Raw genomic sequence first — 57671 nt, 5'->3', positions numbered from 1 at the left:
GCTCGACGAGGTCCATGCCGTGGCTGGAGAGGATGACCGTGCCGCCGTGCGCGACATAGGCCGAGAGGATGTCGAGGATCACGGCGCTCGACACCGGGTCGACGGCCTCGAACGGCTCATCCAGCACGAGCACGCGCGGCGAGTGGATCATGGCGCCCGCGAGCATGACCTTCTTGACCATGCCGGCCGAGTAGTCCGAGACGACGCGTCCGAGCGCATCGGTGAGGTCGAAGGCCCGCGCGAGGTCGGCGGTGCGGCTCTCGACGACTGCGGACGGGAGTCCGCGCAGCACGCCGTAGTAGTAGAGCAGCTGACGGCCGGTCAGACGATCGAAGGTGCGCAGCCGGTCGGGCAGTACGCCGAGCTGGCGCTTGGCCTGCTGAGGCTTGGCCGCGGCATCCACTCCCCCGACGCGGATCAGCCCGCGGTCGGGCTGGAGCAGGCCCGCGATCATCGAGAGCGTCGTGGTCTTGCCCGCGCCGTTCGGTCCCACCAGACCGTAGAACGTGCCGGCCGGCACCGTGAGGTCGATTCCCTCGACGGCGCGCGTGTCGCCGAAGCTCTTCGTGACACCGCGCAGGAGGAGCGCAGCCGTGGACGGATCGACGGATGCCTCGTCTGCCGTCTCGGCGAAGACGGCGGCGAGCGCCGCTTCGGTGTCCGCCGCGCCGGCTTCGGGCGCGGGCTCCGCGTCGACGGTCTCGGGTTCCGCGGGGTCGGCCTCGAAGGTTTCGGGTTCCGCGGGGTCGGCCTCGAGCTCTTCGACTTCGACGACATCGGCTTCGACGGCGACCGCCTCGGGCTCGACGACATCGGCCTGCAGTTCGGGCTCGGCCGGCGCTTCGTCCTCGACGGCGGCCGGCGGCTCTTCGGCTTCGACGACCGCGATGGGAGTCGCGTCGCCGATCGGGGCGTCGTCGGATCCGTGGTTCGCAGACGCGCCCGGCAGCGGGGGCCGGGGCGGTACCACGACGTCGTCCGCCGCGACGAACTCGGGCGGCAACGGCGGCGGGGGTCCCGGATCAGCAGCCGACTTCTTGGGGGCCCGCGGTGCACGCGGCTTGCGAGGCGCGGCGGGTCGCTTGGCCCGCGGCGGCGCCTGCGGCTGGGTGATCTCGACGATCTCGGCGCCTTCCGCGCGCTCGACCGAGTCGTCCGGTTGGTCCGGATGGGGCTCGTGTGGCACCGGAAGGGAGGCTGTCACTGTTCGAGGCTATCAACCCGTTCCCGTCCGACGCGCCATACTCGGCGAGTTGTCACAGGGAGCGCGAAATGTCACGAAATGGCAACGGCGACCCGACATTATGCACCTTCCCAGGCGCTATCGCTACCATGGGCGAGGCACGAAGGAGTGTCCGTACGGTGAATTCGCCGTCTCCATCCACACTCCAGGAGCACACCATGACTCTTCAGACCGTCATCCTCGCGGCCGGTATGGGCTCGCGCCTGGGTCGCAGCCTGCCCAAGCCGCTCACCGAGCTCAACGACGGCCGCAGCATCATGCAGCAGCAGCACGACAACATCCGTGCGGTCTTCGGCGACGACGCCGAGCTGACCACGGTCGTCGGCTATCGCGCAGAGACGATCGTCGAGGCCTTCCCCGACGTCAACTACGTGTACAACGACCGCTACGACCAGACCAACACGTCCAAGAGCCTCCTGCGCGCCCTCTCCAAGACGGGCCGGGGCGGCGTCCTGTGGATGAACGGCGACGTCGTCTTCGACCCCCGCATCCTCGGTCGCGCCATCTCGCTCATCGAGCGCGACCAGTCCTTCGTGACCGTCAACACCTCGAAGGTCAGCGACGAAGAGGTCAAGTACACCGTGACGCCCGAAGGCTTCATCAAAGAGCTCTCGAAGACCGTCAAGGGCGGCATCGGCGAGGCGGTCGGCATCAACTACATCTCGAGCGCCGACAAGAAGGCGTTCATGCGCCAGCTCACGCGCGTCGACGACCAGGACTACTTCGAGCGCGGCCTCGAGCTCGCGATCGCCGAGGACGGCGTCCTGCTGGCGCCCATGGACATCTCGGATCTCTACGCCGTCGAGGTCGACTTCGCCGAGGACCTCGAGCGCGCGAACCTCTACGTCTGAGCCTGTCAAGCCCGGCGATCACCCAGGGGTCGTCGGCTTAGGATCGGCGCATGGCGGAGAAGGTGCATCAGATCCACTCCCTGCCCGGTGACGCGCCGTGGCAGGGCGACATGCCGCCCGTCGGCTCCGACGAGCATCCGCACGTCGTTCGCATGCTCGACCGCGTTCTCGCGATCCAGCGGCCGGTCGTGCTCGCGCACCTGCGCGGCATCCGCCTGCGTCATCCCGGTGCCGGCACGGCCGACATCGTCCGCATGCTCGAGCGCCGATATCTCACGGCCGTCACGACGGGCGGCGCCGCCGTCGGTGCGACCGCCGTCGTCCCCGGCATCGGCACGGGCGTGACGCTCGCGCTGAGCGGGGTCGAGACCGTCGGCTTCCTCGAGGCGACGACGCTCTTCGCGCAGTCGGTCGCCGAGGTGCACGGCATCCCGGTCGCCGATCCCGAGCGGGCGCGCGCACTCGTGCTGACGCTCATGCTCGGGAGGGAGGGCATCGACCTCGTGTCGCAGCTCGCGGCGCAGGCGACCGGCAAAGGCGGCACGCGCTCCGGCTACTGGGGCGAGCTGGTGACCAAGACGCTGCCGCGGGCCGCCGTCGGCCCGCTCGTGGATCGGCTCAAGACGACCTTCATCCACCAGTTCGCGGTGCGCGGCGGTGCATCGTGGATCGGCAAGGCCCTCCCGTTCGGCATCGGCGCCGTCATCGGCGGCACGGGCAACCACATCCTGGGGCGGCGGGTGCTCGTCAATTCGCGTCGCGCCTTCGGCGCTCCCCCGCTGCAGGTGCCCGAAGCACTCGAACCGCAGCCCGGCACCCTCACGATCGAGTCGACGGCCGGCCGCGCACTCCGCCGCGCGGGCGGAGCGATCGCGAGCGGCGTGTCGAAGGGGGCGGATGCCGTCGGCACCGCCGCGCGTCGCGCCACCGGTCGACGCCGAGAGCTTGCGGCCGGCAGCGATCCCGAGGATCTCGGCGACGACTGACCGTCTCCTCCCCCGCGCGGCTGCGGCGCATCCTCTCCACAACGAGGGCGCCGACCCGCGGATCCGCCGTCCCGCGCGTCGGCCGTCGTGCCTACCGTCGGCCGCATGCTCCGCGCTCTCGAACCAGACGACAGTCCTCGCCCGGCCTACCTCGTGCCCTGGCACGTCGAGCGGTCGGATCCTCGGCATCCCGTCGTGGTCAACTCGGGGCTCGAGGCGCTCGACTTCGTGCGCCTGTTCGCCGACGGGCCGGAGGTCGCGGCGACGGAGCACTGGGGTCAGATCCTGCCTGCCGAGACGGTCGCGCTCTGCTTCTGCGAGATCGACACCGCCGACCTGACGATGACGCTCGTATGGTTCCGTCCCGAGACCGGCGAGGAGTACTGCTGGCGGTTCGTCGTATGACGTGCCCGCCCCGCACAGCGGTGGGACAATGGCGGCATGGGCCTGTTCCAGAAGCTTCCCGAAGACCCCGTCGAGTGGGCGGGACTCCCGTCCGAGCCGCTTCCCGATCCCCCCGTCGCCGAGCGCCTGCCGGACTCGCCGACGATAGACCTGGGGGCGGAGTCGTTCCCCGGGATCGGCTCGATCTCCATCTCGATCCCCACGGAGCTTCCGGCGGCCGTCGCAGACGGCGACGGCGACGGCGACTGACGGCCCGTGTCGAGCCTGAGGCTGCAAGCGCTTGCAATCCGTTCTCGACACACCTCGCCGCGACCCCTAACCTCACTTACATGGACAGCACGCTGGCGTGCCTAGCGGCCTGGATGCCGCGGCAGCGGTGGTACGCCGCGAAGGGCAGGCCGCCGAGCCTGCGTCTGATCGGCTGGTGGGAGATCGACAACCCGCTCCCCGGCGACGAAGCGCGGCTGCGCACGCTGCTCGTCTCGGACGAGGGGTCCCTTCCTCCCGTGCTCTATCAGGTGCCGATCGCCGAGCGCGCGACGGCCCACCTCGACGCGGACGCCGAGCACGTGATCGGAAGCCCCGAGCCCGGCACGACCTTCGTCGACGGTGCCCACGACCCCGCCTACGCTCAAGCGCTGCTCGCGCTCGTGACCGGAGGAGGCGAGGCGCGGGGTCCGAACGTGGTGACGCGCGGCATCCCGAACTCCGCCGAGATCGCGACCGGTCCTCGCCACGCCTCCGTCCTGCGCGGAGAGCAGTCCAACACGTCCATCATCTACGCGGGCGAGACCGGTGAGCCCATCATCTGCAAGGTTTTCCGGCAGCTTCACCCGGGCCTCAACCCCGACATCGAACTCGCGACCGCCCTCGCCGACGCGGGTTCGGCGCATGTTCCTCGCGCCGTCGGGTCGCTCGAGGCTCGGTGGCCGGACTCGACGACGGCCGCCGGATCGGTCTACGGCTCCCTCGCGTTCGCGCAGGAGTTCCTGCCCGGGGTCGAGGACGCCTGGCGGGTGGCGCTGCGGGCCGGCGCACGCGGTGACGACTTCACCGAGCGCGCAGGCGATCTGGGAGCCGCGACCGCCGACGTGCACCTCTCGCTCGCGGCACTGTTCCCCACGCCGCAGACAGACGACGCCTCGCGCGCCGCGACGTCGGCCACGTGGCGGCGGCGCCTGTCGATCGCGATCGCGGAGGTGCCGGCCATCGCGGAGCGGCAGGCGGCGATCGAGCGCGTCTACGAGCGCGCCGAAGCCACCTGGTGGCCGCATCGGCAGCGCATCCACGGCGACTATCACCTGGGGCAGGTGCTGCTCGTACCCGACCGCGGGTGGGTGCTGCTGGACTTCGAGGGCGAGCCGCTGCGGCCCATGGCCGAGCGCCGGGAGCCCGATCTCGCTCTGCGCGACGTCGCCGGGATGCTCAGGTCGTTCGACTACGTCGCGGGCTCGATCCGACAGGGCGATCCGGCGCGCGCGCCCGGCGCGGCGCAGGAGTGGGCGCGGAGCGCCCGGACGGCCTTCCTCGACGGCTACTGCGCGGCATCCGGAACCGACCTCGACGACCAGCGCGAGCTCTTGGCGGCGCTGGAACTCGACAAGGCCGTCTACGAGGCGATCTACGAGGCCCGCAACCGCCCGACGTGGGTCAGCATCCCGCTCCGCGCGATCGCGCGGCTCGCCGACCGCTCCGAGACGGTGGTGTGATCAGGCTGTGAGCTCGTCGTCGAGCTCGGCTTCGTCGACCTCGTCGTCCTCGCCCTCGTCGAGGGAGCGGACGTGCCACTCGTCCCACCGGTGCATGAGCGTGCCGATCGCGTCGTGGAAGCGCGCACTCGCGGCGCCCGGTGCGGTGTCTCCGAAGTAGTGCCGCACCCACTCCTCGAGCCGCGCGGTCGCGCCCGGGTCCTGCAGCACCCGATCGGTGTGCGACACGATCGCGCCCGCCGTCGCGGCATCCAGCCATTCGCACGCGGAGAGGTAGCCGTGGGTGTCGATGACGGCGGCCGGGTCTGCCGGACGCGTGATGAGGAGCGGCCTGTCGGCGGCGAGCCGGTCGTACACCATCGCGGAGATGTCGACGATCGCGACATCGGCGGCTGACAGCTGCCAGCCGAGGTCCGGCTTGTCGTCGAACACGTGCTGCGCCGACGGATCGGCGGCGTTGGCCGCCGCGATGGCCGCGATGATCCGCTGATTCGCCGCTCCGTACTCGCGGTCGACGACACCCGACCGCGGGTGCGGACGGTAGACGAGACGATGGCGACCCGTCGCGAGAAGGGCGGATGCGAGGGCCTCGCCGTGCGTGCGGATCGAGCCGTAGTGGGCCGAGGGGCGATCCCCCTCCCACGTCGGGGCGTACAGCACGACGGTGCGGTCATCGGGGGTGTACGGCAGCGTGCCGGAGTAGTGATCGGCCTGCGGTCTGCCGATCTCGATCGTGCGGGAGTCGAGGTCGTAGTCCCATAGGACGCGAGAGAGGCGCTCGCGCGCCGCCTGACCCGCCACCAGCGCGTAGTCGTACGCCTTGTACTGGTTCGTGGTCATGTACATCTTGTCGGACTCGCCGTGGTTGATGAAGACATGCCAGCGGCGCCCGTAGCGGAACATCTGGAAGTTGCGGGTGTTCTGGTTGACGTACAGCACGACCCGGATGTCCTGCTCGGCGATGTACCGTTCGAGGTCGCGGACGGTCGGCACGAACGCGACCGGGAGAGCGCCGTCGGCCACGAGGGCCTGCGCACCGGTCGCGGCACGGGCGAGCACGACGACGGGCCAGGTCTTGGCGAGCTCGGCGAGCGGCTTGTACCACTGGCGCATCTGGTACATGTTCACCGCGCCGTCGGCGAAGTACACGGCCACGCGGAAATGGTGCGGCGGATCGGGATGCCTCGCGGCGAGCGCTCTGCGCACCTCGCGCGCAGCGGACCGATTCGCCACCGCCTTGCGCACGAGCGCGGCTGCCTTCTTCGCGTCGGAGACCAGACCCACCCCTCCAGCGTACCCAGAGGCGGACATGACATGATCGACGCGTGCATGTCGTGGATCCCGGTCGCAAGGATGCACCGGTCGTCCCCCCGGGCTCCGGCGTCTCGTTCGTCATGCCCGTCCTGAACGAGATCGGATACCTCGAACGCGCGGTGCGGACAGTCCTGGCACAGGATGTCGCGGGCCCGGTCGAGCTCGTGATCGCCCTCGCACCGTCGACCGACGGCACCAGCGAGCTCGCTCGATCCCTCGCCGCGACCGACGAGCGCATCGTGCTCATCGACAATCCGGCTGCCGACATCCCCGTCGGACTCAACCTCGCGATCCGCGCCGGTCGCTACCCGACGGTCGTGCGGGTCGACGCCCACTCCGAGCTCGAGCCCGACTACACCCGCCGTGCGCTCCAGACCCTCGAGGGCATGCGCGCGGCGAACGTGGGCGGCGTCATGCGCGCCGACGGCCGGTCGCCCTTCCAGCGAGCGGTCGCCCGCGCGTACAACTCCCCCATCGGCCTCGGCGGCGGCGCCTACCACGGCGGTACGCAGGCGGGCGAGGCCGAGTCGGCGTATCTGGGCGTCATGCGCCGCGCCGTCCTCGACGAGGTCGGCCTCTTCGACGAGTCGATCCGGCGCGGCGAGGACTGGGAGCTGAATCTGCGCATCCGACGCGCGGGGTATCGCGTGTGGTTCGATCCGTCCCTGTCGGTCACGTACTGGCCCCGTGAGAGCTGGGCCCGCCTCGTGCGGCAGTTCTATGCGACGGGGCGCTGGCGCGGCGAGCTCGTGCGCCGATTCGGCCGCGGCAACTCGCTCCGCTTCTTCGCCCCGCCGCTCCTCGTGCTGGACATCGTCCTCGCCGTGGTCGTCGGGCTCTTGCAGCTCACCGGCGTGATCTCGGGAGTCTGGTCCTTCGTGGCATCCATCGTCTACGTTCCGCTCGCGCTGTACGCGCTGCTCATCATCGTCGTCGCACTCGGAAACGGCGGCGGCAGAGGCTGGCGCGACAAGCTCTGGACGGCTGCCGTGCTGCCGTCGATGCACCTCTCGTGGGGCGCTGGGTTCGTCAGCGGCGTCGCCCGCGGCGCCCACGACACGGTCGACACCTCGCGGCTCGGCAGCCGCAACACGCCGCTGCCGTGAGCTGACGTCGGCGCAGCGCGTCAGGCCTACGAGAAGGCGAGATCGGCGCGCGGTGTGTTGATAAGCATCTCGATCGGCAGGATCGCCGACCCCAGCGCGACGGTGTCGCCGCCGAAGGACGCGGGAACCAGCGAGAACTGCGTGCCCAACCGCTCCAGGCAGTTGCGCCTCACCGCGTCGGTGATCGCCGGTCCATGTCGCTCCATGAGCCGCATGCCTACCCAGCCGCCGACGACGATCCTCTCGGGATTGGTCAGATTCACCAGGCTCCCCAGCGCCGCACCGAGCACTTCGATCGTCTCGTCCACGACGGCCGAAGCCGCGGCATCGTGCTGCGACGCGTCGAGAAGAGCGCCCACGGCATGCCATCCGCTGCCGTCGAAGACGCCTCCGCGCACCCGCCAGGCCTCGAGAAGGGCATCGGCGCCGAGGTAGGCCTCTACGCAGCCACGCTGCCCACAGCGGCAGGTCGCACCATCGAAGCGCACCTTGGTGTGGCCCCACTCGGTCGCACCCCCGAATGCTCCGCGGTAGAGCTCGCCTTGCGTGATCACGCCCAGTCCGACCCCGCGGCCGAGCAGGGCGACCACCGCATGGTCGATACCGCGCGCGGCACCGTACCAGAGCTCAGCGCGTGCCTGCGTCTTGGCGCCGTTGTCCGCGAAGACGGGAAGGTGCGGGTCGAGATCGAGGGGAATCGGATGCGGCTCCCAGCCGAGACTCTGCGAATAGAGCATCTGCGCACCGCTCGGCGCGTACTCCACGACGCCCGGCAGGCCGAGCCCGATACCGAGCACCCGCTCCCACCGCGACGCGTTGCGCTCGCGGAGCGCGTCGATCGCCTCTTTCAGATCACGGTCGATGTCTTCAGGGGTCTCCTGGCGCTGACCGCCTCGGAACTCGCGGTCGACCATGCGCAGGCTGAGGTCGAACAGTTCCACGGCCACGCCGCGTTCGCCGACATCCGCGCCGATCGAGTAGGCGCCCTCGGCCCGCGGCGCCAGCAGCGCGATCGGGCGACCACCGCGAGAGGCGACCGATCCGGTCTCGACGACCAGCCCATCCTCGATGAGTTCGGTGGTGATGTTGGCGGCAGACGCCGTCGAGAGGCCGCCGTTGCGCGCAACGGCGGCGCGCGTGGTCTCACGCTCACGGATGATGTACTGGAGCGCGGCGGCACGATTGGTCTGGCGCAACGAGGTGACCGTCGCCGACTCGCGCGGAGCGCTGTCGGCCTTCACATCTCGGCCACTCATGCTCTGAAGATATCGGGTCATGCCCGCACCTCCACCTCCACGATCCGCGCGCCGTGGACGGTCGACAAGGTGAGCATGCCGTCCTCCCACGCGGAGGTGGTGACGCCCGCTTCGGACATCACGCGCACGTCGGACGGCTCGTCGACCAGGACGAACTCGAGCCGCTCCGAGGGCAGCAGCACGACCGCCGGTCGCTCGTGTGCGGCGTACGGCGCCCCGTTCGTATGGTGCCAGATGCCCTCGGCGAGAGGCCCGTCGACCAGCTGTGCGATCGGCTCCGCCGCGCCGCCCCGAAGCCCGGCCCAGGCGGGCAGCGTCATGCCAGGGCGGGCGAACAGCGCGTCGACGACCTCGCTGCGCTGCGTGCACGCGGCGCAGCGGATCGCCTCGAGGAAGCCGTCGAGGATCTCTCGGGCACGCTCGGCTGGAATCTCGACCTCGGGGTCGCCGATCAGATCCCACCCTTCGGGCACGTCTGCCGAAAGCGGGGATGTACGAGTGCCGAGCTTCTTCCACGGCCAGAAGTTCCACCCGATGTCGTGGCGTTCGTAGAGCCGCGTGGCCGCGTACACCCAGCCGGGAGTGTTCTCGCCGCCCTCCCCCATGTACAACGGGGTGCCGATGGCCTCGCGCAGCGCGAGGAACTCCTCGATGCTCCCCTCGTCGGGAGCACACCAGTACCGGTGGAACTGCACGGCCTGGTTGCCGTCGAAACGCTCCGACACGGGATCGGCGTTGGTCGCCCAGTGGCTCCCCTCGTACATCAGGAGGTGCCGATCGTCGACGGCACGGATCGCCGCAGTCAGATCGCGATACAGAGCCACGAGCTCGTCGCGGTAGCGATGCTGCCACTCCTCGGGAAGCGGCTCGTTGAGCAGGTCGTATCCCAGCACGGCGTCGCGGTCACGATAGCGCCGGGCGAGCTCCACCCACAGCCGGATCGTGAGCGAGCCATAGTGCTCGGACATGAAGAGCTCGGGCTTGCCGTTCGGCGAATCGTCGATGTTGGTGCCGGTCTGGCCGCCCGGTGCGCCGTGCAGATCGAGGAGCACACGAAGCCCGTGCCGCTCGCTCAGTGCGACCGCATGCTCGACGAGCGCGAAACCGTCTTCGTGGAATGAGCCGTCGTCGTCGATCAGCGCCCGAGCGTTCATGGGCAGCCGTACGTGGTCGAAGCCCTGCGCAGCGATGAGCGCGAAGTCGTCGTCGGCGATGAACGCGTCACGGAACCGCCGCCAGAAGTCGTCGGCACCCGCCGCACCCAGAAGCCTCGCGATGCGGGCCTCGATCTGCCGAGGAGAGGCGAGGTCGTCACCGAAGCGCCACATGTACCCCTCGGGGAGCAGCCAGGTGCCCAGACCGACACCGCGAAGAAGCAGCGGGCCGGCGTCGTCGACGATCCGGGTGCCCTCGGCACGCACGAATCCTGGTCGGTGCAGGTGAGTCATGAAGGATCCTTACTTCAGTCCCGAGAGCGCGAACCCTTGGACGACGTAGCGCTGGAAGACGACGAAGACGATCAGGATGGGGACCACCATCAGCGTCGAGGCGGCCATCTGCAGCGAGGGGTTGGTCGCGATCTGCTGGTTGAGGAGCGAGATCCCGACCGACAGCGTGTAGAGCTGCTGATCGTTGGCGATGATGAGGGGCCAGAGGAAGCTGTTCCACCCGGCGATGAAGGTCAGGACCACCTGCACCGCCAGGATCGGTCCCGACATCGGAAGGATGATCCGAAGGAAGATGCGCCACTCTCCCGCCCCGTCGATGCGCGCCGCCTCGATGACCTCGGTGGGGATCGTGGCCATGAACTGCCGGAACAGGAACACGGCGAATCCCGACACGAGCATCGGCAGCGCGATGCCCACCAGGGTGTTGGTGAGCTTCATGCCGTTGAGGATGAGATAGCTCGGGATCATCGTGACCTGGCCGGGGATCATCATCGTCACCAGGACGAGGAAGAACAACGCGTCTCGCCCAGGGAAGGAGAACTTGGCGAACCCGTAGCCGGCGGCGGCCATCAGCAACAGGCCGACCATGCAGATCGCGACGATCATCAGCGTGTTGAGCAGGTAGCGCCCGAAGTCGAGGTTGACGAACAGCTCGACGAAATACTCGAGAGTCGGCTGTTTCGGGAGCAGCTGCGGCGGGTAGGCGACGGATTCGCTGCGGGGCTTCACCGAGGCGAACACCATCCACAGGAACGGGAAGGCGGTGATCAGCGCCCCGGCGGCGAGCAACGCGCCGATCACGACCGTGCCGACGCGCCCGCGAGGCGCCCGCGGGCGCTGCGCGCTCTTCGCCTCGAGCGCACGCGCCCCACGCGTGAGGAGTTCAGTAGTCGACATCGGCCCTCCGGAAGCGCAATTGGATGACGGTGACGGCGGCGATGATCGCGAAGAGAACGACCGATCCCGCACTGGCGTAGCCGAACTGGCTCGCCGAGAAGCCCTCCTGGTAGAGGAAGAGCGAGATCGATGTGGACGCCCCCAACGGGCCGCCCTTGGTCAACACGAACGGTTCGTCGAAGAACTGCAGCCACGCGATGATCGTCGTGATCGAGACGAAGAAGATCGCGAACCTCAGGAGGGGGATGACGATCGACACCGTGCGGCGATATCCCGATGCCCCGTCGATCGACGCGGCCTCGAGGTACTCCTTGGGCACGCCCTGCAGCGCCGCGAGGAAGATGATGATGTTCAGGCCCAGTCCACGCCACACCGCCACCAGCACGACCGAGAACTTGACCACGACCGGATCCGACAGCCACGGGACGGGCGGCAGGCCGACGAGCGACAGCAGATAGTTGAACAGACCGAACTGCGTGTTGAAGAGGTAGCCCCATACGAGGGCGATCGCCACGATCGCCGTGATCGCCGGCACGAAGTAGAACGAACGCAGCGCCCGGTAGAAGCGTCCCTGCGATCGGTTCAGGGCCAAAGCGATGACCAGCGAGAGCACGACGACGGTCGGCACCCCCAGGATCGCGAAGACGGCGGTGTTGCCGAGGGCCTGCCAGAACGCGGCATCCGCGAAGAGCTGCTCGTAGTTCGCGACACCGACGAACTCGATGCGCGACCAGTCGCCGAGCCCCGCGAGATTCATGTCGGTGAAGCTCACGAGAAGCGCGACCGCGATCGGCAGCACGCCGAAGACGATGAGCAGCAGCATCGCGGGGGCGATGAACGCATAGGGAGTGATTCGGGTCTTCATGGCCTCGGGCGGGGCGCGGGACGCGCAGCGGCGTCCCGCACCCCGTGGTTCAGTTGGCGGGTGTTCCGGCGGTGGCGTCGAAAAGGCCTGTCAGGGCGTCGTCTCGGTTCGCGCCGGTGAGCACGATCGAGTTCAACGCGTCCAGCAGAGCCTTGCCCGTCTCGCCGTCCCAGTTGGGGACGAGCGGGAGGAGCCGCGACTTCGCAAGCTGGTCGGAGTACACCGAGACGAGCGGGTCCGAGGTGAGCGAATCATCCGCGAGCGCCTCCTTGGCCGTGGGCAGCTGGCCGTCCAGTTCGTACCACTGCAGCTGCACATCGGGCTGTGCAAGGAAGTCGAGGAGCTGCAGCGCCCCAGCCCGGTTCTTCGTCGAACCCCATACTCCGAGGTTGGACCCAGCCAGCAAGGACGTGTCATCCGAGCCGGCGGGGATCGTCGTGACCGCCCACTTGCCGTCGAGTTCGGGGGCGGTCTGAGCGATGGCCGCGCCCAGGTACGGACCGCTGACGAGCATCGGCGTGATCCCGGAGATGAAGCCCTGCGTCTGATCGAAGTCGCTGTTCGTGGGCACGCTGCCGTCGGCGTAGAGGCCGGTGTAAAGGTCGACGGCATCATCGAATTCAGGGGTGTCGAAGTCGATGAGGCCTTCGGCATCCACGATGTCGCCACCCTGATCCCACGTCATCACGACGGGCAGAGCGCTGTCCCACTGGGGGATGTAGTAGCCGTACTGTCCGTCGCCGCGACCCGCGAGCGTCTTCGCGTCGGCACGCAGGTCATCCCACGTGGCCGGCGGTGCATCGATGCCCGCTTCCGCGAGGATGTCGCTGCGGTAGAACAGCACCCGGGTGTCGGACACCCACGGCGCCGAGACGACCGCGCCGTCGATGGCCGTCGCGTCGCCGGCGATGCCGTCGATGAAGTTGTCCGCCGCGAGGTTCGGGTAGTCGGCGATCGTATCGGCGTCGAGAGTCAGCAGCGCACCGCTGTCGGCGTAGGTGCGCAGCTTCGACAGGCCGATCTGCAGGACGTCGGGCCCGTTTCCCGAGGCCACGGCGGTCGTGAACTTCTGGTCGACGCTGTCCCACGGCACGGCGACCGTCGTGACGTCGACGCCGCTCTCCTTCTCGAACGGCTCGATGAGCGCGTCGAAGTTCTCCGACGAGTCACCCATCACCCAGACGGTCAGCTGCTTCGAGTCGGCGCCCCCGTCGTCACCCGACGAGGTCGAGCATCCGGCGAGGCCGACCGCAGTCACGGCAGCCGCTCCTAGAGCGAGCCATCGCATTCTCTTCATTGAGGTTCCTTTCGCTGTTGCAGAACGCTCGCCAGTCTCTTCGACGGGAAATACTTTGTCAAGAGCTTGGACTAAGTCGTACAGAGATGCGCTGGGCGCGCTTGACAGCGGCTGGACGCCGGGGTCTACATGCCGGTGTCAGCGCTCGACGAAGCCCTGATCGAGGATGCGGGTGACCACCCGCTCGGCGGCACGGCCGTCGTCGCGGGGGTTGAACTTCGCGCGCCACACGGCGTACTTGTCGGAGTAGGCGGCCGTGTCGGGATCGGCGAGCGCCGCGATCAGCTCATCCTGCGAGCGGACGACGGGACCGGGCGCGTGATCCGCGAGGTCGAAGTAGAAGCCTCGCAGTTCGCCGCGGTAGTGCTCCATGTCGGGCACGAGGAAGTACATGGGCTTGCCCGTGACCGAGAAGTCGAACATGACGGACGAGTAGTCCGTCACGAGCTCGTCGGCGACCAGCAGCAGCTGCGAGGTGTCGGGGAAAGCCGTGACATCGATGACGCGCGGGCCCGCGGCATCCTTCCCCGGCTGCAGCGTGCGCGAATGGCCGCGCACCAGCACGACGGCGTCGATCGCCGACGCGAGGGCCGCCGGGTCGAGGAAGTCGACGATCTCGTCGCGGTCGTCGCGCCACGTGGGCGCGTAGAGGACGACGCGTTCGTCGGCACGGATGCCGAGGGCCTCCCGGGTCGCCGTGCCGTCCGGAACTCTGCCGTCGGTCGCCACGAGCACGTCGTTGCGCGGGTACCCTTCGACCCAGATCGGCCTCGTGAGGAACGCGTAGGCCTTGCCGAGGAGCCGCGCGGCGTACGGATTCTGCGCGAGCAGCACGTTCCACCGCCGCGACTCACGCACGACCGCCGCCATCCGGCGCGGGTCGAATCCGGGGCGATGCAGCGCCAGGCGCTTGAGCGGGGTACCGTGCCACGTCTGCAGCACGACCTGACCGGAGCGGCGCTCGAACCGCCGCCGCAGCCAGTCGTTGACGACGAGCAGGCGCGATGCGCCCCGGGCGCGCCACCATTCCGGGCTGCCGTCGACCACGGGGATCGCGCCGTCGGGGACGCGCACCGAGAGGTCGACCACGCTCCAGTACCGCGTCACCCCCGGTGCCCGTCGAGCGAGCTCCCGATCGATCGCCAGCGGATTGCAGCTCGCGTTGCGCCCGTAGAAGCTCTCGAAGAAGACCGCGTTCTCGAGGCCGCCGGGCCGGGTCTGATACCGCCGCTCGAGCGCGTCCTGGCCCTCCCCCGAGTCATATGCGGGGTCGATCGGGGGTCCGATGCGCACCGACCAGCCGTCGAGGCTCGCGCGGAGGGGGCCGAGGAGGATGGTCGGGATCGACCCCGGTGCGTCCTCCACGCCCGACGCTTCGAGACGATAGGCGCCCGAGGGCAGCGGCAGCTCCGGACCGCCCCAGCGTGCCGCGCGCAGCGGAAGCACCGCGCGCCACGTCTTGCCGCGCCCCGTGAGCGTCGCCTCGACCCGCGCACGGGGGCCGACCAGGGCGACGGCGGCGGGGCGCGCACCCGCGCCCGAGAGCACGAGCATCGGCTCACCTGACTCGGTCTGGAACCGTGCGTCGGTCATCGACGTCCCTTCCTCGGGTCGGGGGCGAGGCCCGCCAGAATCGCACGGTACACCCTTTCGGTGTTGCGGCCGTCGCGATGCCGGTGCACGGCGACGTCGAGGGCGCGGGATGCCGCGACCCGCCGCTCGCGCTCCTGCGGGTCGCCCAGCACCGCGGCGAGGGCGACCGCGGCATCCCGCCACGTCGACGACCACCGATCGCCGGCGACATCGGCGTATCGACCGTAGAACCCCCGCCTGAGCGCATACGACTCGACGTCGGGCGCGAGGTAGACGACCGGCAGAGGAACGAGCGACGCGTCGAAAGCGAGCGACGAGTAGTCGGTCACCAGCGCGTCCAGGCCCGGCAGCAGCGGCGTCACATCGCTGACGAGGTCGCTGCCGAGGCTCCGCACGCGACGCTCGGGCGTCGGCGGGGCGTAGTCACCCGCGCCGAGCGGGTGCGAGCGCACCAGCAGGACCGCGTGCTCCTGCTCGAGCACCTCGAGGATCGCCGCCCACTCGTCGGGCGACGGGATCGCGGGATCGACATCGCCGTCGCGCCACGTCGGCGCGTACAGCACGAGCCGGGTCCCCTCGTCGACCTCACCCGTGAGGGCGGCGATCGTCTCGCGCGCCGCGCCGCGGCGTGTCTGCGGGTCGCCCTGCGACAGCACGTCGACGCGCGGCTCGCCCGTCACCGGCACGCGGTCGTCGGGCAGCGCGAAGGCCGACTCGAGACGGCCGCGCACCACGTCGGACGCGGCGGGAAGCACGCGGATGCGGCGCGAGGCGCCGCGGAACATGGTCGCGAGCAGCCGGCGGGCGAGCGCGGCGAGCGGAAGTCGGCGCAGCGGACGGGGCAGTCGCAGTGTCTCGGGCGAGTCCAGTCCGATCCGCTTGAGGGGGATGCCGTGCCACAGCTGCACGACGAAGGCCCCCGAGACGGCGTAGCGGTTGACGTCGCCGAACCCGTGGGTGACGACGACGACGCGCGCGCGTGCGGTGCGCCACAGACCGGCGAGCGACGTCTTGTGCAGATGCGGGATGCCGCGGGCCGCGGCATCCCGCGCCTCACGCTCCGACCCCACGAGCCACACCGCCGAGTGGCCTTCGTCGGAGACGAGGTTCCACAGCGCGAGCGCCCCGTCGCCGATGCCCGCGCCGCATCCGAAGACCCACTCGTCGCGCGAGCGCGGAACGATCGCGGTGAGCATGCGCCCCGCGGCATACAGCGGGAGCGCTGCGAGCTTGCGCGCATTCCCCGCGCCGAACGAGAAGGACGCCACCCCGCGAGCCTATCGCGGGGTGGCGTCCTGAAGCCGTCTTACTGGAGCTCGCCCAGCGTGACGTCGACCGTCTTGGTCTTGCCGTCGCGGACGAACGTCACCGTCGCGTCGGAGCCGGCCGCGGCCGCGCGGACCTGTGCGGTGAGGTCGACGGAGTCGGTGACCGGGACGCCGTTGAACGCCGTCACGATGTCGCCCTTCTGCAGGCCCGCCTCGGCGGCCGCACCGCCCTGGACCGCCTCGTCGATGTACGCGCCGGTGATCGTCGTGCCCTCGACGTAGGCCGCCGACAGCACATTCGCCCCGAGGAGGCCGTGCGTGGCCGAGCCGTCCGCGATGATCTCGTCGCTGATGCGCTTGACGATGTCGGACGGGATCGAGAATCCGACGCCGATGTTGCCGGACTGCCCCGACGAGCCTCCCGCCGACGCGATCGCGACGTTGATGCCGATGAGCTTGCCCTCGGAGTCGACCAGCGCACCACCCGAGTTGCCGGGGTTGATCGCGGCATCGGTCTGGATGACGGCGATCTTGATCGTCTCGGTGGACTGGCCCTGCTGCTGCTGGCCCTGGCCGAAGTCGAAGAAGAACGGCGACTGGTCTTCGGGGTTCTGCTGCCCGCCGTCGTCGCCGTCCTCGGGCGCGGTGCTCGAATCGGGTGCCGCCGAGGAAGCGATCTCGATCGAGCGGTTGAGCGCGCTCACGATGCCCGTCGTGACGGTGTTGGAGAGGCCCAGCGGTGCACCGACGGCGATCGTCTGGTCGCCGACGTTGAGCTTCGACGAGTCTGCGAACTCGACCGGCGTGAGTCCGTCGGCGTCGACCAGCTTGATGACCGCGAGATCGTATGTGGGGTCGGTCCCGACGATCTCGGCGTCGAAGACGCGGCCGTCCGAGGTCGTCACACGGATCGTGGCGTCGCTGGACGCGCCGTCGAGGGTCACGACGTGCGTGTTCGTCACGACGTAGCCGTCGCTCGTGAGGATGACGCCCGAGCCGGTGCCGGAGGCGCTCGACCCCGACGCCTCGATCGTGACGACGCTCGGGAGCACCTTCGCCGCGATCGCCGTCGTCTGGTTGACCGACTCGGTGTCGTTGACCGTCACGGTGCTCGGACCGGCCGCCGGCGTCGTGCCGTCGTTCGAGAACAGGTTCGACCCGATCCACACGCCGCCGAGCCCGGCCGCACCGCTCACGAGAGCGGCGGCGACGATGAGACCGGCGACCTTGGTGCCCGTCTTCTGCTTCTTGGGGGCTGTGACGGTCGGAGCCGCGCCCGTGATCGGAAGCGTGGGCTGCGCGTCGGCGGGATGCGCCGCAGCCGCACCGAAGGCCGCGCCATGCGGGGGCTGCCCATAGGGCGCGTGACCCGCATAGGCCTGCGGCTGCGCGGGCTGGCCGGCGTAGCCCTGGGGACGGGCGTACGCCGGCGCAGCGCCGGCGGGGGCGGCGGGACGCGCGGGGATCGTCCAGCCTGCGGGAGGAGCGACGGGGGGCGTCGCGGGGGTCTGCGGAGCCGCTGCCTGCGGCGCACCGGCCGGTCCCTCGGGCGCGGGGGTCTCCGAGGCGGTCCCGGCGTCGGGGCCCGTGGGCTCCGCTGCGGATGCGTCGGTCGCGGACACGCCTTCCGCCGCCGTGTGGTCTGCGGGGGTCTCGTCCAGCGGACGCTCGCCCTGGTTGTCGCTCATGATTGCTCCTTCTTCAAGCTTCCCCCACTGTGCCCGCGGTTGCTGTGCGTTTCTTATGCCGCGGATGGGATCCGTCTATGCGAACCGTCTGCAAAGGGCGAGTACCGTTTCAGGATGCGAGAGACACCCGGCGCGTGGCGCCGCGCGGCCGCCGGCGCCGGCCTCATCGACGACGACGGCGTCATCCGTCCCACCATCTTCGCCGAGATGTCCGCCCTCGCGGGCCGCACGGGCGCGATCAATCTGGGCCAGGGATTCCCCGACGAGGACGGGCCGGCCGAGGTGCTCGAGGTCGCGCGCGCCTCGATCACGAACGGCGTGAACCAGTATCCGCCGGGCCGCGGCATCCCGGACCTCCTTCACGCCATCGCCGATCATCAGGAGCGGTTCTACGGGATCGCGCTGGACCCGCATCGCGACGTCATCGTGACGGCGGGCGCGACCGAGGCGCTCGCCGCGGCGCTGCTCGCGCTGGTGGACGGACCCGACGACGAGGTGGTCGTGTTCGAACCGCACTACGACTCGTATGCGGCGGTCGTCGCACTGTCGGGCGCGCGGCTGGTGACGGTCCCCCTGCGGTGGCCGGACTTCCAGCCCGACCTCGACGAGCTCGCCGCGGCGGTGACCGATCGCACCCGCGTCATCCTCGTCAACGATCCGCACAACCCGACCGGAGCGGTGTTCACGCCCGAGGTCCGCGAAGCCGTCGTGCGTCTCGCGCATGCGCACGACGCGGTCATCCTCACGGATGAGGTCTACGAGCACCTCGTCTTCGACGGTCCGCACGTGCCGATCGCGACCCTGCCGGGCGCGTGGGAGCGGACGCTGACGATCTCGTCAGGCGGCAAGACCTTCTCGACGACGGGATGGAAGATCGGGTGGATCTCGGGCCCCGCCCCGCTCGTGGATGCCGTGCTGGCCGTCAAGCAGTTCCTCACCTACGTGAATGGAGCGCCGTTCCAGCCCGCGATCGCGACCGGTCTGCGCCTGCCCGACGCCTTCTTCACGGGGATCGCCGACGCCTTGGCCCGCAAGCGCGACATCCTCGGAGCCGGCCTGCAGGCGGCGGGGTTCGAGGTCTCGGTGCCGGCAGGCTCCTACTTCACCGTCGCCGACGCGGCGGGCGTCGGGGCGATGGATGCCGCGGACTTCTGCCGCGAGCTGCCCGATCGCGCGGGTGTCGTCGCGATCCCGCTCACGGCCTTCGCCTCGCCGGCGCATCGGCACGAGTACGCGACGCTCGTGCGATTCGCCGCGTGCAAGCGCGTCGAAGTGCTCGAGGAAGCGGCATCCCGTCTCTCCCTGCTGCGCGCCTAGGACTCCGGCACGACCCGGAACCGGCGCAGCCGCAGGGCCGGATTGACGCGCCGCACGCGGGCGACCGCGTCGCGGTCCAGGTGCGCGACCGCGACGCCCGTGCCGGTGCCGACGCCCGCCAGCTCGACGCCCTGCGGGTCGACGATCATCGACAGTCCGACCCCGAGCGGGGGCGGGTGATCAGCCGCCGCGACGAAGAGCGTGTTCTCGATGGCCCGCGCGTGCAGGAGCGTCCGCCAGTGGTGCTCCTTGAGCGGCCCCCTCACCCACTCCGCGGGCACGAGCACGACGTCGACCGCGGCATCCGCAAGGACGCGGCCCATCTCGGGGAACCGCAGGTCGTAGCAGGTCATCAGCCCGAACGTGAGGCCGTCGAGCGCGAAGGTCTCGGGCGCAGCGATCTCGCCGGGTTCGACCCAGTCCGACTCGCGCTGCCCGAAGGCGTCGTAGAGGTGCACCTTGCGATACGTCGCGAGGACGCCGGTCCGGTCGACCGCGACGACGGCATTGCGCACGCGACCCGCGTCGCCGCGCTCGAGGAGCCCCGCGACGAGGTGGATCGAGTGCTGATCGGCGAGCGCGATGAGGCCCTCGACGAACGGCCCGTCGACGCCCTGCGCGTTCTCGGCGAGCGACTCGTCGAACGGGTCGACGAACCAGCTCGCGTACTCGGGCAGCACGATGAGCTTCGCTCCGCGGAGGGATGCCTCGGCCACCAGCTCCGCGATCATCGCGAGATTGGCCGCGGTGTCCGCTGCCGGTGCGAACTGGCCGACGGCGATCGCGGTGGTCGGACCTGTCACTGTCACTCCGATCCTGAGTGTCGGGCGCGGATGATCAGCGGAGCGATGATCCACAGGATGACGAGCACGATGCTGAGCGCGACGACCGCCGCCCACGATGCCGACCCGTCGACGACGACGTCGAAGACGAACGCCACGACTCCGATCAGCAGCACGGCGACCGTCAGGAGCGAGGTGACGAGCGCCGCATGCCCGTATTCGACGACGCGGCGCTTCGCGCGGCGCTGGAACAGCACGCGGTGCAGGGCGACCGGTGCGAGCGCGACGATGGCGCTGAGAGCCGCGAGGACGACGAGGATCAGATAGAGGGTGCGCTGCCCGCCGCTGAGATCCCTGAACGCCGGCTGGAACGCGAGCGCGAGCAGGAAGCCCGTGAGGATCTGCGTGCCCGTCTGCAGGACGCGCAGTTCCTGCAGGACCTCGATCCAGTTGCGGTCGGCACGCTCCGCGGCGGTCTCGTCGCGACCGTCGGGGATGTCGTCCAGCGGATCGACATCGCGGGGGGAAGTCATGCTCCATCCTCGCCCGCGGGCGCACGGCCGGGCAAGCGAAGAAGGCGCCCCGTGAACGGGACGCCTTCTTCTTTTCGTTGCGGGGACAGGATTTGAACCTGCGACCTCTGGGTTATGAGCCCAGCGAGCTACCGAGCTGCTCCACCCCGCGGCACAAGAAGATAGCCTAGCACGGCTTTTCAGCACACAGAACCTGGCCATCTACTTCGGGTCGAACACGTCCCCCACCTCGGTGAGGAAGCGCGAGATCACCCGCAGCTGCTCCTCGTCGTAGCGCTCGGCCACGCCGCGCATCGTCTGGAGCCTCTCGCCGAAATGGCGGAAGAACTCCCGACGCGACGCCTGCGTCAGCACGACGATCCGCGCCCGTCCGTCGCGCGGGTGGGGTCGCCGCTCGACATGGCCCGCGACAGCGAGGCGGTCGATGAGCTTGGTCGTGGATGCCGTGGAGATGCGCAGGTGCTTCGCGACCTGATGCGGGCTGACCGTGTCGCCGCGCTGCTCGCGCGTGATGAGCATCCGGAGCGCAGCGAGGTCGGTGGAGTTCATCTCCATGTCGTCCTTCATGCCGCCGTACATGCGATCCATCGCATCGCTGAAGGCGCGGACGGCGAGGAGGACATCCATCACGGCATGGTCGTGAGGCGTCTGGGGCTGCCAGGGTTGGCTCATGTGGACACTCCCTCCCTGCCCTTGTTATCATCGGGACCACGCAGATTGCTAGCTAAACTAGCGAATTCAAGGAGGACTCCATGGTCGACATCGAGCACGTCGTCCTGCTCGACGAGGAGGGCCGTCCCATCGGAACCGCTCCCAAGAGCAGTGTGCACGGTACCGACACCGCCCTCCACCTCGCGTTCTCGTGTCACGTCATGAACGACGACGGCCAGGTGCTCGTCACGCGCCGCGCGCTCAGCAAGAAGACCTGGCCCGGCATCTGGAGCAACTCCTTCTGCGGCCACCCCAAGCCGGCCGAGCCCGTGATCGCCGCCGTGCACCGCCGCGCCGAGCACGAGCTGGGCATCACGCTCACCGATCTCGAACTCGCACTCCCCCTCTTCCGCTACCGCGCGGTCGATGCCAGCGGCATCGTCGAGCACGAGGTGTGCCCGGTGTACACCGCCCGCACGAGCGACGAGCTCACGCTCAACCCGCTCGAGGTCGTCGATGCGCAGTGGGTGGATCCGGCGGATCTCGCGGCATCCATCGACTCGACGCCCTGGGCCTTCAGCCCGTGGCTCGTGCTGCAGTCGCAGCAGCTGCACATCTTCGACGCCGGCCGGCTCCCCCAGCGACGGGCGTCATGATCGACCCTCCGACCCGCGCGGCGATCGATGAGGCGATCGACGCCTCGCTCGCGCGACTGAACGGCCGGGCGCAGTCTCTCGGCGGCGGGTTCGCCGATCTCGGCCTCGCGGTCGCACGTGCCGCCGCCGGCGGCAAGCGCCTGCGTCCCGCCCTGGTGGTCGCCGCGTTCGAGGCCTTCGGGGGCGATCCCGCACAGGCGGGCGGGCTGTACCCGGTGGCGGCCGCGTTCGAGCTGCTCCACACGGCGTTCGTCGTGCACGACGACGTCATCGACCACGACACCGTGCGGCGCGGCATCCCGAACGTGGCCGGAGAATTCCGCGAGCGCGGTGCGGCGCACGGAGCGGATGCCGTGGGCGCCGCGCTCCTCGGCGACGCCGCGGCGATCCTCGCCGGCGACCTCCTGCTGCACGAGGCGGCACGCCTCATCGCGCTCGCCGACATCGACCAGACCGCCCGCGTGCTTCTCTACTCGCTCTTCGACGACGCCGTCTACGTCTCGGCAGCCGGCGAGCTCGCCGATGTCGAGAACAGCGTCACGTCCGGCACGGCCGAGGCGTCCGCACTCCTCGAGACGGCGTACAACAAGACAGCGGTGTACTCGTTCCGCGCGCCGCTCGCGGCCGGCGCGCTGCTCGCAGGCGCCTCCGCCGACGCCCTCGCGGTGCTCGAGCAGGCCGGGGGCGATCTCGGTCTCGCGTTCCAGCTCGTCGACGACCTCATCGGGGCCTTCGGGTCCGAGGAGCAGGCCGGCCGCGAGATCGGCGGAGACCTGCGCGAGGCGAAGCAGACGCCCCTCGTGGCACTCGCGCGCGGAACGACCGCATGGCCGCGGGTCAGCGACGCGCTCGCCGTCGCCCACACGGGGCCCATCGCCGTGCGTGAGGCGCAGCGGATGCTCGACGAGAGCGGCGCGAGACAGCAGCTGCGCGGACTCATCGACGACACCCTCGCGCGCGTGCGCTTCACGGCAGACGACCCGACCCTGCCGACGGCAGCGGGCGACCTGCTGCGCGTCCTCGCGAATCGGGTGGAGGATCGCGTCCCGTGACCGACCGCACCGTCCGCCGCGGCGCACCGACGAGCCTCGCCCTGTACGACGCGACGGCGCGGGATGCCGCGGCCGCCGTCATCTCGCAGTACTCGACGTCGTTCGGCCTCGCGTGCCGCCTGCTCGGCAACCGCCCTCGCCCGCACGTGCGCAGCATCTACGCCCTCGTCCGCGTCGCCGACGAGATCGTCGACGGACCGGCCGAGGCCGCGGGCCTCAGCCCCGCGGAGGCCGAGGTCGTGCTCGACGAACTCGAGGCGGAGACGCTGACAGCGATAGAGCGCGGATTCAGCGCCAACCTGATCGTCCATGCATTCGCGCTCACCGCGCGCGAATGCGGAATCGGAGAAGACCTCGTGCGCCCGTTCTTCACCTCGATGCGCACGGATCTCTCGACATCCGACCACGACGACGCCTCCCACGACGCCTACGTCTACGGCTCGGCCGAGGTCGTGGGCCTCATGTGCCTTCAGGTCTTCGTCAACGCGGGGTCGACGCATCCCGTCGCACCCTCCGACGTGCTCGTCGACGGCGCCCGACGTCTCGGTTCCGCGTTCCAGGACGTCAACTTCCTCCGCGACCTCGGTCACGACGAGACGGCCCTGGGCCGCGACTACCTCGGACTCGCGACGGGCGCGACGACGCGGACCGCCGTGCTCGACCGGATCGATGGGGATCTCGCGGCAGCGGCATCCGTCATCCAGCTCCTGCCCTCGGACTGCCGGCGTGCCGTGACCGCCGCCCACGACCTGTTCGCGGCGCTGTCGGAGCGATTGCGCCGATCCGGCGACACGACCGCGCGCGTGCGGGTCCCCGACCCCGTCAAGGCTCGGATCGCGCTGCGCGCGGTGCTCGGCGGGTCGCCTCGCGGGGCACGCGCATGAGCGCCGCGAGGGAGCCGGGGCGCGCGATCATCGTCGGCGCGGGAATCGCAGGTCTCGCGACCGCTGCGCTGCTCGCCCGCGACGGCTGGCGCGTCACCGTCGTCGAGGGGCGCGACGATGTCGGCGGTCGCGCCGGCTCGTGGCAGAAGGACGGCTTCCGGTTCGACACCGGCCCCAGCTGGTACCTCATGCCCGAGGTGTTCGAGCACTTCTTCGCGCTGCTCGGCACGACGGCCGAGGCGGAGCTGGATCTCGTTCCGCTCGACCCCGCTTACCGCGTCTACTCGGGCGCGGAGGGAGACCCCGTCGACATCCGGTCGGGGCGTGTGCACGCGACCGCGCTGTTCGAGGCGATCGAGCCCGGTTCGGGTGCCGTGCTCGACGCCTACCTCGATTCGGCGGGCGACGCCTACGACCTGGCCGTGAACCGCTTCCTCTACGACACGTACGAGTCGACCGCCGGCCTGCGCGATCCCGCCGTCGTGCGGCGCCTGCCGACCCTCGCTCCCCTGCTCGCCCGCTCGCTCGCGTCGTACGTCGACCGTCGCTTCACCGATCAGCGCCTGCGGCAGATCCTCGAGTACCCCGCCGTCTTCCTCGGCGGCTCGCCCTACGGCGTTCCGAGCCTCTACCACCTGATGAGTCACCTCGATCTCGATGAGGGCGTGCTCTATCCCCGAGGCGGCCTCACGGAGGTGATCGTCGCGATCGAGCGACTCGCCGTGGCCGAGGGCGTCGAGATCATCACGGGCGCCGAGGTGGTCGCGATCGAGACCGAAGACGCGCGCGCCACCGGCATCCGTCTCGCAGACGGCACGCAGCTCGCGGGCGACCTCGTGGTCTCGACAGCCGACCTGCACCACACCGAGACGGCCCTGCTCCCCCGCGAGCTGCAGAGCTACCCCGAGTCGTGGTGGACCAAGCGCACACCGAGTCCGGGCGCGCTCCTCCTCCTGCTGGGCGTCGACGGAGCCCTCCCCGAACTGGCGCACCACACGCTCCTGTTCGTCGATGACTGGAAGGCCGGCTTCGACGACATCTTCGGCACGCCGTCGCGCATCCCCGACCCTGCGTCGCTCTACGTGTGCCGCCCCAGCGCGACCGATCCGAGCGTCGCGCCCGCCGGCAGCGAGAACCTCTTCGTCCTCGTGCCGGTCCCCGCCGACCCGACGATCGGGCGCGGCGGCGAGGACGGCGACGGCGACCCGCGCGTCGAGGCGGCCGCGGACCGCGTGATCGCCCAGATCGCGGAGCGCTGCGGCATCCCGGATCTGCGCGAACGCATCGTCGTGCGGCGCACCATCGCTCCGGGCGACTTCGAAGCCGATCTGCACGCGTGGCGCGGCAATTCGCTCGGTCTCGCGCACACCCTCGGCCAGAGTGCCGTGTTCCGTCCGCGGAACGTGTCGAAGAAGGTCGACGGACTCTTCTACGCGGGCGCGTCGGCGCTGCCGGGCATCGGCCTGCCGATGTGCCTCATCTCCGCCGAGCTCGTCCTCAAGCGCCTGCGCGGCGACCGCACTCCGGGACCACTGCCCGAGCCCGATCGTGCGAGAGTGTGAGAGTGCCCGGCCTGTATCTCGCGATCATCCTGCTGAGCGCCGCGGGCGTGGGTGCGCTGGACTGGCGATTCCGCCTCGCCGCGTGGCGAACCCCGGGACGCACCGCCGCGGCCGTCGCGATCGGCACGGCGTTCTTCCTGGTGTGGGATGCCGCGGGCATCGCGCTGGGCATCTTCGTCAAGGGCGGCAGCCCCGCGCTGCTCGGCGTCGACCTCGCGCCCGAGCTGCCGCTGGAGGAGCCGTTCTTCCTCGCGTTCCTGTGCTACCTGGCCCTGGTCGTCTACGCGGGGATCGACCGACTGCTGCGCCGCGGGGACGCCGAGGGGGCACGATGACATACGCGCTCCTCATCATCCCCTTCGCCGTGGTCACCGCGATCGTCTCGCTCGCGACGGTCCGTCATCCCGACTTCGGACACCGCATGGCGCTCTCGGCGCTCACCGCCGCGGCGCTGTTCCTGCTCACCGCGGTCTTCGACAACCTCATGATCGCGGCGGGGCTGTTCACGTATCCCGACGAGCATCTGAGCGGGCTGCGGGTCGGCCTCGCACCCATCGAGGACTTCTCGTACGCCATCTGCGCGGCCTTCCTCGTTCCCGCCGTGCACACACTGCTGCGCCGGCGCGCCCCCCGCAGGGCGGACGCGTGAGACCGGCATCCGTCGCGACGCAGCTCTTCGTCTCGTCGCGACCCGTCAGCTGGATCAACACCGCCTACCCGTTCGCCGCCGCCTATCTGCTCACGACGCGCGAGATCGATGCGACCCTCATCATCGGCACGCTCTTCTTCCTCGTGCCGTACAACCTCGCGATGTACGGCATCAACGACGTCTTCGACTACGAGTCCGACATGCGCAATCCCCGCAAGGGAGGCGCGCACGGCGCCGTGCTCGATCGGCGCATGCACCGCATCACGCTGTGGGCGGCGGGCCTGTCGTGTCTGCCTTTCGTCGTGTATCTCGCCGTCGTCGGGTCGCCGCTCTCGTGGGTCGTGCTCGCCGCGAGCCTGTTCTTCGTCGTGTTCTACAGCGCCCCTCCGCTGCGGTTGAAGGAGGTGCCGTTCGCCGATTCGGTGACCAGCAGCATCCACTTCTTCTCGCCCGCCGTCTACGGCCTCGTGCTCGCCGGCGCCGTCTGGACGTGGCAGCTGGCCCTGGTGATCGTGGCATTCGCCCTGTGGGGCTTCGCATCGCACGCCTTCGGCGCGGTGCAGGATCTCGTGGCCGACCGCGAAGCCGGGATCTCGTCCATCGCGACCGCGCGCGGTGCGCGCTGGACCGTCTGGTTCGCGCTCGCGTGCTACGCGGCGGCGGGCATCGTCATGCTGTTCACGACCTGGCCTGGGCCCCTCGCCGCGGTGGTCGCACTCCCCTACCTCGCGACGGTCTGGCCGTTCCGCGGCGTGACCGACGAGACCGCGGTCTCGGCGACTCGCGGATGGGACCGCTTCCTGTGGCTCAATCAGCTCGCGGGGTTCCTCGTGACGCTGCTGCTGATCTGGTTCGCGATCCTCACAGCCTGAGCGGGCGCGCACTTCTCGATTCACGGCCTTCGTGTCCCGATTCACGGCCGTCGTATCGAGATCCTCGGCCGTCGTGTCCCGAATTCGGGCCGAACAGGGCCTGCATTCCGCCGCAGGGTGGGTCGGGCACCGGCGGTGCGGCTGACGCCCGCGAAGGATCGACGGGCGGATGCGAGAGGCGCGCCACCCCGACGGGATGACGCGCCTCTCGGTGTCTGTACGCCCTACTGGCCGCTCAGCTCCAGCAGCGTGCTCACAGCGGCCGTCAGGCGCGCGTCGGCCTCGGCGAAGGCGGTCAGGTCGCCTGCCTTGAGGGCCGCGTCGCGATCGAGCATGGCCTGCTGCGCATCGGCGAGCGCCGCCTCGAACTCCGCCGACGGGACCCCGGTGCCGGGGGTCTCGGTGCCGGGCTCGGTCGGCTCGGGAGTCGGGGTGGTACCCGGGTCGGGCACGACGCCGCCATCGCCCGTGTCGACACCCGAGTCACCGCCGAACAGCACGTCGAGCGCCTCGTTGAGGGTGTCTTCGAAGGCGATGTCGTCGCCGAAGGCGACCAGGACCTTCCGCAGCTGCGGCAGCTGCGTGCCCTCGGCCGCCTGCACGAAGACCGGCTGCACGTAGAGCAGACCGCCTCCGACGGGGAGGGTCAGCAGGTTGCCGTTGAGGACTTCGGACTGACCGATCGTCAGCACGTTGATCTGCTGGGAGACCGTCGGATCGGAGTCGAACCGGTTCTGAACCTGGCCGGGACCGGGCACTGGAGTGTCGGCCGAGATCTCGAGGAGCCTGAGCTTGCCGTAGTCCTCGCCCTTCTTCCCCGCTTCGCGCCCCGCGTTGGAGTCGGCCGCGAGATAGCCCATGAGCACGTTGCGGCTCGTGGTGCCGGTCGTCGACGACGGGATGAACGACGTGAACATCGAGAAGGATGCGGCATCCTGGCCCGGCATCTGCATCGTGAGGTAGTACGGAGGCTGCAGCGTGTTGGAGTTCTGCGGGTCCTCCGGGGTCGCCCACGCGTTGTCACGCTCGTAGAACGAGCCCGGGTCGTCGACGTGGTAGATCTGCAGCATGGCGCGCTGCACCTTGAACAGGTCGGTGGGGTACCGCACGTGGCTGATGAGATCGGCCGACATGTCGCTGATGGGCTTGACCGTCGCGGGATACACGTTCTGCCACGCCTGCAGCAGGGGGTCCTCGGGATCCCACGCGTAGAGCGTGACCGAGCCGTCGTACGCGTCGACCGTCGCCTTCACCGAGTTGCGGATGTAGTTGATGTCGTCGAGCGCGAACCGCGGCTGCTGGTTGTTCGAGTCGGCGATCGCCTGCGAGAGCGGCACCGTCGTCGAGTAGGGGTAGTTGGCGCTCAGCGTGTAGCCGTCGACGACCCACTTGATGCGACCGTCGACCACCGTCGGATACGGGTCGCTGTCGAGCTCGAGGTAGGGCGCCGCCTTCTGCACGCGGTCGAGCGGGTTGCGGTCGTAGAGGATCTGCGAGTCGTCGTTCACGTCGTCGGAGAACAGGATCTGCTCCGACTGGAACTTCAGCGCGTAGATGATGCGGTTGAAGATGTTGCCGACCGAGGGTCCGCCGTCACCGCTGAAGGTCGTGCGGGGCCCGGTAGCGCTGTCGCCGCCCGACGGGTAGTCGAGCTCGATCGGCGGCGTGCCCTCGGGGGCGCCCACGATGGAGTACGTCGGCGAGGTCTCGCCGAAGTAGACGCGCGGCTGGAAGTTCTCGTTGTCGGACAGGAAGCCCGTCGCCGGGATGCCGCGCTCGAGGAAGACGGGGTTGCCGTCGGCCGTACGCTCGTTGCCGGCGGCGGCGATCATGCCGTAGCCGTGCGTGTAGACGAGGGTCTCGTTGACCCACGTCGAACCCGCTCCGAGCTGGCTCATGTTGAGGTCGCGCACCGAGACGATGGTGTCCTGCATCTCGCCGTCGATCTCGTATCGGTCGACGTCGAGCGGGTCGCCGAACTGGTAGTACTGGCGGTACTGCTCGAGCTGCCGCACCGTGGGTCCGATGATCGCGGGATCCATGATGCGGATCTGCGCCGTCGTGTCGGCGTCCGCACGCAGCTGGCCCGGCTCGGCAGTGGTCTTGGCGCTGAACTCGGTCTTCTCGACCGTGTCGATGCCGTACGCCTCTTTGGTCATCTTGAGGTTGCGCTCGTAGTACGGGCTCTCGTACGCCTTCTGGTTCGGGACGGCCTGGAAGGTGGTCACGACCCACGGGTAGCCGATGCCGAGCACGATCGCCGAGACGATGAGCAGCGCCGTTCCGATGAGCGGGTAGCGCCAGCGCCCGATGATCGCGGTGACGAAGAAGAGCAGCGCGACGATGACGGCGATGATCGCGAGGATCGTCTGGCCCTGGATGACGGCGTTCGCCTCGGTGTAGCCGGGGCCGGTGATGCGACCCTGGGCGCCCGGCTCGACGAGCGTCTGATAGCGGTCGAGCCAGATGCTGGCGCCCTGCACGAGCAGGTAGATGCCCGCGATGACGGCGAGCTGGATGCGGGCCGCCTTCGAGATGCGCAGCTCGCGGTTGCCCACGCGCACCGACCCGTACAGATACGACACGAGGGCCGTGACGAGCAGGCAGATGAGCAGGGTCGCCGAGACGAAGCCCAGCAGCGCGCCGTAGAACGGCATCGCGAAGAGGTAGAAGCCCGTGTCGAGGTGGAACTGGGGGTCGGTGACCGTCGTCTGGACCCCGTTCAGCCACAGCCAGGTCGTCTCCCACTGGGCGGAGGCGGCGAAGCCGGCGAAGAAGCCGAAGAAGATCGGGATGCCCCACATCGCCAGACGGCGGAGGGGCTCGACGACCTCCTGGTAGCGGTCGAGCTGCGAGCTCAGGCGCGCGTATACGGGCCGCAGACGGTACGCGAGCTGGATCGAGAGCCAGACGGGCACCGCCATCCCGAGGAAGCCCACGACGAACATGACGACGCGCGCCGTCCACTGGGTCAGCAGGACGCTGTCGAAGCCGAGCTGGTCGTACCAGAGCCAGTCGGCGTAGAGATTCGCGAAGACGAAGAACGCCACCACGAGGGCGGCGATGATCGCCAGGGTGATCGCGATGATGCGTCGGGAGCGGGAGGGCGTGGCCTGGTTCGGCGCTGAGGTCGTGGTCACCCCTTCATCCTAGGCGGCGGCGTTCTGTGGGTTGGCCGTGTTTGCGCTGGGCGAACTCCGGGACTATCCGGCCGTGCAGGTCGGCAGCGCGTCGAGGTCGCCACCGGTCGAGATCGCGTCGAGCGCCGCGATCGCATCGTCGAGCGTTCCGACCGAGAAGACGCGCAGGCCATCGGGCACATAGCCCACGACCTCGTCGCAGTTCGACTCGGGTGCGAGGAACCAGTCCGCGCCCGCGCCGACGGCGCCCCACATCTTCTGGCGGATGCCGCCGATCGGTCCGACGTTGCCCGCCGAGTCGATCGTGCCCGTGCCGGCGATCTGCTCGCCGCCGTTGAGCTCCCCCGGCGTCAGCGTGTCGATGATGCCCAGCGCGAACATCATGCCCGCGCTCGGTCCGCCGACGTTGTTGAGCTGGATCGTGACGTCGAAGGGGAAGTCGTAGTCCGACAGCAGCGTCACCCCGATGAGCCACGTCGTCTCGCCGTCGATCTCGGTCTCCCTGGGCGTGACCGAGACCGTCTGCTCGACGCCGTCGCGCTCGATGACCATCTCGACCGGGGCCCCGCCGCCGTCGTTGATGATCGTGCGGAGGGTCGCGGCATCCGATACCGGCGTCCCGTTCGCCGACAGGATGACGTCGTCCTCCTCGAGGTTGCCGGCGGCGGCGGAGTCGTCGGTGAACGAGTAGACCCGGATGTGCGGATTGACGTCGTAGCCGAGGTGCGTGAGTGCGGCGGCGGTCGCCTCCTTCTGGGAGTCGACCATGAGCGCCGCGCTCTCCTCGTTGCGCTCGTCGGTCGTCTGCCCCTCGGGGAAGACGTTGTCGATCGGCAGGACGGCCTTGGTGGGGTCGAACCACGCGAGAGCCAGCTCGAACCACGACGGAGTGCGCTCGCGGTTGCCGACGACCTGGACCGTCAGCAGATCCAGGGCTCCTTCGGTGGGGTACGTGTCGGCGCCCTCGACGGAGATGAGCGGCACCTGCGTGCCGTCCGCCGCGGACGCCGTTCCGAGGGTGTTGTACACGGGACCAGGCCGCTGGATGACGTAGGACGTCGGCAGGAACGTGATGACGAGGAGGATCACGAGGGCGATCGCGAGCGCCCAGACACCGGCGATCATGCCCTTGGGCATGCGCCGACGCGGTGCGGGCGTCACGGAGACGTTCTCATCGAACAGCGCCACAGTGGGGACCTTCCTCGAGCCTGGTCGTTCGCGACCGGCGTAAGTCGTCAGGGTCTCTGCCGGAGGGTGCGATGGATGCTGCGACTAGCGTAGATCGCAACGTCATGAACCGGCTGAAAGGCGGCTGAAGTGGCAGACGACGATCGCTCTCCCGAAGACGAGTTCCAGGAGCTCATCCGGCAGCTCTTCGGTGGGTCCGGTGCCCAGTTCGACCCCGAGCAGCTCGAGAAGCTGACCGGGATGAACATCGACCCCGCCATGATGCAGACCGTCATGCGGCACCTCCAGGGCGCCTTCGCGGGATCGGACGACGGGATCTCGTGGGATGCGACGAAGCGCCAGGCGCTGCACATCGCGAATCAGGACGGTCTCGGCGTGACCGCCGGGCAGCGCACCGATCTCGATCAGGCCTTCTCGCTCGCGACGCTGTGGCTGAGCGAGGCGACGAGCATCTCCGATCTCGCGCAGCCTCCGCAGACGATCACGCGCGGCGGCTGGGTCGAGGCGACCCTGCCGGTCTGGCAGGAGCTCGCCGCCCCCGTCGCCACGAGCATGGCCGACGCGATGACGTCCGCGCTCAGCGAGCAGGCGCCCGAGGACATGCAGGGCATGATCCAGGGAGCCGGCCGCCTCATGCGCATGGTCGGCGGCTCGCTCTTCGCGGCGCAGCTCGGGCAGGTCGTCGGCGACCTCTCGAAAGAGGTCGTGAGCGGCGGCGACGTCGGCATCCCTCTGATGCCCGACGGCGAAGCCGCCATCCTCCCCCAGAACTTCGCCGACTTCGGCCGCGACCTCGAGGTCCCCGACGATCAGCTCGCGCTGTACGCCGCGACGCGCGAGCTCGCTCACGCCCGGCTCTTCCGGCACGCGAAGTGGCTGCGCCTGCATGTCATCTCGCAGGTCACCGACTACGCGCGCGGCGTGCACGTCGACACCGACGCCCTCGAAGCGCTCGCGGAACGATTCGATCCCTCCGAGCCCGAAGAGCTGCGCCGCGCGATCGAGAGCGGCGCGCTGCTGCCGCCGAAGTCCGAGGCTCAGCTCACGGCCCTGGGCCGGCTCGAGAACCTTCTCGCGACGATCGAGGGATGGGTCGACGTCGTGACCGAGGACGCGACATCCCGACTCCCTTCCGCTGCGCGGATCTCCGAGGCGGTGCGCCGGCGCCGCGCGGTCGGCGGGCCGGCCGAGCGCGCACTGGGCTCGCTGGTCGGGCTCGAGCTGCGTCCGCGACGCATGCGCGAGGCCGCGGCGATGTGGCGGGCGGTGACGGATGCCGTCGGCGTCGCCGCGCGCGACGCGCTCTGGGACTACCCCGACCTCATGCCGACCTCGGAGGACATCGACGATCCGGCCGCGCTCGTGGCGCGCCTCGAGGCGCGGGCGCGCGGCGAGAAGCCGACGCGCGACGACATGGACGATGCGCTGGAGCGCCTGCTCGCGGGCGAGGACCCCGGTGCGGAGCCTGCCGGCGAGCCGGACGTGCCGGAGGACCCGAAGCCGGTGTAGTCCGCGGAGCGCGGGGCATCCGCTCCTCCACAGGACTCGAATCTGTGGACAGCCGCGAGGCCGACCCCCTGCCGGGCGAGGATCGGGACATGCTCCGCATCGATCCCGCCCATCCGCCGCTGTGGCGCACTCCGACGACGCTGCAGTTCGGCATCGAGGCGGTCGCGATCATCGAGAACCCCGCGAGCTGGCAGGAGCGGCTCGTGCGCGAGCTCGAGCACGGCATCCCGGACTCGGCACTCGATCCCGTCGCTGCCGCGCTCGGCGCGCCCGAGGGCGCAGCGGCGGCGTTCGTGCAGCGCATCCGCCGGGCGCTCGCACCCGAGCACCGCCCCGTCGGCGATGTCGCACTGCTGCTTCCCTCCGATGCCCGCGACGAGCTGCGCTGGCTGCTCATGCAGGCGGTCGAGCTGACGGGCGCATCCGCACACGTCGTCCACGCGGCCGAGACGTCCGCGTCACCGACGATCGTCGTCGCGCATCATGTGCTCGCTCCGCGCACGGTCTCGTCGCTCACGGCAGCGGATCGGCCGCATCTGCCACTCGTCCTGACGGCCGGTGCGATCGAGGTCGGACCCGTCATCGTTCCGGGCCGAACCGCGTGCGTCGCCTGCCTGGCTCTCCATCGCACCGATGCGGATGCCGCCTGGCCGGCTCTCGCGGGTCAGCTCGTCGCGGCCCCCGCGCCACCCCTCGACGCCGCGCTCGTGATCGAGGCGGGCATCACCGCGGTGCGGCTCATCGACGAGGCATCCCGCCGCCCGCTCCGTCAGCAGGCGACCTCGGTGCACCTGCGTAGCGGCGTCGTGCATCGCTCGGTGCGGAGCCGCCCGCCGCACCCAGAGTGCCGCTGCCGATCTCTCGCAGGAATCGCGACGCCGAGCGCTCCCGCGGTCCTCGCGCCCATGAGACCGCGAGCGTACGCGCGGCCCGCGTGATGCCGACGTACGCGAGACGCCGCTCCTCGTCGATCTGCTCGAACGTCGTCGCGTACGAGATCGGCAGGAGGCCTTCGGCGAAGCCGATCAGATGCACGTGGTCCCACTCGAGACCCTTCGCGGCGTGCAGCGTCGCGAGGGTGACGGTGCGCAGCGCAGGGTCGTCCTGGGCTTTCGCGCGGGCCATCAGATCGTCGGTGAACAGGCGCAGAGTCGTGCCCTCCGGCGCTTCCTCCGCGAGGCGCAGCACGGCTGCCCGTGCCTCCCACGCGTCGCGCAGGGCACCGCCCGCCTGCGGGGGATCGTCGGTCAGCCCGCGCGTGCGCAGGATGTCGCGCACGGTCTCGACGAATCCCGTCTCGATCGGCGCGACCGTCGCGGCGCGCAGCTCCATCACCGCCTGGCGCACCTCCGGCAGGTCGAAGAAGCGCTTCCCGCCGAGCACGCTCGCGGCGATCCCCCGGTCGGCGAGAGCCGACACGATCTCGGCGGACTGCGCGTGCGCGCGGTACAGCACGGCGATCGCCCGCGGGTCGATCCCCTCGGCGAGCTGCGCCGCGACCGCGACGGCGACCGCACGGGCCTCGGCCACCTCGTCGCGATGCTCCGACACGGTGGGAGCCGGATGCCGCGGACGCGCCTGGGCCGAGGGCCGGAGGTGCAGAGCTCCCGGGCGCCCCCGCATGAGCGCATTCGCGACATCGAGGATCGCGGCGTCCGAGCGGTAGTTCGTCTCGAGCCGCACAACCCGAGCGTCGGCGTGGCGGCTCTCGAACTCGAGCAGGAACCGTGCCTCGGCGCCGGCGAACGAGTAGATCGTCTGGCTCGCGTCGCCCACCACGCACAGATCGTGCCGCTCGCCGAGCCACAGCTCGAGCAGTCGATGCTGCAGGGGCGACACGTCCTGGAACTCGTCGACGGTGAAATGCCGGTACTGCTCGTGCACGGCCTTCGCGACGTGGGGCTCGGCCTCGAGCATCCCCGCGCACGCGAGCAGCACGTCTTCGAAGTCGATCTGCCGACGCTCGTCCTTGAGCTTCTCGTAGGCGCGCTGGAGGTCGGCGACCCGGCCCGCGGACAGTCGCCCGATGCCGTTCGGACGCGCCGCGACGTACTCGTCGATCGAGCGCATCGTGACCTTGCGCCACTCGATGCCCGAAGCGACATCGCGCAGCGTCGGAGTGTCGGGGTCGATGCCGATGCCGCCGGCGGCGTGCGCGAGCAGGCGCACCTTGCTGTCGACGATCTTCGGCGCGCTGCCACCCGCGAGCGAGGGCCAGAAGAAGTTCAGCTGGGCGAGCGCCGCCGCGTGGAACGTGCGGGCGGCCACCCCCTCGACGCCCAGACCGCGCAGGCGCCCCCGCATCTCGCCCGCGGCCTTCGCCGTGAAGGTGACGGCCATGACCCGGCCGGGCGAGTAGGCGCCGGTGTCGACGCCGTGTGCGATCCGGTGCGTGATGACGCGGGTCTTGCCCGTGCCGGCTCCCGCGAGCACCGCGACGGGTCCGCGCAACGCCGTGACCGCTTCGAGCTGACGCTCGTCGAGCCCCTCGAGGGCGCGATCGCTCACGAACGGCCCGCGTACCAGTCGCTGATGAGCCGGTGCGAGATCGAGGCCGTGCCGGGCAGCAGGATGTCACCGCCTCCCGCGAGGGCCTCGCCGATCTCGTCCCGCGTGAACCACCGCACCGCGGCGATCTCCTCGCCGTCGGCGCGCGCGGCGCCGTCGTCGACCGCGGTCGCGAGGAAGCCGAGCATGAGCGAGCGCGGGTACGGCCACGCCTGCGAGCCGCGGTACCGCACGTCCTCGACTTCGACGCCCGCCTCCTCGTGCACTTCGCGATGGACCGTGGACTCCAGGGACTCCCCTGCTTCCGCGAACCCCGCGAAGCAGGAGTACCGGTTCGCGCTCCACAGCGCGTTCGAGCCGAGCAGGAGCAGGTCGGGATCCCGCGCACTGGTGATCGCGACGATCACCGCCGGATCGGTCCGGGGGAAGTGCTCCCGGCCGCAGTGCGGACACCTCCTGGACCATCCGGCCTTCTCCAGCCGTGTGCGCGTGCCGCACGCGGGGCAGAACGGGGCATCCAGCAGCCACCGGCCGAGGCTCAGCGCCTCGATGAAGATCTCCGCCTCGCGGGCCGGGAGCGTTCCGCCCACGACGCGGAGTCCGCCCCAGCCGCCCGGAGCTGCGAAGAGCTCATCATCGGAGCGCGCGAACACCGCGGCGAGCACCGCGGAGCCCGTGGCATCCCGGCCGAGGAACGCCCACTCCCCGCCGTCGGGGACGTCGGCGGCCGCGCTCCAGTGCAGGCGACCCGGCTCGTCGAGCGGCGCCGCGTCGCCCGCGATGACGAGGACGTGGGATGCGGCATCCGCCCTCGCCTCGTCGACGAGATCCGGCATCGCCCGGTCGTCCGCGGCGCGGTGGAAGCCCTCGAGATCGGGGCGACGCGAGGACGACATGACGGAGGACCCTTCTGCATCACGGGCGCCGACCGGACGCCGGCCTGACACGGCACGGGCGTGGCGCGTGGGCGGGTCGGGACACCCGACCTACCCTGGGCACATGGCACGCTCACCCCTCACTCTAGCCGCGTCCGTCACGTCGGCTCTGCCGCGGGTCGGGGTCGTCGGAGTCGGCGCACTGACGGAGGGCGCGACCGGCCGCTACGACTCCGCCGTCGCTCAGCTCGACGACGGACGTCGGGTCGTCGTCCGTGTTCCCGCTGAGGCCGAGGCCGCGACCGAGCTCGCCGCCGAGGCCCGGGCCCTGCGCGCCCTGACGCCCGGCGTCCGCGGGCTGCTGCCCTTCCGCGCGCCCGAGCTGCTCGGCGAGACGGGCCTCGGCGACAGCCGCGCGATCGTCGTCGACTTCCTGCCCGGCTACCGCGTGGACGCGGCTCACCTGCCGTCGGGTCGCGGCGCCGCGACGTCGCTCGGCGCCGCCCTCGCCGCCCTCCACGGGCTTCCCCTCTCGATCGTGCGCACGGAGGGCCTGCCTGTGCGCACCCCGCAGCAGATCCGCGACGACGTCTCCCGACTCGTCGATCGTGCCGATGCGACCCGCTCGCTCCCGCGTGCGCTGCGCGACCGCTGGAACCGCGCCGTCGACGCCGAGGAGCTCTGGCACTTCGAGTCCGCAGTCGTCCTCGGCGGGGCGGGTGCGGCATCCTTCCTCTTCGAAGACGTCGACGGCGCACCCGAGGTGACGGGACTGCTCGACTGGCACGGCCTGTCGGTCGGCGACCCGGCGACCGACCTGCAGTGGCTCGCATCGGCGCCCGCGGCCGCCGACGACGTCTATGCGGCGTACGTCGCGGCGAGCGGTCGCGCGCCCGACGGCCGTACGCGCGAGCGCGCCCGCCTGTACGCCGAGCTCGAGTTCGCGAAGTGGCTCATCCACGGCCATGACACGGACCGCGCAGACGTCGTCGACGACGCGAAGGCTCTGCTCGAGTCACTCGCGGCGGGTGTCGCCGGCGACGACCTCGTGGCGCACGCGGGAGGAGACGTCGACGACGCGATCGCCCTGCTCGATCGCGTTCCCGAGTCGCCCGCCTCGCTGCGCGACACGTCGATGCACACCGACGCCTACGATGCCGAGGAGCTGTCGCTGTGGATCCCCGACGTGCCCGAGGCGCCGACGGCAGCGGCGGCCGAGCACGTCGAGGACGAGTGGCATCCGGACGACGTCTCGACCTCGCCCATCGAGCTGCCCGTGGCGGTGGTGGCCGAGGAGAAGGCGACGATGGATGCCGGGGACGATGATCCGGATGCGTCGGAGGACGCCGTCGGGGACGCTCAGCGCGCTTCGGACGCGGCGCTGCGACGCTGGATGTCGCAGTAGCCCTCAGCCGCGCAGGACGAGGTCGTCCGCGACGTAGTAGAGCACGACGTCGATCTGCTCCAACGGGACGCCCCGGCCGACGTGGTAGGCCTGGCGGTAGAGCTCGAGCTGCAGCATCCGTTCCTCCTTCTCGGCCTTCGTGCGAGGTGCGACGCCCGTCTTCCAGTCGACGATCTCGACGCGCCCGGCCCGCTCGTAGACGGCGTCGAGCTTGCAGATCACGACGTGCTCGCGACCGTCGAGCGCCGTCAGGGTGAAGTCGATCTCGGTCTCGACCTCGAGCGGCTTGAGGTCCGCCCACTCCGAGCCGAGGAACGTCGTGCGCAGACGGTCGAGGGCCTCGGCGTCCTCCGTCGAGGCATCCGTCTCGGGGGCGTCCTCGTCGAGTTCCCACAGGGCATCGTCGATCGAGCCGCCGATGCCCACGCGCCCGGATCGCTGCTCGACCCACGCGTGGAAGAGGGTGCCGAGACGGGTCTGACGGAACGGCCGCTCGGGCAGCGGACGCGCGATCCGTGCGACGGTGCCCGCGTAGTCGGCCACGAAGTCCTTGTAGCGCGAGGCCGCGATGCGCGTCGGCGCCAGCTGCGTGGGCGCTGCGCGCTTGGCTTCGCGCTCGGCGAGGAGGAGCGCGACGTCATCGTCGGGATCGTGCCGCGGCGCGGCGAGCGCGTCGGCGACGGTCGCGGCCGCGTGCGCGACGGCGGGCCACCGCGACCCGAGGGGGTCGATGGGCCACGTCAGCGCGCGACGCTCACCCTGGTACGGGTCGTCACCGGCGTCGTCCGGCGGGGGCTCGACGCCGAGGGCGTCGGCCATCTCGAGATAGAACGGGCTCACGGGTCGCGGCTTCTTCGTGCCCGACCAGCTCGAGCCCGTCAGCAGCAGATGATCACGCGCCCGGGTCACCGCGACGTACGCGAGACGGCGGTCCTCGGCGAGCTGGCGATCGCGGTTCACCTGGACGAAGGCATCCATCGCCGCCTTCAGCTCCTGCTGCGTCGACGCTCCCCGCCAGCCCAGTTCGGGCAGCCACGTCGCATCGCCGCGGAAGGAGTACGGAAGGATGCCGAAGCCGAGCCATCCCTTCGTGTCGCGCGGCGAGCTGGGCAGCTCGTCCTTGACGAGCCGCACGACGGCGACGGCATCCCACTCGAGACCCTTCGAGCCGTGGATCGTCAGCAGCTGCACGACGTCGTCCTCGGGCGGCTCCGTACGCGGGGCGAACTCGTCGAGCTGCTCGGCATGATCGAGCCATGCGAGCAGGCTCGCGAGCGAGCCGGTCTCATCGGCTGCGAGGAAGGCGTGGAGCTCGTCAACGAACGCGCGCAGCTGGGCCGATGCGATGCGCGCAGGCCCCCGCGACTCGTTCGCCGCGAGCTCGACATCGAGTCGCAGCTCGAGCTCCACCAGCCGCACGAGATCGGGGATCGGCATGCCGACGGCCTGACGGAGCCCTGCCAGCACGCCGCCCGCTTCGCGCAGACGCTCGCGCGCCTCGGGCGTGAACCCCGCGAGCCAGCCGTGGTCGGATCGATGGCGGAGCACGAAGTCGAGCGCGTCGACCAGGGATGCCCCGTCGTCGCCTGCACTCCCCCGCAGCCGCTCGACGACCTCGGGTGCGAGCGGCTGCAGCGCCGCATCGTGCCGGGAGATCCGACGCGCGAGCGCCGCGAGCTCACGCAGGTCGGGCAGCCCGATCGCCCAGCGCGGCCCCGCGAGCAGACGGATGAGCGCCGACCCCGCGCTCGGATCGCTCAGCACGCGCAGCACGCACACGACGTCCACGACCTCGGGCGTGGAGAGCAGACCGCCGAGTCCCAGGATGCGGTGCGGGATGCCGCGACGCCCGAGCGCGTCGCCGAAGCGCACCATGTGCTTCTTGCTGCGGAAGAGGATCGCCCCCGTCGTGGGACGGCCCTCCGCCGCACGACGGGATCGGACACGCGCGAACCACGCCGCGACCCGGTCGGCTTCGGCGTCGAGGTCGGCGTCGAACGCGAGCTCGACGTGACCCGCGGGCGCTCCGGGGCGCGGGCGCAGCTCTTCGACCGGCACGGGTGCCGACGCCGCGAGCGGCGCCAGCACGGCGTTGGCCGCGACGAGCACGGAGGCGCTGTTGCGCCAGCTCGTGAGCAGCGAGAAGCGACGGCACTCCCGCTCGGGCGAGAACGCCGCCGAGAAGCCGCCGAGGTTGCCCGCACTCGCGCCGCGCCATCCGTAGATCGCCTGGTGCGGATCGCCGACCGCCATCACCCCGGTGTCGCGGAAGAGGGCCGCCAGGAGATCGGTCTGCACGACCGAGGTGTCCTGGTACTCGTCGAGAAGCACGACGCGATAGCGGTCGCGAAGCTCGGAGGCGACGGCGGGATGACTCGCCACGACCTCGAGGGCGCCCGCCACCTGGTCCGAGAAGTCGATGACGCCGAGCCGCCGTTTGCGCGCGGCGTACTCGCGTGCGAGGTCGGTCAGCAGCGCGAGCGCCGAGACCTTCAGCTCCGCCTCGACGACATCGGCGTACACGACGGTGCGGGCGTTCGTCGACGGGAGCGCGAGGACGGTGCGGAACTCGTCGGGGAACGCCGCGAGCGCCTCGAGGTCGACGAGGTTGTCGACGCCGTCTCGTGCGATCCGGAGAGCGGCGTCGATGATGCTCCGCACCGCCTCGCCGCGGCCTTCGAGGCGCTGATCGTCGGATGCGAACACCACGCGCCGCATGAGCAGCCACGCCGCGGACTCCGAGAGCACGGCGGCCTCGGCATCCCTCCCCACCCGGACGGCGTGCTCGCGCACGATCTGGTCGGCGAAGCTGTTGTAGGTCGAGACGGTCGGGCGATGCAGCAGCGCGTCGTCGTCGGACTCCTGCGTCGTCGCACCGAGGGACCGTGCGAGCGCGTCCATCGCGGCATGTCTGTCGGTCGATACCGCGCCGCTGCGTTCCAGCTCGCCGAACACCTCCAGCGCCCCGCTCCCGTGCAGCGTCGGCAGCGCGTCGAGGAGGCCCCGCCGCTCGAACTCCGCCAGCCGCGCGAGGCGGCGCTGGATGCGCTCGGCGAGTTCGCCGGCAGCCTTGCGGGTGAAGGTGAGGCCGAGCACCTCGTCACGTCGTACGAGCCCGTTCGCGACGAGCCACACGACGCGGGATGCCATGGTCTCGGTCTTGCCGCTGCCCGCGCCCGCCACGACGAGAGCAGGCTCGAGCGGTGCTTCGATGACCGCGACCTGCTCGTCGGTGGGCGGGAACTGCCCGAGGGCGGCGGCGATCACACGTGCGGTGAGGAACGCCGTCACGACGCGCTCACCGCGCCGATCGTGTGGATGCGGCACAGGCCGTACGAGTGCTCGTCGCGGCAGTGCTCCTCGTAGGGCGCGGTGAATGTCGTCCCGCGCATCGCGCGCAACGCCGCCTGCAGGCGGGTGACGAACTGCGCGCGCCGCTCGTCGTCGAACGGGGGCTGCGCCGGCGTGGCGTAGTCGGCCTTCGCTGCTGTCGGCCGCAGCACGAGAAGCTTCGCGCCCCCCGACGGATACTCGGCCGCCGCGGGGATCGCGCCCGCTTCGAACGCGAGCTGGTACGCCCCGAGCTGGGGGTTGTCGACGACCTTCGCGTCGGTCTGCGGCTCGCGCTTGCCCGTCTTGAGGTCCATGATCACGACCGTTCCTTCGGGCGTCAGCTCGACGCGGTCGATGTAGCCCGAGAGGATGGCGCCGAACTCGAAGACCTCGTCGCCCTCGAGCGGAATGGGAACCTCGAAGTGCGGCTCAGCGCCGATCAGGGCACCGCCCGACTGCTCGAATCGGTGCAGGTAGAGGTGCAGCCGCCGCACGAGGTCCCGAGCGCGCGCCTGCTCGGCGCGATCCCGCCACGGCGCCTCGAAGCTCAGCTCTCCCCAGCGTGATTCGACCTGCTCCCAGAGGGCCGTCTCGCTCGACGACGTGGCGTGCTCGAGCGCCGCGTGGATGATCGTGCCGAGCCCGGCCGTCGCGCCGCCGGGGTCGCCCCCGAGGTCGCCGATGACCCAATTGAGCTCGCACTCCTCGAGCGTGTGGAGCCGCGAGGGCGAGACGCGGACGTCCTCCTTCGTGAGATCGCGCAGGGGCCCGAGCGACGTCGGCGGCTCGACGCCGTACCACTCGCGCGGATGCGCCCCGGGCACGCCCGCGTCGGCGAGCACCGCGAGCTGCCCGGCTGCGCGGGCGGTGCTCGCCCGGCTCGTCGTGTCGGTCAGCGTGCGCCGATGACGCGCGACGAGTCCGCGCAGCGACAGCGGGTGCTCGACCGTGTGCTTCTCGGGATCGGGCAGGAACTCGAAGAACACGCTCGGTCCGGTGTCGTCGTCGTCGACGGCCGTCACGACGACGCGCGCGGTCGCGCGGGACAGCGCGCGGGCGAGGAGCCGCAGTTCGTCGTGCATCGCCGCGCGGCGCCGGTCGAGGGTCGCCGCACGGTCGCCAGGCGCGCGGGCCGCGGCATCCGCCAGCCGCCAGGTGTCGAGCAGACTGCCGCGCAGTCGCGTATTGGGCCAGATGCCCTCCTGCATCCCCGCGATCACGACGGTGTCGAACTCGAGCCCGAGCGCACCGGCGGGCGTCAGCACGCGCACGACGTCGTCGCGGGCCGGTGCGTCGAGGCGATCCTCGGCGACGTCGCTGTCGAGGATGCTGCGCACGAACACCCGCGGATCGGCGTCGAGGGAGCGCTCGACGAACCGCTTCGCGGCCTGGAACACGCCGACGACGGCGTCGAGATCGCGATTCGCCTGATCGGAGAGCGGCCCCGTGCCGCGTGCGAGCTCGGCCCAGGGGCGCTCGAGCTTGGTGCGCTCCCACGCCGTCCAGAGGAGCTCGTGCGCCGTCGCACCGCGGGCGAAGTCGGCCTGGAGCGCCATCAGCGTGCGCGCGAGATCCGCCGCCCGCCGCGCTTCCCGCGTGTCGATGAGGTCGAACTCGATCGGCCGACGCATCGCCGAGAGCAGCAGATCGCGCCCCGAGGGCTCGACGCGCACGGGTCCGTCGGCGGCGACAGCCTCGGCAGGTGACGGAGCGGGCGCATCGCCCTCGAGACCCGTCATCTGCGCGAGCATCGCCTGACGGAACGTCGCCAGCAGCCGTCGGAGCTCGATGGGGTCGAGCCGGCCGTAGGCGCCGAGAAGGGCATCCGACACGTCATCGAACGTCCACTCCTCACGCGACGCCAGGTCGACGAGCCGCAGCAGATCGCGTACGGCGCGCAGGCCGCCGAGGGGTCGGCCCGGCCCGCTGGCCCGAGCAGGAACGTCCCGCGCCGACAGCTCCGCCTCGAGTGCGACGACCTGACGCGTGTCGTGGGCGATGACGGCGCACGAGCCCCACGCGACGCCGTCGTGCACGTGTCGCTCGCGCAGGAGCCGCGCGATCGCGTCGTACTCCTCGGCCGATGAGCGGAGGGTGAGCGCGCGCACCGAGGCATCGGGCTCGGCATCGGCCCCCGCTCCCCGATGCGCCACCACCCCGACCGCTCCGATGCGCTGCGTCACGCGTCGCACGAGCTCGGCCTGCCACGGCGTGCCGCGATGGGGCGTGCCCAGGACGCGCACGTCGCGAAGGGATGCCGCGAGCCGTGCGAAGTTCTCAGGGGTCGCGCCGCGGAACGCCCCCGAACCGACGTCGGGGTCGCCGAAGGCGAGGACCGCGACGCCGCGCGAGCGCGCCGCTTCGACGAGCTCGACACCGCCGAGCGTGAGCTCCTGCGCGTCGTCCACCAGGATCACCCGCACGCGGTCGATCGCCTCGAACCCAGGGCCGGCGGTGCGAAGGATGCCCACCGCCTCGCGGACGAGGCCCGCCGCATCGCGGTGGGCGCCGCGCATGTCGGCGCGGACGGTGAGGTAGTCGGCGAAGAACTCCGACAGCGCCGTCCATGCGCCGAGGTCGTGCCGCGCGCCCAGCTCGCGCAATGCCGCCGGGTCGATGCCGAGCGCCGTGCACTCGGCGAGGAACGTGCGCACCTCCGAGCGGAAGCCCGGCGTCGCGCGGATCGGCGCGGGCAGCCACTCGGGCCAGCGGACGGCTCCGGATGCCTCGTCCTCGGCATCCCCGTCGAGGAGATCCTCGATGAGCTGATCCTCGTCGCCTCCCGTCAGCAGCTGCGGCGGCTCGGCGTCGGTCGCGACCGCCACGGCACGCACGAGCTGGAATGCGAAGGATGCGACGGAGCGCGCGAGCGGGCCCGAGGTCGCGCGCCCGACGGCGAGCGCGAGGCGGTCGCGCAGCGCCGTCGCCGTCTGGCGGGAGGGCGTCAGGACGACGATGCCGTCGGGGTCGACGCCCGCGGTGACGAGCGCGCTGACGCGCGCGACGAGGGTCTCGGTCTTGCCCGAGCCGGGGGCGCCGACGACGACGCTGGAGGCCGCGGCATCCATCGCCACGACCTCGCGCTGCTGCGGATCGAGGGTGCGCGGAGCAGGCTGCTGCTGCGTGTCGAATGCGCGCGGACTCGCGTCTGCGTCCCCCGGGATCATGACCTCGACGCTAGCGCGGCCGCCGGACATCGGCGTTCGCCCAGAGCGTGCCGGGACCGGCCGATGCCCTCTGTGCCGTGTCGTAGAGTTGCCATGCACCGGGGAGGCACCCCGGCACGCAGGAGGTCATTTCACGTGGAGATCCGCATCGGCATCGCCAACACCGGCCGCGAGCTCACCTTCGAGACGAGCGAGCCCGCCGCCGAACTCAAGAAGTCGGTCGCCGCCGCCCTCGACAGCGGCGCGACGCACGTGAGCTTCACCGATTCCAAGGGCAACTCCTACATCATCCCGACCTCGGGTCTCGCCTTCGTCGAGTTCGGCACCGAAGAGTCGCGCCGCGTCGGCTTCGTCGCCTGACACGACCATGCAGATCCTGCTCGCGTTCATCATCGGCGCCGCGATCGGCATGGCGATCCACTTCCTCGTGCCCGATCGCGGCACCCGCGGTGTCGCGGTGGGACCGATCGTCGGCGCCACAGCCGCGGGGCTCGTGTGGCTCGTGCTGACGTGGGCCGGGGTCGGCATCGACACGCCGTGGCCCTGGCTCTCGGCCCTCATCGCGCCGATCGTCACATGGCCCGTCCTGGCGGTCATGAGCCGCCTGCGCGTGCAGGGCGACGCCCGCCGCAAGGCCGAGCTCAAGCTTCTCTGAGCGTCAGGCCGCGAGTCCCATCGCGTCCATGCGGCGGGAGTGCGCGGCCATGAGCTCCGTGAAGACGGGCTCGACCTTCTCCTCGTCGGCGACCCGCAGCTCGGTCGGGCGCAGCGCCGCCCGCGCGATGAGCAGGGTGTCGCCCACGAGGCGACGACCCCACATGGCGAGCAGGGACTTCCACTCGGGATCGCTCGCGATCGTGGCGCCGATGATCTCGACGATCGCCTGGCGGTCGTCGTCGGCCTGCAGGATGCGCGCGACCCGCCGCCCCGTCTCGCCGTAGCTGGACGCGAGCGCGAGGTAGAAGTCATCCAGCATGCCCGCCGTGATGTGCACCGAGAGCATGGTCTCCTGCGCGCGCACGCCGTGCGTCGCCCGGCGGAACGCGTCGAGCGGCTCGCGGAACGGCAGCATGAGCGCCGTCGGATCGTCGCCCCTCTCGCGGATGACGGCGACGAGACCCTCGTGCTTCTCGAGCGCCGCGCCGGCGGCCTTCGAGAGCGACTCCTTCTGCCCGAGCTCCGGCGTCAGCGCGATCAGCTCGCTGAGCGTCTCGAAGTAGCCGAGCTGCAGGTAGGCCGCCTGCCCGAGGAACGTGTCGATGTCGGGCGCGAGCTCCTCGAAATCGACGCGCGTCGCGCCGCCGAAGTCCCCCCGCGCACGCAGCGCGAGCTTCTCGCCCGAGGGGCGTGACCGCTGCCAGAACCACTTCACCACGCCGAACAGCCTACGGCCGCAGGCATCCGGACCGCTCGCCCGGTATCCTTGACTGGTCCCGGCATCGGATCCGGACCCCCGCGCCTGTGGCTGAGTGAAAGGCGTGGACCCCTCACCCCGGCGGCTTCTCACCGCCAGACAGGCTCATATCGTGACGACCTTCGCCGAACTCGGCGTCGATCAGGACATCGTGGATGTCCTCGCAGCGCGAGGCATCGTGGATGCCTTCCCCATCCAGGAGCAGACGATTCCGCTCGGCCTCCCCGGCCAGGACATCATCGGCCAGGCCAAGACCGGCACCGGCAAGACGTTCGGCTTCGGCATCCCCGTTCTCCAGCGCCTGGGCCAGAACCCCGCCCCGGGCGTCAAGGCGCTCATCGTCGTCCCCACGCGCGAGCTGTGCGTGCAGGTGTACGAAGACATGGACATGCTCGCGTCGGGCCGCTCGACGAGCGTCGTCGCGATCTACGGCGGCAAGGCCTACGAGGGGCAGATCGACCAGCTCAAGGCGGGTGCGCAGATCGTCGTCGGCACGCCGGGGCGCCTCATCGACCTCAACAACCAGCGTCTGCTCGACCTGTCGAACGCGACGGAGGTCGTGCTCGACGAAGCCGACAAGATGCTCGACCTCGGGTTCCTCCCCGACATCGAGAAGATCTTCTCGAAGGTGCCGGCCATCCGTCACACGCAGCTCTTCTCCGCGACGATGCCGGGCCCGATCGTGGCCCTCGCCCGCCGGTTCATGTCGAACCCGATCCACATCCGTGCGACCGATCCCGACGAGGGCCTCACGCAGGCCAACATCAAGCACCTCGTGTACCGCGCGCACTCGCTCGACAAGGACGAGGTCATCGCCCGCATCCTGCAGGCCGAGGGCCGCGGCAAGACGGTCGTCTTCACGCGTACGAAGCGCGCCGCGCAGAAGCTCGTCGACGAGCTCAGCGACCGCGGATTCAACGCCGGCGCCGTGCACGGCGACATGAGCCAGGAGGCCCGCGAGCGTTCGATGGCCGCCTTCAAGGCCGGCAAGAAGGACGTCCTCATCGCGACCGACGTCGCCGCGCGCGGCATCGACGTCGACGACGTCACGCACGTCATCAACCACACGATCCCCGACGACGACAAGACGTACCTCCACCGCGCGGGCCGCACGGGCCGCGCCGGCAAGACCGGCATCGCCGTGACGTTCGTCGACTGGGACGACCTGCACAAGTGGGCGCTCATCAACCGCGCCCTGGAGTTCGGCAAGCCCGAGCCCGTCGAGACGTACTCGTCGAGCCCGCACCTCTACGAGGACCTCGACATCCCCGCAGGCACGAAGGGCCGCATCGCGACGGCACCGAAGACGCAGACCGTGCGCACGCAGCAGCCCGCACGGGCGACGGATGCCGCGGCGGAGGGCGAGACGACGGCCGGCACGAGCCGCCGTCGACGCCGTCGCACGAGCGGGTCGGGCGGCGAGCGCGTCGGGGCGACCTTCGCGGCCGACGCCTCCACCGACGGCGCGGCGCACGAGGGCGCGTCGGGTGCGGCGGACCGCAGCGCCGAAGGTGCGGGCACGCACGACGGCGGAGGCAAGGAGCACCACGACGGCAAGCCGGCTCCGCGTCGGCGTCGTCGCCGTCGCCCGGCCGGCGGCGGGGCGCCCGCGGCATCCTGAATCGGCACGTCGCGTCATGTGCCGCATGAATCATGCGGCGAGGGGCGGCGAAGCGCTAACGTGAGCGCTGAGCGACGCGTGAGCGTCGTGACCCCTCATTGAGAAAGGCACACATCGTGCGATTCATCGACGCCGTGACGACCGGCTACGAGTACCAGGGTTTCTGGGGTTCGTTCTGGGACCTCATCTGGTGGTTCCTCTGGGCATTCGTCTTCGTCGCGTACCTCTTCGCGCTGTTCGCGATCATCTCCGACCTGTTCCGCGACCACAAGCTCAGCGGGTGGTGGAAGGCGGTGTGGATCTTCTTCCTCATCTTCTTCCCCTTCATCACCGCGCTCGTCTACCTGATCGCGCGCGGCAGCGGGATGGCGGAGCGCAGCGCCGCTCAGGCGAAGCAGTTCCAGAAGGCGCAGAACGACTACATCCAGAGCGTCGCGGGCACGAGCCCGTCCGACGAGATCGCGAAGGCGAAGGCACTGCTCGACGCCGGCACGATCACCCAGGCCGAGTACGACAGCATCAAGGCCAAGGCCCTCAGCTAGTCATCCGTCTCGGGAGCGCCCTCGTCCGCCCTCACGGGTAGACGGGGGCGCTTCCCGTTGCGGCATCGACGATGCGTGCGACCATGTCGACCGATGTGGTGTGCTCGCCGGGCAGGTTCGGCTTGCCGAGGCCGTGGTAGTCGCTCGAGCCCGTCACGATCAGGTCGCGCTCGCGGACGAGCTTCTCGAGGGTCCGGATGCCGGGCTCGAGATTCTCACGATGACCGAGCTCGAAGCCGCCGAGGCCGGCGTCCAGCATCCGGTTCAGCAGTCCCTTCGGCAGGACGCCCGCGCGCCCCGCGGGGTGCGCGACGATCGAGACTCCCCCGGCGGCCCGCACGAGTTCGACGGCGGTCACGGGATCGGGGGCGTAGAGCGCGACGTAGTAGTCGCCGCGAGGGCTAAGGATGCTCGCGAAGGCCTCGGCGCGGTCGCGCACGAGTCCGCGGGCGACGAGGGCGTCGGCGATGTGGGGGCGCCCGATCGTCGCTCCGTCCGAGGTCTGCGCGACGATGTCGTCCCACACGAGGTCGAAGTCGCGCGAGATGCGGTCGGCCATGAGACGTGCGCGATCGAGGCGCGACGAGCGGATGCGCGCCGTCTCGGCCCGGAGCCCGGGGGCGTCGGGGTCGATGAGGTAGGCGAGCACGTGAACGCTCCGCCACTCGTGCTTGGCCGACAGCTCCATCCCGGGCAGAAGCGTCATGCCGAGGGATGCCGAGGCCTCGGCCGCTTCGGCCCACCCCGACGTCGTGTCGTGATCGGTGAGCGCGGCCGTGCGCATGCCGTGACGGTGTGCCGCAGCCATGACCTGCGCCGGGGATTCGGTGCCGTCCGACTGCAGCGAATGCAGGTGCAGATCGGCGGGTCCCTCGAAGCGCCGTTCACCCACCATGCTCCGAGCGTACCGGGGGTGTCGCCAGACGGATCTCTCAGAGTCCTGACATAGAGTCGGGCGGGTGCTGCGCCTGCTGGGGATCCTCTTCACCGTGCTCTGCGCGATAGCCGCGGCGGTCCTGACGTTCCCCGGCTTCTTCCGCGTCGAGCGCATCTTCCCGATCGCGCAGATCGTGTCCTTCCGCGGTGTGCTGGCTCTCGCTTTCGCCGCCGCCGCGGTGCTCGCGCTCCTCATCGCCTTCGCGAAGCCCCTGCGGGCGCTCGCGCTCGCACTCGCTCTGCTGGCGGGCCTGGCCGCGGCGACGAACGGCGTCATCCTCGTCTCGCGAGGGCTCGGCGTGCAGGAGCTGCCCGCGAAGACCGAGAGCAGCATCCGGATCCTGACGTGGAACACCGCGGGGCCGGCGACATCCCCCGATCAGATCGCGCGCCTGGCGGTCGCGATGGATGCCGACATCGTCACCCTCCCCGAGACCACCATCGAGACGGGCACGAGCGTCGCGATCGCCATGCGCGAGCTCGGCCGCCCGATGTGGGCGCACCACGCCGAGGATCCGTCGACCGAGTGGGACGCCGGATCGACGACGCTGCTGATCTCGCCCGATCTCGGCGACTACTCGGTCATCGAGTCCTCCGCCGACGGCACGAGCAACACCTCCACCGTGCCGAGCGCGGTCGCGATGCCCGTCTCGGGCGACGGGCCGATCGTCGTCGCGGCGCACGCTGTGGCCCCGCGGCCCGCGTACATGCGCGAGTGGCGCGAGGACCTGCAGTGGCTCGCCGATCAGTGCGCGGACGGCAACGTGATCATGGCAGGCGACTTCAACGCGACCGTCGACCACATGTCGGGCCTGGGCGTCGACGGGGGTGACCTCGGCCGGTGCACGGATGCCGCGGCGTCCACCGGCAGCGGAGCCGTCGGAACATGGTCGAGCGCGTATCCCGCGCTGCTCGGGGCGCCGATCGACCACGTCATGGCCTCCACCCGATGGGTCGCGACGGGCTCGGTGGTCGTGCGCTCGACCGACGACTCCGGCAGCGACCACCGCCCTCTCGTGGTGCAACTGGAGCCTGCTGGCTGAGAGGCGTGCGTGCGAGGATGGATGCATGAGCGACACCTCGACCGAATCCGCCCCCGTGACCTCGTCGACCAACCGTCGGCAGTCGTTCGGACAGGGCTTCCTCGAAGGCATCTCGACAGGCTGGGCGGACCGCCCCGACCTCGCGCCGCCCGTGCGCGAGCAGGCGCCGTACGCGAAGGCGCGCCGCGACGCGGTCTCGGCGGAGTTCCCTGGCAAGCGCCTGGTGATCCCCGCCGGCTCGCTGAAGCAGCGCAGCAACGACACCGACTACCCGTTCCGCGCGCACTCCGCCTTCTCGCACCTCACCGGCTGGGCCTCGGACGCCGAGCCCGACTCGGTGCTCGTGTTCGAGCCGACCGACGACGGTCACGACGTGACCCTGTACTTCCGCGAGCGCGCCGACCGCACGACGAGCGAGTTCTACTCGGATGCCTCGATCGGCGAGTTCTGGATCGGCCCGCGTCCATCGCTCGCCGCCGTCGCCGACGAACTCGGCGTCGCGACGGCGCACATCGACACGTTCGCCTCCGTCGACGGGGAGCTGGTCCTCGACGAGGACGACGACCTGACGCGCGTCGTGTCGGAGCTGCGTCTCATCAAGGACGACTACGAGAAGGCGCAGATGCAGATCGCGGTCGACGTCACCGCCGACGGCTTCGACGACATCGTCGCCAACCTCCCCCGGATCATCGAGCACCCACGCGGCGAGCGCATCGTCGAGGGCGTCTTCCATCAGCGGGCGCGCAGCGACGGCAACACCGTCGGGTACGACACGATCGCGGCATCCGGACCCCACGCCTGCTATCTGCACTGGACCCGCAACGACGGTGCCGTGCTCGAGGGCGATCTCATCCTGGTCGACGCGGGTGTCGAGGTCGACAGCCTGTACACGGCCGACATCACGCGCACGCTGCCGGTCAGCGGCACGTTCACCGACGTGCAGCGCCGCGTGTACGAAGCCGTTCGCGAGGCCGCCGACGCGGCGTTCGCGATCGCGCAGCCCGGCGCCAGGTTCAGCGATCTCAATCGAGCGGCGTGGGAGGTCATCGCGAAGCGGACGGCCGAGTGGGGCATCCTCCCCGTCACCGCGGACGAGTCGATGGACCCCGAGACGGGGCACCACCACCGCCGCTGGATGGTGCACGGCACGAGCCACCACCTCGGCATCGACGTGCACGACTGCGCGCAGGCGCGCCGCGAGCTCTATGCCGGCGGCACGCTCGAGGCGGGCATGGTGTTCACGATCGAGCCGGGCCTGTACTTCCAGATCGACGACGTCACCGTGCCCGAGGAGTACCGCGGGATCGGCGTGCGCATCGAGGACGACATCCTGCTCACCGAGGACGGCCCCGTGAACCTCTCTGCGGCGATCCCCCGCACGGCCGACGAGGTCGAGGCATGGATCGCACGGCTGCGCGCGTGACCATCACTCCCCCACCGTCGTTCACGACCCGCCCGACCCTGACGGGCACGTTCGGGATGACGGCATCCACCCACTGGCTCGCCACGGCGACGGCGCAGGCCGTGCTCGAGCGCGGCGGCAACGCGTTCGACGCCGTCGTGGCGGGCGGGTTCGTGCTGCATCTCGCCGAACCGCACCTCAACGGACCGGGCGGTGACCTGGTGGGCGTCTTCGCGACCGCGGCCGACCCGGGAACACCGGTCGTGCTGATGGGCCAGGGGCCGGCGCCGCAGGGCGCGACCATCGAGCACTTCCGGGCCGAAGGACTCGACCTCGTGCCGGGCGCGGGCGGACTCGCGGCGGCGGTGCCGGGAGCGGTGGATGCCTGGCTCGTGCTGCTGCGCGATCACGGCACGTGGGAGGTCGGCGACGTCCTGGCCTACGCGATCGACTACGCGCGCACGGGCATCCCGCTCGTGCCGCAGGTGCTGGCGACCATACGTCGTGTGCGCGCGCTCTTCGAAGACGATTGGCCCTCCTCAGCCGACCTGTGGCTGCCCGCACTCGACGGCGGGATCTTCCGCAATCCCGCCTACGCCGACGTGCTGGACGGGCTCGTGCACGCGTCGTGCACGGTGCGCGACGACGGCCCCGTGGGCCGGGCGGCACGCATCGACGCCGCGCGGACGGAGTGGAAGACCGGACTCGTCGCGCACGCGGCATCCACGTTCCTCCAGCAGCCGCACCGGCACTCGACCGGCGGTCTGCACGCGGGGGTCATCGCTCCCGCCGACTTCGCCGCGTTCGATGCGGGGTACGAGGATGCCGTCACGGCGACGTTCCGCGGCGCGACCATCGCGAAGGCGGGTTCCTGGACGCAGGGGCCGGCTCTGCTGGAGGCGCTGCGGATCCTCGACGGGCTGCCCGAAGAGGCGATCGACCCGTCCACCGAGCTCGGCGCGCACCACCTGATCGAGGCGCTCAAGCTCGCGCTCGCGGATCGCGACGCATACTTCGGCGACGGGGCCGCGGTCGACGAACTGCTGACGGATGCCGTCATCGAGGCGCGGCGCGCTGACATCGGCGCGCACGCGTCAGCGGAGTTCCGGCCGGCGGTCCTCGAGGGCCGCGCGGCGTTCGAGCCGCCACTCGTGCGCGGAGAATCGGGTCTCGGCGAGCCGACCGTCGACCGCACCGGTCAGACGCGGGGCGACACGTGCCACATCGACGTCATCGACCGCTGGGGCAACATCGTCGCGGTCACGCCGTCGGGCGGTTGGCTGCAGTCGTCGCCGACGATCCCCGAGCTCGGCTTCTGCCTCGGCACGCGCCTGCAGATGACGTGGCTCGACGAGTCCTCGCCGTCCGCCCTGCGGCCGGGTGAGCGACCGCGTACGACTCTGACTCCGACGCTCGTGCTCCGTGACGGGAAGGCCGTCATGGCCATCGGGACGCCCGGAGGGGACCAGCAGGAGCAGTGGCAGCTGCCGGTGCTCGTGCGCATGCTCGCGGGCGGCCATGCTCCCCAGCAGGCGATCGACGCGCCGTCACTGCACACGACCGCGCTGATCGACTCGTTCTGGCCGCGCACCTGGGATCCCACCGGCGTGGTCGTCGAGGATCGACTCGGAGAGGACGTGATCGAGGGACTGGTGCGCCGCGGTCACACGGTCACCCGCGCGGGCGACTGGGCTCTGGGTCGCGTGTCAGCCGTGGGTCGGGATGCCGCGACCGGGCTGCTCTGGGCCGCGGCCAACCCACGTGGCATGCAGGGCTACGCGGCGGGCCGCTGAGTCAGCGCTCGATCTCGGCGAGGCCCCGATCCACGGGTGACCTGCGCGACCGGTCAGGACCGGGCGCGGATCCAGTCCGCGACGAGCGGAGCGAGCTCCTCGCCGATCTGGTCCGCCGGCCGCTTGCGACCCTTCACCTCGAACGAGTGGCCGCCGCCGTCGATCCATGCGATCTCGGCGTCCTGACACGACGCGACGGCGTCCCGCAGCTGCGCGTGCGGGTCGATGAAGGGGTCGTTCGTGCCCTCGACGAACAACTGCGGCGGAGCGACGTCGGGCAGGTGCGCGACACGTGCCTTCGACGGATCCCCGGGCGGATGCAGCGGATACCCGAGATACACGAGCCCCGCCGGCGCGATCGCGCCCTCCGCAGCCGCCATCGACGCCATGCGGCCGCCGTACGACTTGCCGGAGGCCCAGAACGGGAGCTCCGGAGCCTCCGACGTCAGCGCATCCGCGACCGCGCGCCACGTTGCGACGGCATGGGCGGCGGGGCCGGGCATCCGGCGCCCCGCCTCGACGTACGGGAAGTTGAACCGCAGCGTCGCGAAGCCCTCGGCCTGCAGTCCGCTCGCGAAGCCGAGGAGGAAGGGATGCCGGTACCCGGCGCCCGCCCCGTGGGCGATCGCGACGATCGCCGACGGATCGACGGGGGCTTCGAGGTCGGCGGAGACCTCGACGGGTCCGGCCGGGAGGTCGACCGAGATGCGCATCAGGCGGCGGCGTCGGGCCGTGCCGCGCGAGGGGCCTCGTCACGCGCCGTGTCCGAGGGCGAGTCCTCCGTCGCGTGCGCCTGCGTGGCAGCCCCGCTCGTGGCCCCCGCGTCGGCATCGGGGCCGTCACTGCCCGACGCGCGGTCGGCGGAGTCATCCGCGTCATCCGGAGCCGTCTTCGCTTCGTCGGGGTCGACCCGCTGCCCGTACTGCGGGCGGTCGTCCACGGGCGCGGGCGTCGCCGCCGGCGCGGGAGCGACCGGAGCGGCGGGAGGCGAGACCGGACCGAGGACCTGACGGGCGCGCTGCACGCTCGAGGCGGCCACCGTGACCTCGTAGCGATCGGCGACGACCTGGGTCACCGAGGCGAAGTCGCGACGGCGGCGCACGAACGAGTACGTGATGATGCTGAGGAGCATGCCCAGCGCGATGCCGACGAAGAGCACGCCGACGAACGCCTGGATCGGCACCGACGGCGAGCCGATGACGAGGATGGCGGAGAAGAGCAGACCGAGGAGCACGCCGTTGATCGCGCCGGAGCGCGCTGCCGTGGCATAGCCGAGCCGACCCGTGACCCGCTCGACCGAGCGGAGGCCCTGCCCCACGATCGCGATGTCGCGAGCGGGGACATCGGCCGCGATGAGCGTCGAAACGGCCTTCTGCGCCTTCTCGTACGCCGTGAACTCCGCGACCGTCTGCCCGACATCGTCGGGTCCTTGCGGGAAGCGTCCGCCCATCATCGTCATTACCCCATTCTCCCACGGAGGCGGGGCTACGCTGGGACGTGTGAGCACGCAGAGGGTCTTCGTCGCGCGCCTGACCGGGTGCTCCGTTTTCGACCCCGCAGGCGACCGACTCGGCAAGGTCCGCGACGTCGTGGTGATCTACCGCAAAGACGACCCGCCTCGGGTCATCGGCCTCATCGTCGAGATCCCGGGACGCCGTCACGTCTTCGTGTCGATCAACCGCGTCACCTCGATCGCGACGGGTCAGGTCATCACGACCGGCCTCATCAATGTCCGCCGCTTCCAGCAGCGCGGCGGTGAGGTGCGGGTGCTCGCGGAGCTCATCGGCCGCAAGGTGTTCTTCACCGACGGCTCGGGGGGCGCGCAGATCGAAGACGTCGCGATCGAGCGCAACCGCCTCGGCGAGTGGGATGTCGGGCAGCTGTTCCTCCGCAAGCCGCGCACCAGCGCCTCGCCCTTCGCCAAAGGACCGACGACGTTCGCCAACTGGAGCGACGTGCGCGAGAGCGCCGTGCCCGGCGAGGCGCAGTCGGCCGAGCAGCTCGTCGCCAGCTATTCGGAGCTCAAGGCCGCCGACCTGGCGAACACCCTCCTCGATCTGCCCGAGGAGCGGCTCTTCGAAGTCGTCGACGAACTGTCGGACGACCGCCTCGCCGACGCGCTGGAGGAGATGCCCGAAGACGAGCAGGTGCACATCCTCGAGAGCCTCGACGACGAGCGCGCCGCCGACATCCTCGATGCGATGGAACCGGATGACGCGGCCGACGTCCTCGGCCAGCTCTCGGAGGAGCAGCGCGAGGAGCTCCTCGACCTCATGGAGCCCGAAGAGGCCGAAGACGTCCGCGCACTCCTGAAGTACAGCCCCGACACCGCCGGCGGCCTCATGACGCCTGAGCCGATCGTCCTCTCGGCCGACGCGACCGTCGCCGAGGCGCTCGCCCTGATCCGCCGTCACGAACTGCATCCCGCTCTCGCCGCCGCCGTCTTCGTCACGCTCCCGCCGTACGAGACGCCCACCGGCCGGCTGCTGGGCACCGTGCACTTCCAGCGGATGCTGCGCTACCCGCCGCACGAGCGTCTCGGCGCGATCATCGACGATTCGCTCGAGCCCGTGCCCGCCGCCGCGTCGGCGGCAGAGGTCGCGCGCATGCTCGCGAGCTACAACCTCGTCTCGCTCCCCGTCGTCGATCAGGCCCGTCGCCTCGTCGGCGCCGTCTCCGTCGACGATGTGCTCGACTACCTGCTGCCCGAAGACTGGCGCTCGCACGATGACGACGCGGAGGAACGCGTCGCGACGACGACGGGCGCCGTCCCGAGGAGGCGCTGATGGCGAAGACGTCCCGGCTCCCCTCGCTCGACGCGCCCCGCGGGCGCTCGGGGATCATCAGCCGCAACCCGCGCCCGTCGCAGGATCGCTTCGGCCGGTTCTCCGAGGCCTTCGCCCGGGGAATGGGCACCTCGGGATTCCTCATCGGCATGACGGTGTTCGTCGCGGTCTGGCTCGCGTGGAACACCCTCATGCCGGTCGAGTGGCAGTTCGACCCGCGCGCGACGAACTTCACCCTGTTGACCCTGATCCTCTCGCTGCAGGCGTCGTACGCCGCGCCCCTCATCCTGCTCGCCCAGAACAGGCAGGACGACCGCGACCGCGTGCAGATCGAGCAGGACCGCCAGCGCGCCGAGCGCAACCTGGCCGACACCGAGTACCTGGCGCGCGAGATCGTCGCTCTGCGCCTGACGGTGAAGGACTTCCATGATGAGGTCGTGACGAAGGACGCCCTGCGCTCCGAACTGCGGCAGCTGCTCGATCGCCTCGACGAGCGCGACGGGCGCGATCCGGAAGCGCTGCGCACGCGCGAAGAGCGCCGATGACGGAGACGGATGCCGCAGCCGCTGTCCGGCGCGCCGTCGGGGCGGTCGTCGACCCCGAGCTGCGTCGGCCCCTCGCCGACCTCGACATGCTGCGCGACATCTCCGTCGACGGTGGCGTGGCCCGCGTGGGCATCGCGCTGACGATCGTCGGCTGCCCGGCCGCGGAACGCATCTCGAGCGATGTGCGGGCGGCCGCGGCATCCGTCCCCGGCATCGCCGATGTCGCTCTCGACGTGGGCGTCATGTCCCCCACCGAACGCAAAGCGTTGACCGAGCGCCTGCGCGGCGGGCGGGCGCGAGAGATGCCCTTCGGCCCCGGCACCCTCACTCGCGTCATCGCCGTGACGAGCGGCAAGGGGGGCGTCGGCAAGTCGACGATCACGGCGAACCTCGCCGTCGCGCTCGCCGCGCGCGGGCTCGCCGTCGGCCTCGTGGACGCCGATGTGCACGGTTTCTCGATCCCCGGCCTCATGGGCCTCGTCGACGAGCGCGGTGCGGTGCCGCAGCCCACGCGCATCGACGACCTCATGCTCCCGCCCGTCGCGCACGGGGTGAAGGTGATCTCGATCGGCATGTTCCTGCGCCGCTCCGCCGGCGACGAGCCGCTCGGTGCCGTCGCATGGCGCGGGCCGATGCTCCACCGCACGGTGCAGCAGTTCCTGACCGATGTCTACTTCGGCGACCTCGACGTGCTGCTGCTCGACATGCCGCCGGGCACGGGCGATGTCGCCATCTCCGTGGGTCAGCTGCTGCCGAACGCCGACGTGCTCGTGGTGACGACGCCGCAGGCCGCGGCATCCGACGTCGCCGTCCGCTCCGGGCTCGTGGCGCGGCAGACCGGCCAGCGCGTCATCGGCGTGGTCGAGAACATGGGTCCGCTCGAGCTGCCGGACGGATCGGTGCTCGCGCTCTTCGGCGAGGGCGGCGGTGCGCAGGTCGCCGCGGCACTCGACACCGCCATGCTCGCGTCGGTTCCACTGAGCGCGGCGCTGCGGGCGGACGGGGATGCCGGCACCCCCGTCGTCATCGCCGACCCCGGCGACCCCGCGGCGCGCGTGATCGACCAGCTCGCGGGCCGGATCGCATCGGAGCCGCGCGGCCTCGCCGGCAAGGCGCTGCCGGTCAGGCTCGGCTAGGTGTTCTTCCCCGACACGTTGTGATCACGTGAGGTGAGCGAAGACCTCCGGGACGATGTGGGTACCACCCTCACATCGGATCCACGGAGGTCTTCGTGACTCACGCTAACGCGCCCTTGACGCCCGAGGGGCGTCGTCGTCTTGCTTCTCTGATCGTCGACCAGGGTTGGGCGGTGCGGCGTGCTGCGGAACGCTTTCAATGCTCGCCGGCGACCGCTTCAAGGTGGTCGCGGCGATATCGGGCCGGATTGCCGTTGACGGACCGCAGCTCAAGGCCGTGCCGGCAGCCGAACCGTTCGTCTCAACACTTGGAGCGCCGCATCGTCGCGTTGCGGTTCACCCGACGGTGGGGACCGCACCGCATCAGCTATCACTTGCACGTTCCGCGGTCGACAGTCGGTCGGGTTCTGTCCCGGTATCGGATGCCGCTACTACACCACCTCG

50 protein-coding genes and 1 tRNA gene (1 of these 51 running past the window's edge) are annotated in these 57671 nt (G+C 70.7%); 27 read left to right on the top strand and 24 right to left on the bottom strand.

The genetic code is table 11. The annotated features are described in order from the left end of the window. Positions 1 to 1204: the 5' portion of an ATP-binding cassette domain-containing protein gene (locus tag ACTIFV_RS08550; protein ID WP_439592366.1), read on the bottom strand. Its footprint begins 164 nt before the window's first position; the window shows 1204 of its 1368 coding nt (coding positions 1-1204); its start codon is at positions 1202 to 1204; the stop codon falls past the left edge of the window. 197 nt (positions 1205 to 1401) lie between these two features. Between ACTIFV_RS08550 and ACTIFV_RS08545 the strand changes: the two genes are divergently transcribed. The 5 genes from ACTIFV_RS08545 (at position 1402) to ACTIFV_RS08525 (ending at position 5194) form a co-directional block, all read left to right on the top strand. Next, the gene (locus ACTIFV_RS08545) at positions 1402 to 2094 is read left to right on the top strand and encodes an NTP transferase domain-containing protein (protein ID WP_439592365.1); all 693 of its coding nucleotides are present in this window, start codon (positions 1402 to 1404) and stop codon (positions 2092 to 2094) included. Between the two features lie 50 nt (positions 2095 to 2144). After that, positions 2145 to 3080 (top strand): hypothetical protein, encoded by a 936-nt coding sequence (locus ACTIFV_RS08540; RefSeq protein ID WP_439592364.1) that lies wholly within the window; start codon positions 2145 to 2147, stop codon positions 3078 to 3080. Between the two features lie 105 nt (positions 3081 to 3185). Beyond that, the gene (locus ACTIFV_RS08535; RefSeq protein WP_439592363.1) at positions 3186 to 3485 is read left to right on the top strand and encodes a hypothetical protein; all 300 of its coding nucleotides are present in this window, start codon (positions 3186 to 3188) and stop codon (positions 3483 to 3485) included. 36 nt (positions 3486 to 3521) lie between these two features. Beyond that, the gene (locus ACTIFV_RS08530; RefSeq protein ID WP_439592362.1) at positions 3522 to 3734 is read left to right on the top strand and encodes a hypothetical protein; all 213 of its coding nucleotides are present in this window, start codon (positions 3522 to 3524) and stop codon (positions 3732 to 3734) included. Between the two features lie 80 nt (positions 3735 to 3814). After that, entirely contained in the window at positions 3815 to 5194 is a 1380-nt protein-coding gene (locus tag ACTIFV_RS08525) for a maltokinase N-terminal cap-like domain-containing protein (protein ID WP_439592361.1), read from the top strand. Here the strand turns inward: ACTIFV_RS08525 and ACTIFV_RS08520 are convergent, their stop codons facing one another. Continuing rightward, positions 5195 to 6478 carry a CDP-glycerol glycerophosphotransferase family protein gene (locus ACTIFV_RS08520; RefSeq protein WP_439592360.1) on the bottom strand — a complete coding sequence of 428 codons (1284 nt, stop codon included), beginning with the start codon at positions 6476 to 6478 and terminating at the stop codon, positions 5195 to 5197. Between the two features lie 110 nt (positions 6479 to 6588). On the opposite strand from ACTIFV_RS08520, the gene ACTIFV_RS08515 reads away from it, so the two are divergent. Beyond that, a complete protein-coding gene (locus ACTIFV_RS08515) occupies positions 6589 to 7614 on the top strand; it encodes a glycosyltransferase family 2 protein (RefSeq protein WP_439592688.1) in 1026 nt (341 codons plus the stop codon). A gap of 26 nt (positions 7615 to 7640) precedes the next feature. Here ACTIFV_RS08515 and ACTIFV_RS08510 read toward each other — a convergent pair whose 3' ends face one another. The 8 genes from ACTIFV_RS08510 to ACTIFV_RS08475 form a co-directional block, all read right to left on the bottom strand. Beyond that, positions 7641 to 8870, bottom strand: coding sequence for an ROK family protein (locus ACTIFV_RS08510; RefSeq protein WP_439592359.1), 1230 nt, complete (start codon positions 8868 to 8870; stop codon positions 7641 to 7643). A gap of 17 nt (positions 8871 to 8887) precedes the next feature. Beyond that, positions 8888 to 10318, bottom strand: coding sequence for a glycoside hydrolase family 5 protein (locus ACTIFV_RS08505; protein WP_439592358.1), 1431 nt, complete (start codon positions 10316 to 10318; stop codon positions 8888 to 8890). Between the two features lie 9 nt (positions 10319 to 10327). Beyond that, the gene (locus ACTIFV_RS08500) at positions 10328 to 11215 is read right to left on the bottom strand and encodes a carbohydrate ABC transporter permease (protein WP_439592357.1); all 888 of its coding nucleotides are present in this window, start codon (positions 11213 to 11215) and stop codon (positions 10328 to 10330) included. Beyond that, a complete protein-coding gene (locus ACTIFV_RS08495) occupies positions 11202 to 12080 on the bottom strand; it encodes a carbohydrate ABC transporter permease (RefSeq protein ID WP_439592356.1) in 879 nt (292 codons plus the stop codon). Before ACTIFV_RS08495 ends, ACTIFV_RS08500 begins: the two co-directional genes overlap by 14 nt. Positions 12081 to 12129: 49 nt before the next feature. After that, a complete protein-coding gene (locus ACTIFV_RS08490; protein ID WP_439592355.1) occupies positions 12130 to 13338 on the bottom strand; it encodes an extracellular solute-binding protein in 1209 nt (402 codons plus the stop codon). A gap of 177 nt (positions 13339 to 13515) precedes the next feature. Next, the gene (locus tag ACTIFV_RS08485; protein ID WP_439592354.1) at positions 13516 to 14970 is read right to left on the bottom strand and encodes a CDP-glycerol glycerophosphotransferase family protein; all 1455 of its coding nucleotides are present in this window, start codon (positions 14968 to 14970) and stop codon (positions 13516 to 13518) included. Beyond that, on the bottom strand, positions 14967 to 16238 hold the full coding sequence (locus ACTIFV_RS08480) for a CDP-glycerol glycerophosphotransferase family protein (RefSeq protein ID WP_439592353.1): 1272 nt from the start codon (positions 16236 to 16238) through the stop codon (positions 14967 to 14969). The genes ACTIFV_RS08485 and ACTIFV_RS08480 overlap by 4 nt, the downstream gene beginning before the upstream one ends. Before the next feature lie 38 nt (positions 16239 to 16276). Beyond that, positions 16277 to 17926, bottom strand: coding sequence for a S1C family serine protease (locus tag ACTIFV_RS08475; protein ID WP_439592352.1), 1650 nt, complete (start codon positions 17924 to 17926; stop codon positions 16277 to 16279). Positions 17927 to 18040: 114 nt separating this feature from the next. Here ACTIFV_RS08475 and ACTIFV_RS08470 point away from each other — a divergent pair, with 114 nt between their 5' ends. Then, positions 18041 to 19243: an aminotransferase class I/II-fold pyridoxal phosphate-dependent enzyme gene (locus ACTIFV_RS08470; RefSeq protein ID WP_439592351.1), complete on the top strand. Its 1203-nt coding sequence runs from the start codon at positions 18041 to 18043 to the stop codon at positions 19241 to 19243. Here ACTIFV_RS08470 and ACTIFV_RS08465 read toward each other — a convergent pair. The 4 genes from ACTIFV_RS08465 to ACTIFV_RS08450 all read right to left on the bottom strand — a co-directional run bounded on the left by ACTIFV_RS08465 (position 19240) and on the right by ACTIFV_RS08450 (position 21230). Beyond that, entirely contained in the window at positions 19240 to 20046 is an 807-nt protein-coding gene (locus ACTIFV_RS08465; RefSeq protein WP_439592350.1) for a carbon-nitrogen hydrolase family protein, read from the bottom strand. The genes ACTIFV_RS08470 and ACTIFV_RS08465 overlap by 4 nt on opposite strands. A gap of 2 nt (positions 20047 to 20048) precedes the next feature. After that, complete coding sequence (locus ACTIFV_RS08460; protein WP_439592349.1) at positions 20049 to 20558, bottom strand: DUF6328 family protein; 510 nt, start codon at positions 20556 to 20558, stop codon at positions 20049 to 20051. Positions 20559 to 20635: 77 nt separating this feature from the next. Beyond that, positions 20636 to 20709 (bottom strand) — tRNA-Met (locus ACTIFV_RS08455). A gap of 50 nt (positions 20710 to 20759) precedes the next feature. Next, positions 20760 to 21230 carry a MarR family winged helix-turn-helix transcriptional regulator gene (locus ACTIFV_RS08450; RefSeq protein ID WP_439592348.1) on the bottom strand — a complete coding sequence of 157 codons (471 nt, stop codon included), beginning with the start codon at positions 21228 to 21230 and terminating at the stop codon, positions 20760 to 20762. An 80-nt stretch (positions 21231 to 21310) separates the two neighbouring features. Here ACTIFV_RS08450 and idi point away from each other — a divergent pair, with 80 nt between their 5' ends. From idi to ACTIFV_RS08415, 7 genes are read left to right on the top strand one after another with little or no spacing between them, the layout of a single operon-like run. Continuing rightward, entirely contained in the window at positions 21311 to 21865 is a 555-nt protein-coding gene (gene idi, locus ACTIFV_RS08445; RefSeq protein WP_439592347.1) for an isopentenyl-diphosphate Delta-isomerase, read from the top strand. Next, positions 21862 to 22917, top strand: a complete 1056-nt coding sequence (locus tag ACTIFV_RS08440; protein WP_439592346.1) for a polyprenyl synthetase family protein — start codon at positions 21862 to 21864, stop codon at positions 22915 to 22917. The genes idi and ACTIFV_RS08440 overlap by 4 nt, the downstream gene beginning before the upstream one ends. Then, positions 22914 to 23801, top strand: a complete 888-nt coding sequence (locus ACTIFV_RS08435) for a phytoene/squalene synthase family protein (RefSeq protein ID WP_439592345.1) — start codon at positions 22914 to 22916, stop codon at positions 23799 to 23801. The genes ACTIFV_RS08440 and ACTIFV_RS08435 overlap by 4 nt, the downstream gene beginning before the upstream one ends. Beyond that, entirely contained in the window at positions 23798 to 25363 is a 1566-nt protein-coding gene (gene crtI, locus ACTIFV_RS08430; RefSeq protein ID WP_439592344.1) for a phytoene desaturase family protein, read from the top strand. Before ACTIFV_RS08435 ends, crtI begins: the two co-directional genes overlap by 4 nt. Before the next feature lie 2 nt (positions 25364 to 25365). Further along, entirely contained in the window at positions 25366 to 25698 is a 333-nt protein-coding gene (locus ACTIFV_RS08425; protein WP_439592343.1) for a lycopene cyclase domain-containing protein, read from the top strand. Further along, on the top strand, positions 25695 to 26012 hold the full coding sequence (locus ACTIFV_RS08420; RefSeq protein WP_439592342.1) for a lycopene cyclase domain-containing protein: 318 nt from the start codon (positions 25695 to 25697) through the stop codon (positions 26010 to 26012). The genes ACTIFV_RS08425 and ACTIFV_RS08420 overlap by 4 nt, the downstream gene beginning before the upstream one ends. Then, the gene (locus ACTIFV_RS08415) at positions 26009 to 26884 is read left to right on the top strand and encodes a prenyltransferase (RefSeq protein WP_439592341.1); all 876 of its coding nucleotides are present in this window, start codon (positions 26009 to 26011) and stop codon (positions 26882 to 26884) included. The genes ACTIFV_RS08420 and ACTIFV_RS08415 overlap by 4 nt, the downstream gene beginning before the upstream one ends. A 224-nt stretch (positions 26885 to 27108) precedes the next feature. On the opposite strand, the gene ACTIFV_RS08410 is transcribed toward ACTIFV_RS08415, so the two are convergent. Together ACTIFV_RS08410 and ACTIFV_RS08405 are read right to left on the bottom strand one after the other, a co-directional pair. Beyond that, positions 27109 to 30024: a UPF0182 family membrane protein gene (locus tag ACTIFV_RS08410; protein ID WP_439592340.1), complete on the bottom strand. Its 2916-nt coding sequence runs from the start codon at positions 30022 to 30024 to the stop codon at positions 27109 to 27111. A 63-nt stretch (positions 30025 to 30087) separates the two neighbouring features. Then, positions 30088 to 31212 (bottom strand): YlbL family protein, encoded by a 1125-nt coding sequence (locus ACTIFV_RS08405; RefSeq protein ID WP_439592339.1) that lies wholly within the window; start codon positions 31210 to 31212, stop codon positions 30088 to 30090. 129 nt (positions 31213 to 31341) lie between these two features. Between ACTIFV_RS08405 and ACTIFV_RS08400 the strand changes: the two genes are divergently transcribed. Next, the gene (locus ACTIFV_RS08400; RefSeq protein ID WP_439592338.1) at positions 31342 to 32721 is read left to right on the top strand and encodes a zinc-dependent metalloprotease; all 1380 of its coding nucleotides are present in this window, start codon (positions 31342 to 31344) and stop codon (positions 32719 to 32721) included. A gap of 738 nt (positions 32722 to 33459) precedes the next feature. Here the strand turns inward: ACTIFV_RS08400 and ACTIFV_RS08395 are convergent. Beyond that, positions 33460 to 35229, bottom strand: coding sequence for an ATP-dependent helicase (locus ACTIFV_RS08395; RefSeq protein WP_439592337.1), 1770 nt, complete (start codon positions 35227 to 35229; stop codon positions 33460 to 33462). Further along, complete coding sequence (nudC, locus tag ACTIFV_RS08390; RefSeq protein WP_439592336.1) at positions 35226 to 36125, bottom strand: NAD(+) diphosphatase; 900 nt, start codon at positions 36123 to 36125, stop codon at positions 35226 to 35228. Before nudC ends, ACTIFV_RS08395 begins: the two co-directional genes overlap by 4 nt. A gap of 103 nt (positions 36126 to 36228) precedes the next feature. Here nudC and ACTIFV_RS08385 point away from each other — a divergent pair, with 103 nt between their 5' ends. Beyond that, positions 36229 to 37509: a phosphotransferase gene (locus tag ACTIFV_RS08385; protein ID WP_439592335.1), complete on the top strand. Its 1281-nt coding sequence runs from the start codon at positions 36229 to 36231 to the stop codon at positions 37507 to 37509. Between the two features lie 3 nt (positions 37510 to 37512). On the opposite strand, the gene ACTIFV_RS08380 is transcribed toward ACTIFV_RS08385, so the two are convergent. Next, positions 37513 to 40800, bottom strand: coding sequence for a UvrD-helicase domain-containing protein (locus ACTIFV_RS08380; protein ID WP_439592334.1), 3288 nt, complete (start codon positions 40798 to 40800; stop codon positions 37513 to 37515). Further along, the gene (locus ACTIFV_RS08375; RefSeq protein WP_439592333.1) at positions 40797 to 44009 is read right to left on the bottom strand and encodes an ATP-dependent helicase; all 3213 of its coding nucleotides are present in this window, start codon (positions 44007 to 44009) and stop codon (positions 40797 to 40799) included. Before ACTIFV_RS08375 ends, ACTIFV_RS08380 begins: the two co-directional genes overlap by 4 nt. Before the next feature lie 135 nt (positions 44010 to 44144). On the opposite strand from ACTIFV_RS08375, the gene ACTIFV_RS08370 reads away from it, so the two are divergent. Further along, entirely contained in the window at positions 44145 to 44369 is a 225-nt protein-coding gene (locus tag ACTIFV_RS08370) for a DUF3107 domain-containing protein (protein ID WP_439592332.1), read from the top strand. 7 nt (positions 44370 to 44376) lie between these two features. Then, positions 44377 to 44664, top strand: coding sequence for a hypothetical protein (locus ACTIFV_RS08365; RefSeq protein WP_439592331.1), 288 nt, complete (start codon positions 44377 to 44379; stop codon positions 44662 to 44664). A gap of 3 nt (positions 44665 to 44667) precedes the next feature. Here ACTIFV_RS08365 and ACTIFV_RS08360 read toward each other — a convergent pair whose 3' ends face one another. Further along, positions 44668 to 45384, bottom strand: coding sequence for a ferritin-like fold-containing protein (locus ACTIFV_RS08360; protein ID WP_439592330.1), 717 nt, complete (start codon positions 45382 to 45384; stop codon positions 44668 to 44670). A 151-nt stretch (positions 45385 to 45535) separates the two neighbouring features. Between ACTIFV_RS08360 and ACTIFV_RS08355 the strand changes: the two genes are divergently transcribed. Together ACTIFV_RS08355 and ACTIFV_RS08350 are read left to right on the top strand one after the other, a co-directional pair. Then, positions 45536 to 47044: a DEAD/DEAH box helicase gene (locus ACTIFV_RS08355; RefSeq protein ID WP_439592329.1), complete on the top strand. Its 1509-nt coding sequence runs from the start codon at positions 45536 to 45538 to the stop codon at positions 47042 to 47044. Between the two features lie 116 nt (positions 47045 to 47160). After that, entirely contained in the window at positions 47161 to 47586 is a 426-nt protein-coding gene (locus ACTIFV_RS08350) for an SHOCT domain-containing protein (RefSeq protein ID WP_439592328.1), read from the top strand. 31 nt (positions 47587 to 47617) lie between these two features. Here ACTIFV_RS08350 and ACTIFV_RS08345 read toward each other — a convergent pair whose 3' ends face one another. Next, positions 47618 to 48481 (bottom strand): PHP domain-containing protein, encoded by an 864-nt coding sequence (locus ACTIFV_RS08345; protein WP_439592327.1) that lies wholly within the window; start codon positions 48479 to 48481, stop codon positions 47618 to 47620. A gap of 64 nt (positions 48482 to 48545) precedes the next feature. Between ACTIFV_RS08345 and ACTIFV_RS08340 the strand changes: the two genes are divergently transcribed. Genes ACTIFV_RS08340 through ACTIFV_RS08330 form a run of 3 tightly spaced genes read left to right on the top strand, consistent with a single transcriptional unit; the run spans position 48546 to position 52760 of the window. Further along, positions 48546 to 49565 carry an endonuclease/exonuclease/phosphatase family protein gene (locus ACTIFV_RS08340; RefSeq protein ID WP_439592326.1) on the top strand — a complete coding sequence of 340 codons (1020 nt, stop codon included), beginning with the start codon at positions 48546 to 48548 and terminating at the stop codon, positions 49563 to 49565. Positions 49566 to 49590: 25 nt separating this feature from the next. Then, positions 49591 to 50988 carry an aminopeptidase P family protein gene (locus tag ACTIFV_RS08335; RefSeq protein WP_439592325.1) on the top strand — a complete coding sequence of 466 codons (1398 nt, stop codon included), beginning with the start codon at positions 49591 to 49593 and terminating at the stop codon, positions 50986 to 50988. Continuing rightward, positions 50985 to 52760: a gamma-glutamyltransferase family protein gene (locus tag ACTIFV_RS08330; RefSeq protein WP_439592324.1), complete on the top strand. Its 1776-nt coding sequence runs from the start codon at positions 50985 to 50987 to the stop codon at positions 52758 to 52760. Before ACTIFV_RS08335 ends, ACTIFV_RS08330 begins: the two co-directional genes overlap by 4 nt. 53 nt (positions 52761 to 52813) lie before the next feature. Here the strand turns inward: ACTIFV_RS08330 and ACTIFV_RS08325 are convergent, their stop codons facing one another. Both ACTIFV_RS08325 and ACTIFV_RS08320 read right to left on the bottom strand, forming a co-directional pair. Then, positions 52814 to 53473 (bottom strand): alpha/beta hydrolase family protein, encoded by a 660-nt coding sequence (locus tag ACTIFV_RS08325; protein WP_439592323.1) that lies wholly within the window; start codon positions 53471 to 53473, stop codon positions 52814 to 52816. Next, the gene (locus ACTIFV_RS08320; RefSeq protein ID WP_439592322.1) at positions 53473 to 54219 is read right to left on the bottom strand and encodes a general stress protein; all 747 of its coding nucleotides are present in this window, start codon (positions 54217 to 54219) and stop codon (positions 53473 to 53475) included. Before ACTIFV_RS08320 ends, ACTIFV_RS08325 begins: the two co-directional genes overlap by 1 nt. A 40-nt stretch (positions 54220 to 54259) precedes the next feature. Here ACTIFV_RS08320 and ACTIFV_RS08315 point away from each other — a divergent pair, with 40 nt between their 5' ends. The 4 genes from ACTIFV_RS08315 to ACTIFV_RS08300 form a co-directional block, all read left to right on the top strand. Beyond that, on the top strand, positions 54260 to 55546 hold the full coding sequence (locus ACTIFV_RS08315; RefSeq protein WP_439592321.1) for a magnesium transporter MgtE N-terminal domain-containing protein: 1287 nt from the start codon (positions 54260 to 54262) through the stop codon (positions 55544 to 55546). Further along, the gene (locus ACTIFV_RS08310) at positions 55546 to 56091 is read left to right on the top strand and encodes a DUF1003 domain-containing protein (RefSeq protein WP_439592320.1); all 546 of its coding nucleotides are present in this window, start codon (positions 55546 to 55548) and stop codon (positions 56089 to 56091) included. Before ACTIFV_RS08315 ends, ACTIFV_RS08310 begins: the two co-directional genes overlap by 1 nt. Beyond that, positions 56088 to 57227, top strand: a complete 1140-nt coding sequence (locus tag ACTIFV_RS08305; protein WP_439592319.1) for an Mrp/NBP35 family ATP-binding protein — start codon at positions 56088 to 56090, stop codon at positions 57225 to 57227. Before ACTIFV_RS08310 ends, ACTIFV_RS08305 begins: the two co-directional genes overlap by 4 nt. A 95-nt stretch (positions 57228 to 57322) precedes the next feature. Continuing rightward, positions 57323 to 57671, top strand: a 349-nt coding sequence (locus tag ACTIFV_RS08300; RefSeq protein WP_439592318.1) for a helix-turn-helix domain-containing protein, incomplete at its 3' end; no start/stop codon positions are given.

It is taken from the genome of Microbacterium sp. (assembly GCF_051860965.1).
Lineage (GTDB): Bacteria > Actinomycetota > Actinomycetes > Actinomycetales > Microbacteriaceae > Microbacterium.
Note: the sequence above shows the minus strand (reverse complement) of the source record. Positions and strands in the feature narration are given on the sequence as shown.

Excerpts from the sequence above, each read along its gene's own strand:
- ACTIFV_RS08545 (WP_439592365.1), top strand. The coding sequence starts at position 1,402 with ATGACTCTTCAGACCGTCATCCTCGCGGCCGGTATGGGCTCGCGCCTG.
- ACTIFV_RS08540 (WP_439592364.1), top strand. The coding sequence starts at position 2,145 with ATGGCGGAGAAGGTGCATCAGATCCACTCCCTGCCCGGTGACGCGCCG.
- ACTIFV_RS08535 (WP_439592363.1), top strand. The coding sequence starts at position 3,186 with ATGCTCCGCGCTCTCGAACCAGACGACAGTCCTCGCCCGGCCTACCTC.
- ACTIFV_RS08530 (WP_439592362.1), top strand. The coding sequence starts at position 3,522 with ATGGGCCTGTTCCAGAAGCTTCCCGAAGACCCCGTCGAGTGGGCGGGA.
- ACTIFV_RS08525 (WP_439592361.1), top strand. The coding sequence starts at position 3,815 with ATGGACAGCACGCTGGCGTGCCTAGCGGCCTGGATGCCGCGGCAGCGG.
- ACTIFV_RS08515 (WP_439592688.1), top strand. The coding sequence starts at position 6,589 with ATGCCCGTCCTGAACGAGATCGGATACCTCGAACGCGCGGTGCGGACA.
- ACTIFV_RS08510 (WP_439592359.1), bottom strand. The coding sequence starts at position 8,870 with ATGAGTGGCCGAGATGTGAAGGCCGACAGCGCTCCGCGCGAGTCGGCG.
- ACTIFV_RS08505 (WP_439592358.1), bottom strand. The coding sequence starts at position 10,318 with ATGACTCACCTGCACCGACCAGGATTCGTGCGTGCCGAGGGCACCCGG.
- ACTIFV_RS08500 (WP_439592357.1), bottom strand. The coding sequence starts at position 11,215 with ATGTCGACTACTGAACTCCTCACGCGTGGGGCGCGTGCGCTCGAGGCG.
- ACTIFV_RS08495 (WP_439592356.1), bottom strand. The coding sequence starts at position 12,080 with ATGAAGACCCGAATCACTCCCTATGCGTTCATCGCCCCCGCGATGCTG.
- ACTIFV_RS08485 (WP_439592354.1), bottom strand. The coding sequence starts at position 14,970 with ATGACCGACGCACGGTTCCAGACCGAGTCAGGTGAGCCGATGCTCGTG.
- ACTIFV_RS08475 (WP_439592352.1), bottom strand. The coding sequence starts at position 17,926 with ATGAGCGACAACCAGGGCGAGCGTCCGCTGGACGAGACCCCCGCAGAC.
- ACTIFV_RS08470 (WP_439592351.1), top strand. The coding sequence starts at position 18,041 with ATGCGAGAGACACCCGGCGCGTGGCGCCGCGCGGCCGCCGGCGCCGGC.
- ACTIFV_RS08460 (WP_439592349.1), bottom strand. The coding sequence starts at position 20,558 with ATGACTTCCCCCCGCGATGTCGATCCGCTGGACGACATCCCCGACGGT.
- ACTIFV_RS08450 (WP_439592348.1), bottom strand. The coding sequence starts at position 21,230 with ATGAGCCAACCCTGGCAGCCCCAGACGCCTCACGACCATGCCGTGATG.
- idi (WP_439592347.1), top strand. The coding sequence starts at position 21,311 with ATGGTCGACATCGAGCACGTCGTCCTGCTCGACGAGGAGGGCCGTCCC.
- ACTIFV_RS08440 (WP_439592346.1), top strand. The coding sequence starts at position 21,862 with ATGATCGACCCTCCGACCCGCGCGGCGATCGATGAGGCGATCGACGCC.
- crtI (WP_439592344.1), top strand. The coding sequence starts at position 23,798 with ATGAGCGCCGCGAGGGAGCCGGGGCGCGCGATCATCGTCGGCGCGGGA.
- ACTIFV_RS08420 (WP_439592342.1), top strand. The coding sequence starts at position 25,695 with ATGACATACGCGCTCCTCATCATCCCCTTCGCCGTGGTCACCGCGATC.
- nudC (WP_439592336.1), bottom strand. The coding sequence starts at position 36,125 with ATGTCGTCCTCGCGTCGCCCCGATCTCGAGGGCTTCCACCGCGCCGCG.
- ACTIFV_RS08385 (WP_439592335.1), top strand. The coding sequence starts at position 36,229 with ATGGCACGCTCACCCCTCACTCTAGCCGCGTCCGTCACGTCGGCTCTG.
- ACTIFV_RS08375 (WP_439592333.1), bottom strand. The coding sequence starts at position 44,009 with ATGATCCCGGGGGACGCAGACGCGAGTCCGCGCGCATTCGACACGCAG.
- ACTIFV_RS08365 (WP_439592331.1), top strand. The coding sequence starts at position 44,377 with ATGCAGATCCTGCTCGCGTTCATCATCGGCGCCGCGATCGGCATGGCG.
- ACTIFV_RS08345 (WP_439592327.1), bottom strand. The coding sequence starts at position 48,481 with ATGGTGGGTGAACGGCGCTTCGAGGGACCCGCCGATCTGCACCTGCAT.
- ACTIFV_RS08335 (WP_439592325.1), top strand. The coding sequence starts at position 49,591 with ATGAGCGACACCTCGACCGAATCCGCCCCCGTGACCTCGTCGACCAAC.
- ACTIFV_RS08325 (WP_439592323.1), bottom strand. The coding sequence starts at position 53,473 with ATGCGCATCTCGGTCGACCTCCCGGCCGGACCCGTCGAGGTCTCCGCC.
- ACTIFV_RS08320 (WP_439592322.1), bottom strand. The coding sequence starts at position 54,219 with ATGACGATGATGGGCGGACGCTTCCCGCAAGGACCCGACGATGTCGGG.
- ACTIFV_RS08310 (WP_439592320.1), top strand. The coding sequence starts at position 55,546 with ATGGCGAAGACGTCCCGGCTCCCCTCGCTCGACGCGCCCCGCGGGCGC.
- ACTIFV_RS08305 (WP_439592319.1), top strand. The coding sequence starts at position 56,088 with ATGACGGAGACGGATGCCGCAGCCGCTGTCCGGCGCGCCGTCGGGGCG.